Raw genomic sequence first — 56,396 nt, 5'->3', positions numbered from 1 at the left:
CGGCGGTTTTTCATCCAGAACCGAAACGTCCATGTCGCCATATTGCGCCAGCGCGAGGCTGCGCGGAATCGGCGTCGCCGTCATCACCAGGACATCGGCACCCACACCCTTTTCGGCCAGTTCCATCCGCTGGCGCACACCGAACCGGTGCTGTTCATCGATGATCGCCAGCCGCAGGTCGCGGAATTCCACATCCGGCTGGAACACCGCATGGGTACCGACGAGCATGTGGATCCCGCCGTCCTTCAGCGCCGCGAGCTTGGCCTTGCGTTCACCGCCCTTGTCGCGCCCGGTCAGGATTTCCAGCACCACGCCCGCCTGTTCGGCGAAGGGCCGCAGACCTTCCAGGTGCTGCCGGGCGAGGATTTCCGTCGGGGCCATCATCACCCCCTGGCCGCCCGCTTCGACCGCCACGAGCAGGGCCATGAAGGCCACCAGCGTCTTGCCGGAACCGACATCGCCCTGAAGCAGCCGGTTCATCCGCTGCGGCTGCGCCATGTCCGAGGCGATTTCCTCGATCGCGCGGGCCTGGGCGCCGGTCGGCGCATAGGGAAGGGTTTCCAGAACCTTGCCCTGCAGGATGCCGGTCGCGGCGCTGACGATCCCCCGCGCCTTGCGTTCACGCCGCCGCGCCAGCGCCAGCGTCAGTTGATGCGCCATGAGTTCGTCATAGGCCAGGCGCGCCCTCGGCGGCGCGGACGGGCTGAGATCGTCCAGCCGCGTCGGCGCATGGGCGGCGCGGATCGCGTCGGCCCAGTCGGGCCAGGATTCGCGGGTCTTGTGCGTGGGATCGATCCATTCGGCCAGAGCGGGCGCCCTGAGCAGCGCGCCCTGCACCGCCTTGAACAGGGTCTTCTGCGTCACACCCTGCGTCAGGTGGTAAACGGGTTCGAAATCCGGGATCTCGCCCGCCTCCGCTACCGGCAGCACGTGATCGGGGTGCACCATCTGGGCCATGCCGTCAAAGAATTCCAGCTTTCCCGACACGATCCGTTTCGCGCCGACCGGCAGGATGCGGTTCAGGTAGTCGGCCCGCGCGTGAAAGAACACCAGTTGGAAATCCGCCTGCGAATCCTCGACGGACATCCGGTAGGCGCCGCCACGGGTGCGCGGCGGCCTGTGGGCGCCGACGGTGACTTCGACCGTGAGCGTCACGGGCAGATCCGCCCCCCGGATCGTGGCGCGCCGCCGCCGGTCCACCACCGCATAGGGCAAGGAGAACAGAAGATCGCGCGGCGTGGTCACGCCCAGTTGGCCGAGCAGCTGCGCCGTTTTCGGCCCGATCCCGTCCAGCGTTTCGAGCCCGGCAAACAGCGGGAACAACTGTTCCGGCCGGCCCTTCATGCGGCCCCGATCAGGTCGAGCCATCCGTCTTCGTCAAGGGTTTCGATCCCCAGCTCGGCCGCCTTTTTTGCCTTGGAACCGGCCCCCGGACCGGCGACCAGCAGGTCGGTCTTGGCGCTGACAGAGCCTGCGACCTTGGCACCGAGGGCTTCGGCGCGCGCCTTGGCCTCTGCCCGCGTCATCTTTTCCAGGGTGCCGGTGAAGACCACGGTCTTTCCGGCCACGGGACTGCCGGCGGTGTCGGCCCGGCGCGCATCCTCGATGTCGAGCAGCGCGACCAGCCGGTCGATCGAGGCGCGTTCCCGGTCCTGGGCGAAGGCGGTGACCAGCGACGTGGCCAACACGGTTCCGACGCCATCGATGGACAGCAGTTCCTGCCAATCGGCGCCCTCCATGTCCGCGGCCTTTGTCATCGCCGTCTCGAAGGCCCGCCAGGACCCGTAGTGGCTGGCCAGCAGGCCGGAGGCCGCTTCGCCCACATGGCGCAGACCCAGCGCGAAGATAACCCGCCTCAGCGCAATGGTGCGTTTGCCGCGAATCGCCGCGAACAGGTTGGCCGCCGATTTCTCGCCCCAGCCCTCGCGGTTTCGCAGCTGCTGCAGCCCGGTTCCGTATCGGTCCGGCAGGGTAAAGATGTCGGCGGGTTCCTGGATCCAGCCGTCCTTGTAGAACTGTTCGACCTGTTTCGCCCCCAGCCCGTCGATGTCAAAGGCGGCGCGGGACACGAAATGTTTCAGCTTTTCCACGGCCTGCGCCGGGCAGATGAGCCCGCCGGTGCACCGCCGCACGGCGTCGCCCTCTTCGCGGATTGCGGCGCTGCCACATTCCGGGCATTCCGTCGGGAACCGGAAAACTTCGGCGCCATCCGGGCGTCTGGCCAGATCCACGTCGGCGATCTTGGGTATGACGTCCCCGGCGCGATAGACCTGCACCCAGTCGCCGACGCGGATGTCCTTGCCGTCGCGGATCTCGTCGCCCCGCGCGTCGCGCCCGGCGACATAGTCTTCGTTGTGCAGGGTGGCATTGGACACCACGACTCCGCCCACCGTCACCGGCGTGAGACGCGCCACCGGGCTGAGCGCGCCGGTGCGCCCGACCTGGATGTCGATCGCCTCGAGACGGGTCCAGGCCAGTTCGGCGGGAAACTTGTGCGCGATGGCCCAACGCGGCGTGGTGGAGCGGAACCCGAGCCGCGCCTGCAGGGCGAGGTCGTCGATCTTGTAGACGACGCCGTCGATATCGTAGCCGAGCGTCGCGCGCTGTTCTTCGATGCGCCGGTACTGGGCGATCATCTCCTCCGGTCCGGCGCAGCGGACCGTCAGGTCGTTGATCGCGAAGCCCAGCTTTGCGAGGCGGGACACCGCTCCCATCTGTGTCTCGGCGAGCGGTTCGGACAGATCGCCCCAGCCATAGGCGAAAAAGCGCAACGGACGGCGGCGGGTGATCGCCGGATCCAGTTGCCGCAGCGAACCGGCCGCCGCGTTGCGGGGGTTTGCGAATGTCTTGGCCCCGTCCGCCGCTTGTCTCTCGTTCAGAGCGGCGAAATCCGGATGCGACATGTAGACTTCGCCGCGCACTTCCAGAACCTCGGGCGCGCCGTTCAGACGTTCGGGAATGTCGTCGATCGTGCGGGCATTGGCGGTGACGTTTTCGCCGACCGCGCCATCGCCCCGTGTGGCCGCCTGCACGAGCCGGCCGTTTTCGTAGCGCAGCGACAGGGACAGGCCGTCGATCTTGGGTTCGGCCGTGTAGACGAGCTCGTCCGCGCCGGTCATGCCAAGGTATTTCCGTATGCCGGAGTCGAACGCCGCCACGTCCTCTTCGTCAAAGGCATTGCCGAGCGACAGCATGCGCTGGGCATGGCGGACCTTGGAAAACCCGTCCGCGGCGCGTGCGCCGATCTGTTCGGACGGGCTGTCGTCGCGTTTGAGATCCGGGAACCGGGTTTCGATTTCGCTGTTGCGGCGCTTCAGCGCGTCATAGTCGGCATCCGACAATTCCGGCGCGTCATTGACGTAATAGGCCGTGTCGGCGTCGCCCAGTAGCCGCGCCAGCCGGGCGAGTTCGGCCTCTGCCTGCGCCCGGTTCATCTCTGCAACCTTGATCTTCTCCGGCACGACCCTGCCCCTAACTGCCTTTCCGCCAGTGATAGGGCGCGGGCGGCGTCAGGTCCAGAACGCTGTCACGGCGGTCCGGCGGTCCGGTCGGGATTCGGGTATCGTCCGGTCTTCGGCGGCGTCCGCCTCAGGCCCCGACGGCAAGCCGCGGGCTGTCCATCTGTGCCCCTTGCGGATCGCGCAGGACATAGCCGCGGCCCCAGACCGTTTCGATGTAATTCTCGCCCCCGGTCGCGATGCTGAGTTTCTTGCGCAATTTGCAGATGAACACGTCGATGATCTTCAGTTCCGGTTCATCCATGCCGCCATAGAGGTGGTTCAGGAACATTTCCTTGGTCAGGGTGGTGCCTTTGCGCAGGCTCAGCAGTTCCAGCATCTGGTATTCCTTGCCCGTCAGATGCACGGGCTGGTCTTCGGCGCTGACGGTTTTCGCATCCAGGTTGACCGCGATCTTGCCGGTATGGATGACCGATTGCGAGTGGCCCTTGGACCGGCGGATGATCGCGTGAATGCGCGCCACCAGTTCCTCGCGGTGGAACGGCTTCGTCAGGTAATCGTCCGCCCCGAAGCCGAATCCCTTGATCTTGTTTTCCGTATCGTCCGCCCCGGACAGGATCAGGATCGGCGTTTCCACGCGGGACAGGCGCAACTGTCGCAGCACTTCGTGGCCATTCATGTCGGGCAGGTTGAGATCCAGAAGAATCAGGTCGTAGTCATACAGTTTCGCCAGATCGATGCCTTCCTCCCCCAGATCCGTTGCGTAAACATTCAGGTTTGCGTGCGTCAGCATCAGTTCGATGCTTTTTGAGGTGGTGGGGTCATCCTCGACCAGCAAAATGCGCATTCTACGTTCTCCGCCTTAATCATTGTCCCGTACGGCGTTAACCTTGGCCAATAAAAGTTAACTGCACGTTACCGTCGCAATATTTATGGCGACACAACTTATGGTTGTCGATACTTTTTCAGGGCCGTGGCTTTCAGCGCGTCTTCGCCATGGTCCGCGATCGCGGCCACCCAACTGGAGAATTCCTCGTCGCTGAGACCGTATTTCCGCAACGCTTCGGACTGCGTGATCAGCCCGAAAAGCACGCCGCGCACCACCGCCGCCTTGCGCGAGGCGACCCAGCGCCGGGTGCTGGCCGGCGGCAGGTCCGCCCGCGTCATCACAGTCCCGTCCGCAAGGGTCACAGCCCTTGGCCCATCCACCTTCTTGAGAAACATTCGTCTACCCTCTTCACTACCGGCCCACATTCGCCCTGACGGGCTTAACGGGGGGTGAAACCGCCTCTTGAGAGTCTCTACGATTTTCCTATATTCTGCGAGGCCTTCCCAACCGTGCAGGAGTCGCCGACATGGCGCTGGACACAGACCACCCGTTGAACTCGCTTGGCTTTGCCAAGCCGCCCGCAGAAACGCGGGTCGTCGTCGCCATGTCCGGAGGCGTCGACAGTTCGGTGGTGGCCGCGACCCTGGCCGATCAGGGCTATGACGTGATCGGCGTCACCCTGCAGCTTTACGACCATGGCGCGGCGCTGGCGAAGAAGGGCGCCTGTTGCGCGGGGATCGACATCCACGACGCCCGTCGTGTCGCGGAAGAACGGGGGTTTCCGCACTATGTCCTCGATTACGAGAACATCTTCAAGGATGCGGTGATCGACGAATTCGCCGACAGCTACCTGAACGGCGCGACCCCGGTGCCCTGCATCCGCTGCAACGAACGGGTGAAATTCAAGGATCTGCTGGAAACCGCCAGGGATCTCGACGCCGATTGCATGGCGACCGGCCACTATATCCAGCGCAAGATGGGCGCGCGCGGCCCGGAACTGCACAGCGCCGAGGACGCGAACCGCGACCAGTCCTATTTCCTGTTCTCGACCACCCCGGAACAGCTGGAATTCCTGCGCTTCCCGCTGGGTCATCTGCCGTCCAAGGACGCGACGCGGGCGCTGGCGGCGCAATACGGGCTTAGCGTCGCCGACAAGCCGGACAGCCAGGACATCTGTTTCGTGCCCAACGGCGACTATGCCGCGGTCATCGAGAAACTGCGCCCGGACGCCGCCGATCCGGGGCAGATCGTTCACGCGGACGGGCGGGTGCTGGGGGATCACCGGGGCATCATCCACTACACGATCGGGCAGCGCCGCGGTCTGGGAATCGGCGGGCTCAGCGATCCGCTCTACGTGGTGCGTCTGGACGTCGACAGGAAACAGGTCGTGGTCGGCCCCAAGGACATGCTGGCCACCCGGACGGTGCCGGTGCGCGAGATCAACTGGCTGGGGGACGCGCCGCTGACCAGCCGGCCGGAATGGCACCTGTCGGTCAAGGTCCGCTCCACCCGCCCGCCTCGCGAGGCGATCCTGCGCCCGCTGTCGGACACGACGGCCGAAGTCGAACTGCTGAACCCCGAGGAAGGCGTTTCACCGGGACAGGCCTGCGTGTTCTATGAAACCGGCGACAGCCGCATTTACGGCGGCGGCTGGATCTGGCGGGGCTATTAGGCGCGCCATCGCGTCAGCCAGGTTTCGACCGCAAAGCGCCCCGGACGCGCCGGGGTCTTGACCTACAGCCGGCCGAGGACCGCCCTCGCCGCGCGCAGCCCCGGCGCTTCGCCGCCCTGGCCGAGCCGCTCCATCGTGAGCGCCATGGCGTCGGCCTGCGCCGCCGGATCCTCCAGCACCCGGTTCAGCGCCCCGGCGATCAGGTCCGGCCGGCAATCCGGGCCAAGGCATTCCGGCACCACCCGCGTGTCGCTGACCAGGTTGACCAGCGTCACCGTGTCCACGAGCGCCATTCGGCTGATGATCTGCCAGCTGAGCCAGTTGAAGGTGTAGGCCACGACCATCGGCGTGCGTGCCGCCGCCAGTTCCAAAGAGACCGTTCCGGAGGCCGCCAGAGCGACGTCCGCCGCCCGAAAGGCCGCGCGTTTATGCGCCTGGGCGGTTCCGGCCTCAAAGGCCCTCGGGTCGATCACCGCGGTGCTGGCGGGCCAGTCGGCCAGCCGCATGCGCACCTGGTCGGCGACCGGAGCGGCGGCAGGCACGACGATCCGCAAATCGGGATGGGATTGGGCGAGCCGCGCCAGCGCCCGGCCGAACACCGGTGCCAGGCGCGCGACCTCGCCTGCCCGCGACCCCGGCAGGACCAGCGCGAAACGCGACTCCCCCAGCCCGAATTCGGCGCGGAACGCGGCGATCTCGGCCTCGGTCGCCTGCGGTTCCGCCACCACCGGGTGGCCGACAAAGTCGCAGTCCATGCCGGCGGCCTCCATCAAAGGCGGCTCGAAAGGAAACAGCGCCAGCACATGATCGATGACCCGCGCCATTTTCGCCGCGCGCCCGGGCCGCCAGGCCCAGACCGTCGGCGCCACGTAGTGCACCGTGCGCACAGTGCTGGCGGCCTTGACCAGCCCGGCCACGCGCAGGCAGAAATCCGGACTGTCGATGGTGATCAGAACGTCGGGCCCGGTGTCGATCACCGCCTGCGCCATTTCGGCGATGCGGCGCTTGAGTTGGGCGTATTTCGGCAGCACTTCGGCAATGCCCATGACGCTCAGCTCGCGCATGTCAAACCGGCTCGCGAGCCCCTGCGCCTGCATCTGGCTGCCGCCCACGCCGTCAAACGTCACGTCCGGCACGAGGCTGCGCAGCCCCTCCATCAAGGCGCCGCCGAGGCGATCTCCCGACGGTTCTCCGGCAATCAGGAAAACGCGCATCAGCCTGCGGGCTCCCGCACCCACAGGAACAGACCCGCCCGGTCGCAAGCCGCCACGACGCCGGGCTGGTCCAGAACGATCACGCCGCCGGCTTCGATCACGATACCGTCCAGTCCGGCGGCGGCGGCGGAGCGGACCGTGCCCGGTCCGATGGTCGGCAGATCGACGCGCCGGTCCTGATCCGGTTTCGGAGATTTGAACAACAGTCCGCCACGGGTCCCCGGCGGACGCTGCGCGAGGCTGGCCAGCATCCAGTCGGTGCCGAACACGCCTTCGATGGCCAGCGCCTGACCGGCCTGAACCACGCAGCATTGCCCGACATCCGCGGCGGACATGGCCGCCACGATCCCGACGGCGCGCCCGGCGTCGGCCGCGGCCATGGCATCGGGTTGCCGCAGGGTCGGGCAGCCGGGGGCCGGCAGCAGGTCCGGGGCGATCTCGTGGGCGGCCCGCATCCGGAACCCCGCCTGTTCGAAAATCGCGATGACCCCACGCAGGGCGCCGTCGTCACCGGCTTTCAGCGCCGCTTGCAGCAGCGGAATCAGCGGCATCGTCTCGGCATCGATGGCGGCGGGGTCAATGGCCGGCCGGGAGATCGCACCGGCCATGCAGATATCGGTAACGCCGCGCTGCCGGAGCATGGCCAGAAAGCTGCCCAGCTTTTCCAGACGGAAGCATTCGTCCACGTTCAGATGATCCGGCGCGAACCCGTCCAGCGCGCAGACAACAGGCGGTGCGGGCAGATGGCGCACCAGTTCCGCAGGCAGGGACCCGGCCCCGGCGATCACGGCGAGCATCCGTCAGCGCCCCGGCGTCAGAAAGGACCGGTCGGTATCGCCCATGACGAAATCGACCAGTTCGCGCACATGAAGGCTGTCGGTCTCTTCACCCAGCTTGCGCACCCGGTCGTGAAATGTGCCCTCGTCCCCGGCGAGGCTCCGGAACGCGGCGCGCAGGGCCGCGATTTCGGCACGGTCGACGCCGCGCCGTTTCAGTCCGACCAGGTTCAGCCCGTGCAGTTCCCCGCGCGGCGCCTGCACCAACCCGTAGGGTATCACGTCGTTGGTCACCATCGTCACCGCGCCGATGATGGCCCCGCGCCCGATGCGCACCCACTGGTGAATCCCGGACAGGCCGCCGACGATGACATCGTCCTCCAGAACGCAATGGCCGGCGACCGCCGCCGAGTTGACCACGATGACCCGGTCACCGATCCGGGCATCATGGGCGATATGGCAGCCGGCCATGAACAGCCCGTCGTCACCGACGCGGGTGACGCCGCCGCCGCCCTCGGTTCCGGCGTTCATGGTGACATGTTCGCGGATCCGGTTGCGCGCCCCGATCACCAGCCGGCTGTCCTCGCCGCGGAATTTCAGATCCTGGGGGATCTCGCCGATCACCGAGAACGGGAAGATCACCGTGTCCTCGCCGATCTCGGTGTTCCCGGAAATCACCACATGGCTTTTCAGTTCGACCCGGTCGCCCAGAACAACCTGTGATCCGACCACGCAAAAGGGGCCGACCCGGCACCCCGCGCCCAGGCGCGCGCCGTCTTCGATCACGGCCGAGGGGTGGATGTCGCTCATCCCGGTCACGCTTTCGACAGATCGATCATGGCCGAAAATTCCGCCTGGGCCGCCAGTTCGCCGTCCACCATCGCCTGGCCGCCGAACTTCCAGACCTTGCCGCCGGGCTTGCCGCGCAGGGTGGTCAGATGCATTTCCAGAACGTCCCCCGGAATGACCTTGCGGCGGAACTTGCAGGCGTCGATGGCCATGAAATAGATCAGGAGGTCGCGATCGGCCATGTCGGCCCCGACGCCGATCATCACCCCGGCGGTCTGCGCCATCGCCTCGACGATGGTCACGCCCGGCATGACCGGCGTTCCGGGGAAATGGCCCTGGAAATGCGGCTCGTTCATGGTCACGTTCTTGATGCCCCGCGCCGACCGGGTGCCGTCGATGTCCACCACCTTGTCCACCAGCAGGAACGGATAGCGATGCGGCAGGATGCGCTGGATCATGTGAATGTCCGCGCTCTTCAAGGGATCGGTCATGAGGCTGTATCCTGAATTTGGTCCGGTCGAACCTGACTAGCAACACGGGTCCGCTTGGGCAAGCTGCGCTAGTTGTCCCCGGTCGGCGGCGCTTCGCCCAGAACCTCGTCCAGCCGGGTGATGGCCAGTTCGGTGATGTCGATGGCGTTGGCGCTGAGAAACACGCTGGACCGTTCCAGAATGGCCCCTGCCCCGCTTTCGCGCATGAGTTCCACCAGAACCGGCCGCGCCGCCTGCAGGAACCGGACCTGTTCGTCTTCCTGGAACTGGACCAGCGCCCGCGCCTTGGCGTCCTGCCGGCGCCGGATGTCCTGCACCTTCGTGTCGAACGCGTCCGCGAGGGCGCGGAAGGCGTCCGGGGCCATGCCGGGGCGGCGGTCCGTCAGGTCCTTTTCCTCGGCGGTCAGTTCGACCTCGATGCGGCGGTTCTCGGCCGCCAGGACCGCGCTCTGCGAGTCGATCTCGCGCGCGACGCGCCGGCCGAAGGCCGACTCCGCGAACATCCGTTCCGAGGAAATCGTCAGGATGGCGCTCTGCGGCAGGCCCAGTTGCTGCGCCGCAGCCGGAACGAGCCAGGCGGTCCAGACCGCCAGCACGAGCAGCAGCCCGAAACGCGACCCGCCATGGCCAGGACACCGGCCGTCGCGCATGGATCAGAACCTGGCCTGGATGGTCAGATCGAAGGTCTGTTCCTTGTCGAAGGTTTCCTTTTTCAGCGCCTTGGTGAAATTGAAACGCAGTGGTCCGAAGCCGGTGGTCCAGAGCAGCGACAGACCGATCACGTGGCGCCAGGATCCGTCTTCGCCACAGGGGCCGGGAAGACCCTGGCAGGTGGCGCCGACCGTGTTCACATCCTGCAGGCCCCACAGGTTGCCGACATCGTAGAAGACGCCGCCCCGCAACCCGATTTCCTCGGGCAGGCCCAGCGGAAATTCAGCTTCCAGCCGCGCGACCGCGTAGTAGTTGCCGCCGATCGCGTCGTCAAGGCCGTTGGACTGATCGCGCGGGCCGACGCCGGCCGGCTCGAACCCCCTGAAGATTGCCGGAGTCAGGATGTAGCGGTCGATCGACCGGCTCGGCGTGTCGGACTGCCAGCTCAACGCGCCCGCCTCGAAGGACGCCCGAAGCACGACTTCCTCGTTCATCACGCGCTGCTGCGCGATCACCTTGGCATTCGTCTTGATATACTTGTTGTCGCCGCCGACGCCTGCGATATCGGCGCCGATCTGGAACAGGACGCCGGCATTGGGATTGAGCCCGGTCAGCCGGCTGTCGAAGCTGTAGCTCATGCCCAATGCGCTGCTGGTCCGCCGGCCCTGGTCGATCTCGCTGGTGATGACCGCGCCGCTTGTTGGAATCGGCGTGGGCGGGGTCGTGGAATTGTCGAATTCCTCACCGCGGGACAGCATCTCGCTGGCTTCATAGCCATAGCGCAACTGGACCGTTCCGTTTTCGCTGACCGGGAAGGTCAGCGCCGGGCGGAAGAACCGGCGGTCGAGATCGTAGGTCGCAAAGCTGGAAGACCGCGTCGCCACCCCCAGATCGATGTCGAACCGCAGGTTGCGTCCCAGCAGGTAGGGTTCCGAAAAACCGAGGATATATTCGTCCGATTCCTGCGCGGTCGAAATGCTGAACGACAGACGCTGCCCGCGCCCCAGGAAATTGTTTTCCGTCAACCCGATGGCGATCCCGAAGCCGTCGGTCACGGAATAGGCGCCGCCGAGAGAGAGAGACCCGGTCGGCTGTTCCTCGACGTTCACATCGACGATCATCTGGTCCGAGGAGCCGCCTTCGCGCGTGGCGACATCCGCCGTCGAGAAGAAGCCCAACGCGCGGATCCGTTCGGCGCTTTCCCGGATCTCGCGGGGATTGAACGGGTCGCCTTCGACGATGCGGAACTGCTGGCGCACGACCCGGTCCAGCGTCGTGGTGTTGCCTTCGATATCGATGCGTTCCACGAAGATGCGCGGACCCTTGGTCAACACGAATTCGACGTCCAGGGTCAGATCCCGGTCGTTGCGGGTCACGCGCGGTTCGACCCGCAGGAAATCGATCCCCTGCTGGATCCCGAGACGTTCCATCCGCGCGATCGAATTCTCCACCAGAGCCGGGGAATAGACCACGCCGGGCCGCACCTTCAGCACGTCCTGAAACACCGCCGGGTCGGCCTGGCTCATCTCGCTGCTGGTCGAAATCTCGCCGAACTTGAACTGCTGGCCTTCCTGCACGTTGAACACGAGGAAGAAGCCGTCGCGTTCCTCGGTCAGTTCGACATTGGTGCCCAGAATCCGGAAATCGACAAATCCGCGGGACAGGTAGAAATCTCTCAGCACCTGCTTGTCGAATTCGATCCGGTCCTCGATCAGGGTATCGGACCGGATGAAGGTGCGAAGCAATCCGGCCTGCTTGGTTTGCAGGACCCGGCGCAGGCGGCGGTCGGAAAAGACCTGGTTGCCGACGAAGCTGATGCGCTCGACCTCGATCGTGTCGCCTTCGGAGATTTCGAACACCAGATCGACCCGGTTGTCGCTGCGCCGGATGATCCGTGGCGTGACGGTGGCCGCGATCCGGCCCTGTTGCGAATAGGCTTCGGCGATGACCGCGGCGTCGGCCTCGGCCTGCGCCGGGTTGAACACCTGGCGCGACTTGGAGGTGATGAACCCGGCCAGGTCCTCGTCCTTGATCCTGCGGTTGCCCTCGATGCTGACCACGTTGATGGTGGGCCGTTCCTTGACCGAGATCAGCAGCGTGCCGCCGCGCGGTTCCAGTTCCACCGTTTCGAACACGCCGCTGTCCAGAATGCGCTGATAGGCGGCGTTCAGTTCCCCGGCGCTGATCGACTGTCCGGGTTTGATTCCCGTGTAGGAAACGATCGTTTCGGTCTGGATGCGCTGGTTGCCTTCGACCCGCACGGAGTTGAACGTGTAGGACTGCGCCGCGGCGCCGGTCGCGAAAACCGTCGAAACCGTTGCAACGAAAAGGAAAACGACGGCAAGCGCCCTATACAACATGTTGATGTGTCGAGATTGATGATCGCGAGATATTCCCGCCGAAGTGCCCAAAATCATAAGTCCAACCCATCCAGCGCTGCGTTGGGATTTTGATTATCGGGTCTGGCACACGATGTCAAAAGCGCAAACCGCCTTCTTTGCATCATGCGCCGCGCGGATCAGCGGCGCGCGCCGGAACGGAAGATCACAGGCCGCCCAGATAGGCACCGGCCAGAAGGGCGAGGACAAGGGTCACGAAATGCAGAAACCGATCCGAATTGAGATCGATCATGAGACCGAGACCGCGGCAAGATCTTTGCAAGACGTGCATGTTCCTGTTCCCCTGGATATCGTCCGGATCCGATCCTGCGGGCGAATTGCGGCCATAATTGGGCGGCCGCGCGGCGCTGCGCGGACAATCGGCCCGGCAGCGGGTCGATCGGCCTAGCAGAAGATGTCGTTGAACAGCGCGAACATCATCAGGGACAGGATGACGCTGATTCCGACCGCCATCAGGACCCGCAGCGCCATGTCGCTCGGCGGTTTGCCCGCCACCGCTTCGTAGGCGTAGAACAGCAGGTGCCCGCCGTCCAGCGCCGGGATCGGGAACAGGTTCAGCAGCCCGACCGCCGTGGACAGCACCGCGATGAACCAGATGAAGCTCTGCGCGCCCTGGGACGCCATCGCACCGGAGGTTTCGGCGATCCCGATCGGACCGGACATGTTGCAGGTGCTGATCGCCCCCGTCACCATGTGCCACACGCCAGACAGGGAACTGGTTACGATGCGGAATGTCTGCTCCACCCCGCCGCCGAAGGCGGCCCCGATTCCGGCCGGCTCGGTCGCCGGCACAAAGGCCATGCCGCCCGCCACCCCGATGCGCCAATGGGTCACGAAACCGCCGTCCGGCTGCGGTTCGTCCGTGCGGCGCGGCGCGAGCGCGAATTCCAGCGTCTCGCCGTCGCGCCAGACGTCCAGCAGCAACGCCCGCCCGCCGGAGCTTTCGACAGCCTCCTTCAGCTGGTCGAAAGCGAAGATCGGCGCGCCGTCGATGGCGGTGATGACATCGCCCGGTTTCAGTTCGATATCCATCGCGGCGCTGCGCGGAGCCACCTGCGACACATGGGGCGGAAAGAGAAACGGCCCCTGCACCACCATGTCGCGCCCGTCGCGGCGCACCGCGTAGTCGAGGACCGGCGCCATCGGAACGCCGTCGGCAAACGCCGCCCAGGCGGTCTCGTCATCGAATCCGGGGGTGGGCATCCCCGCGATCCCGACCACCTCGTCGCCCGCCTGAAGCTGATGGAAGCCTCCGGGCAGGACCAGGGTTTCCCCGACCGTCAGCGGGTCCGTCGCCACGCCGCGCGACATGAAGATCGCCGCGAACACCAGGATGGACATGACGAAATTGAACGCCGGACCGGCGGCGACCGTGGCCGCGCGCGCCCAGAGAGGCGCGCCGTGCATGGTGCGCCGCAGTTCCGCCGGATCGTCCTGCACCCGCGCGATCGCCTCCGTGTCCTTGCCCGACGCGGCGTCGGAATCGCCCAGGAACTTGACATAGCCGCCGAACGGCAGCATCGCCACCTGCCAGCGCGTGCCGCGCTTGTCGATGCGGCTGAACAGGACCGGACCGAATCCCAGCGAAAAAACCTCGGCATGGATGCCGGACCAGCGCCCGACGATGTAATGCCCGTATTCATGCACCGCGACGATCACCGACAGGGCGACGACGAACGCGGCAAGAGTGTAGATGACCCCTCCGAACTGGGGAATCAGGGAAAAAATGTCCAAACGTCTATCCTGCTCGTTCTGCCATGGCCGCATCTGCCCATGTTCTGGCCAGATGGTCCGTTTGCGTGACGGTTTCAAGGGTCATCGCCGCATCCATATACCCTGCATTTGCTTCGAATCGGGTTAACACCTCTTCGACGACGACCGCCATTTCGGTAAAACCGATCCGTCCGGCGATGAAGGCGTCCAGCGCGCGTTCCTTGGCGCCGTTGAACACGGCGCCGGACAGCCCGCCCCGCGCCATCACCGCCCGCGCCAGACGCAGGGCCGGGTAGCGCGCATCGTCCGGCGCCGAGAAATTCAGCTGGCTGATCTGCGCCAGGTCCAGCCGGGCGACCGGCAGGTGCCGGCGTTCGGGCCAGTTCAGCGCGAAGCCGATGGCATGGCGCATGTCCGGCGGGCCGACATGCGCCATCAGAGCGCCGTCGCGGAACCCGACCAGCGCGTGGATCAGCGATTCCGGATGCACGATGACTTCGATCTGTTCGGCCGAAACCCCGAAGTATTCCTTGGTTTCAATAAGTTCCAGCGCCTTGTTGAACATGGACGCGCTGTCGATCGTGATCCGCTGCCCCATGTCCCAGTTCGGGTGGCTGGAGGCTTCGGCCAGGGTCGCCGAGGCCAGGGCGGACAGCGGCCAGTCGCGGAAGGCGCCGCCGCTTGCGGTGATGATGATGCGTTCGACGGCGTCGATGTCCTCTCCGATCAATCCCTGAAACACCGCGGAATGTTCGCTGTCCACCGGCAGCAGGCGCGCACCATGCGCACGGGCGGTTTCCAGCACCAGCGCCCCGGCGCAGACGAGCGATTCCTTGTTGGCCAGCGCCAGCGTCGCGCCCTGTTCCAGCGCCGCCAGGCCCGGAGCGAGGCCCGCCGCGCCGACAATCGCGGACATGACCCAGTCCGCCGGGCGCGCCGCGGCTTCGACCAGCGCCTCCGGCCCGGCGGCGGCCGCCACGCCGCTGCCCGCAAGCGCCGCGCGCAGATCGTCGAGCCGCTCCGGATAAGCCGTCACCGCGACATCGGCCCGCAACCGCCGCGCGTCCCGTGCCAATTGCGCGATATTGCCGCCGCCGGTCAGGGCCACCACGTCGAATTCGCCGGGGTCGCGCGCAATCAGGTCGATCGTGTTCTGTCCGATCGAACCGGTCGCGCCCAGTATCGACACCCGCCGCATCAGACGGCTCCGGGCGGCAGACCGATGAGCACGCTTGTCAGCAGAACGAAGAACGACGCGCCCAGCATCCCGTCGAACCGGTCCAGCAGCCCGCCGTGACCGGGAATGAGCGCGCTGGAATCCTTGACGCCGACCATCCGCTTGACCGCGCTTTCCGCGATATCGCCCATCTGGGCGGCAAAGGCCACGAGGACCGAATAGGGGATCAGTGACAGACCGGTGTCGAAGGCCAACGCGAAGACCAGCCCGATCAGCGCCGCCCCGATCCAGCCGGCGACGGTGCCGGACCAGGTCTTCTTGGGGCTGACGCGCGGCCAGAATTTCGGTCCGCCCAGCATCCGGCCCGCGAAATATCCGGCCACGTCGGACATGATGACGATCAGGATCAGCCAGAAGATCCAGACCAGCCCGAAACTGTCGCGCAGGGTCATCATCTCGAACCCGGCCAGCCCGACCAGCGCCATGAAAAGCCCCAGAACCAACCGGTGGCGCCGCACCAGCACCGCGCCGATCAGCGGCGGAACGGCCAGAATCGGCAGGGCATAGCCCCCGGGCAGGTAGATCGCCGCCATCACGGCGAGACCCGAAAGCGCGCCCAGCGCGACGGCCAGACGCCCGCCCTGCCCCGACAGCATGCGCGCCAGTTCCCAGACCATCGCGCCGCAGAGAATGGCGATGAAGGCATGAAACACGCCCCCGCCCGCGATCACGGCCCCCAGTCCGACCGCCGCCATGACGACTGCCGACCCGACCCGCGCGGTCAGATCGGACCAGCGATCCGGCGCGCTCATGCCGGGACGGCCCCGAACCGGCGGTCCCGCGCGCCATAGCTTGCACAGAGGCGTTCCAGCTCGGCGGCGGTGAAGTCCGGCCAGAGCGTGTCGATGAATTCATACTCGGCATAGGCCGACTGCCACAGCAGGAAATTCGAGATCCGCGCCTCGCCGCTGGTGCGGATCACCAGGTCCGGGTCGGGAAGCACATGAGTGTCCAGATACCGGGGCAGCGTTTCCTCGTCGACGTCGGCGGGATCGAGCCGACCGGCGGCGACGTCTTCGGCCAGCCGCTTGGTGGCGCGGGCCACCTCGTCGCGCGATCCGTAGTTCAGCGCGATCGTCAGGTGCACCCCGTCGTTATGTGCGGTCTGCTGCTCGAGCTGATCCATGAGCGCGACCAGCTTGGTGTCCAGCCGCACCCGGTCGCCGATGAACCGCACCCGCACACCACGCGCATCCAAGGCGCGGGTTTCCTTGGCGATGTAGCGGCGGAACAGGCTCATGAGCCCCGCGACCTCGACCTGGGTGCGCTTCCAGTTCTCGGTCGAAAAAGCGAATATCGTCAGATACTTGATTCCGAGATCCGGACAGGCTTCGACGACTTCGCGCACCCGGCGCGCGCCCGCATGATGCCCGAACAGGCGCGGACGCCCCCGCGCCTGCGCCCAGCGGCCGTTGCCATCCATGATGATGGCGACGTGGCGCGGACCGCCCGCGGACGCTGTATCGGGGTCTTTTGGCATGAAGGGGCGTTATACCTGCATGATTTCAGCTTGCTTCGTTTCAAGTTGCGCATCGACCGCCGCAATCAGCTTGTCGGTCAGTTCCTGCACCTCGGTTTCCCAGAATTTCTGGTCGTCTTCGGACAGTCCGTCCGCCTTGGCCTTCTTGACCTGGTCCATGCCGTCGCGGCGCACGTTCCGGATCGCGACGCGGGCATGTTCGGCATATTGACCGGCCACCTTCGTCAGATCGCGGCGGCGTTCCTCGTTGAGTTCCGGGATCGGCAGCATGATGATCGTCCCGTTGAGCTGCGGATTGATCCCGAGACCGCTTTCGCGGATCGCCTTTTCGACCTTGCCGACCAGCCCCTTGTCCCAGACGTTGATCGTCACCATGCGCGGTTCCGGCACGTTCACGGTGCCCACCTGGTTGATCGGGGTCTTCTGCCCGTAGGCATCGACCATCACCGGTTCCAGCATCGACGCGCTGGCGCGGCCGGTCCGCAACGAGGCGAATTCCGTCCGCAGCGCCTGGATCGCGCCTTCCATCCGGCGTTTCAGGTCATCCGTATCCAGCATGAAATCGTCAGACATTCCGCTCTTTCCCGTCCTTGATGCGTGTTGGGCCGATCTATAGACCTAGCCGTGGACCTTTGTATAGGTGCCGCGTCCGGCCAGGATGCCCCGGAAGCCGCCCGGTTCGTCCAGCGAAAAGACGATGATCGGTAGGTTGTTGTCCCGCGCCAGGGCGATCGCGCTCGCGTCCATCACGCCCAGGCGCTTGGCCAGAACGTCGTCGTAGCTCACGTTGTCGTAGCGTTTCGCATCCGCGTGCCTGGCCGGATCCTTGTCATAGACGCCATCGACCTTGGTGCCCTTGAAGATCGCCTCGCATTTCATCTCGTTGGCCCGCAGCGTCGCCGCGGTGTCGGTGGTGAAATAGGGGTTCCCGGTTCCGGCGGCAAAGATGCAGACCCGTTTCTTTTCCAGGTGGCGCACCGCGCGGCGGCGGATATAGGGCTCGGCCACCTCGTTCATGGTGATCGCGCTGATCACGCGGGTATGGATGTCCAGCGCCTCCAGCGCCGATTGCATCGCCAGCGCATTCATCACCGTCGCCAGCATGCCCATGTAATCGGCGGTGGTGCGCTCCATCCCCTGGGCCGACCCCTGCAAGCCGCGGAAGATGTTGCCGCCGCCGATCACCATGCAGATCTCGACCCCGAGATCGTGCACCGACTTCACCTCTTCCGCGATCCGTTGCACGGTAGGCGGGTGCAGGCCGAAGCCCTGGTCGCCCATCAGCGCCTCGCCCGAGATCTTGAGCATTACGCGCTTGTAGGCCGTGTCGGTCAGTGCCGCATCCGCGGGCTGTGTATCGGGCTGAATGGAAGAGGTCATGTTGCGCTCCGCTGCGGCACGGGGTTAATTTCGCGCAAAATGGAGGAAATCGCCCGCAGGTTCAATGCGCCGATCTCCGCTTTGTCGCAAAGGAACGGAACAATTCCCGTCTTGCCCCGCACGAACGCACGACCCGACCCGCGCAAAGCCCCGGCGCGGCGATGACGGACCTGCCCGAAATCGCGCCGGACCGCCCGGTCCTGATCGCCGGTCCGACCGCGTCCGGGAAATCGGCGCTGGCGCTGGACATCGCCCGGCGCGGCGGCGGTGTCATCGTCAATGCCGACGCAAGCCAGGTCTATGACTGCTGGCGCGTCATCACCGCGCGGCCCTCGGAAGCCGAGGAGGCGGAAGTCCCCCACGCGCTCTACGGCCATGTGGCCTGTTCGGCATCCTATTCCGCCGGGCACTGGCTGCGCGACGTGACGCCGCTGCTGCGCGGTCCGGCCCGCCCGATCATCGTCGGCGGCACCGGGCTCTACTTTTCGGCCCTGACACAGGGCATGGCCGACATACCGGAAACGCCGCCCGCCATCCGCGCCGAGGCGAATACCCTGCCGCTGGCGACACTGCTGGCGGGCATCGACGCCGGAACGCGGTCCGGGATCGACATCCGGAACCGCGCCCGTGTGCAACGGGCCTTCGAAGTGCAGGCCGCGACAGGACGTTCGCTGGCCGACTGGCAGGCCGACACCCCGGCGCCGGCCCTGGCGCTGCGGGACGTCTGCGCCCTGATGGTGGATGCGCCGCGCGACTGGCTGCTCGATCGCATCAACCGGCGTTTCGACAAGATGCTGGCGATGGGCGCACTGGACGAGGTGCGCGCCATGCTGGACCGGTATGACCCCTCGCTGCCGGCCTTCCGGGCCATCGGCGTGCCGGAACTGGCGGCGCATCTGCGCGGCGAAATGACGCTCGATGCGGCGCGCGAGGCGGCCACCGTGTCGACCCGGCAGTTCGCCAAGCGCCAGCGCACCTGGTTCCGCGCCCGGATGGGCGGCTGGACGCGGATCGACGCTGCCCGCTGACCCGCGCGGGCGCGGCTGCGCCGCATCGCAGAGAGAGACGCCGCGGCCCGGTCCGGCCCCGGCCCGGATCGGGAAATGTCGTTTTCGCGCTGCCGAAATGTCGCTTTCTTGCAACTTCCAGCCAAACCATTCATTGACGGACGGTCGAAACTCCTGCCCAATGAGACGATGGAAAAGTCGCCGAACCCTGCCCGCGACAGGGGCGCAGGGCGTGGCAGACCACTAGAACACGCACGGAACATACCGTTCGAGTCAGGGAGAAAGATCAGAATGAAAGACACGATAGAGACACGCCCGATCCACTGGGCCGCGAAGATGCATGCCCAGGAATACCGGCAAGGCAATCTCAGCCGCCGGGAATTCCTGGCCCGCGCCACGTCGCTGGGGGTCGCCTCCGCGGCGGCCTACGGGATGATCGGTCTGGCGCTGCCCGGCAAGGCGGCGGCGCAGGAAATCCAGCAGGGCGGCACGCTGCGCATCGAGCATTACGTCAAGGCCCTGAAAGACCCGCGGACATACGACTGGAGCGAACTGGGCAACCAGACGCGCGGCATGCTGGAATATCTGGTGTCCTACAACAGGGACGGAACCTTCTCGGGCATGCTGCTGGAAAGCTGGGAGGTCAACGTCGATGCGACGCAATACACCCTGAACGTCCGCAAGGGGGTGAAATGGCAGAACGGCGACGATTTCACCGCCGCGGATGTGGCGCGCAACATCGAACGGTGGACGGATTCGACGGTCGAAGACAGTTCGATGGCGACCCGCATGACGGGCCTGGCGGACCCTGAAACCGGCAAGCTGCGCGACGGCGCCGTCGTGATCGTGGACGACCATACCGTGCAGTTGAACCTGTCCAACCCGGATATTGCCGTGATCGCCAATTTCTCGGACTATCCGGCGGCTCTGGTGCATTCCAGCTACAACGGCGGCGATCCCTTCACCGCGATCGGCACCGGCCCCTATCGCGGCGTGTCGATGGAAGTCGGCGTGAAATGCGTGATCGAACGCCATCCGGATCACACCTGGTGGGGAACGGAAGTCCTCGGCGGACCCTATCTCGACCGGGTGGAATATATCGACTATGGCACCGACCCGGCGGCCTGGGTCGCGGCGGCGGAAGCCGACGAGGTCGACCTTTTCTACGAAACCATCGGCGATTTCATAGACATCATGGATTCGATCGGCTGGCAGCGCAGCGAGGCGGTTACCGCGTCGACGGTCGTCTTCAGACCCAACCAGCAGACCGAAGTCGACGGCATGGTGCCCTATGCCGACGCGCGCACCCGGCGGGCCCTGGCCATGGCCGTCGACAACGCGGTCTGTCTCGAACTCGGCTATGTCGGGCGAGGCACCGTCGCCGCAAACCACCACGTCTGCCCGATTCATCCGGCCTATGCGGACATCGGCGCCCCCGTCCATGATCCGGCGGCGGCCAAGGCGCTGATGGACGAAGCCGGCATGGGCGACTTCGAACACGAACTGATCACCATCGACGACGACTGGATTCGCAACACCGGCGACGCCATCGCCGCACAACTGCGCGATGCCGGCATCAGCGTGAAGCGCACCATCCTGCCGGGCGCGACCTTCTGGAACGACTGGACGAAATACCCGTTCAGCGCCACGTCCTGGAACCACCGCCCCCTTGAAGTGCAGGTCTTGTCGCTGGCCTATCGCTCGGGCGAAGCCTGGAACGAATCCGGCTATGCCAATCCCGCGTTCGACGCGCTGATCAACCAGGCCCTGGCGATTGCCGATGTCGACAAGCGGCGCGAGATCATGGCGCAGATCGAAACGATGATGTGGGAGGACGGGGTCATCATCCAGCCCTATTGGCGCTCGCTCTACAATCACAACAACGGCCGCGTGGTCGGCGCCGAAAAGCATCCGTCTCACGAAATCAAGGTTCACGAAATCGGGTTCTCGGCCTGATCGTGACATCCCGCGGGGCCGGTTCAACCGGCCCCGCCATCCATACCGCGCCCGCGAAATCCACGGGCCTGACGCCATGACAGCCAGCCGCCGCGCGACGCAGGTCATCCGCCGCGCCAGGAGCAGGCCAAGCAACAGGGAATGGGATGGGACTATTTATCTTGCGCCGCGCCGGGATCATGCTGATCACGGCACTCTGCCTGACTTTCGTCGTGTTCTTCCTCACCAATCTTTATCCGAACCTCGAAAAACTCGGCAAGACCCAGGGCAATATCCGGATGACGGACGCCCAGGTGGAAACCTGGCTGGACCGGCGCGGCTATCTGCGGCCGACCGTGGTGAAATACGGCGAATGGCTCGGCGTCCTGCCCGGTTTCACCTATACCGATTCCGACGGAAACCTGACCGGACGCTGCTTTCGGGACAGCCAGCCCGGCGAAACCGCGCCGCGGTTCTGCGGCATCCTTCAGGGAAACTGGGGATATTCCATCGTGTTCAAGCAGCCCGCGGGCGAGATCATCGCGACGCGTCTGACCCTGACCGGCAAGCTGATGTTCTGGGTGATGGTCCTGATGGTGCCGACGGCCCTGATCGTCGGGGTGCTGGCCGGGATGAAGGAAGGCTCCAGGACGGACCGCACGCTGACCACTTTCTCCATCGTCAGCACGGCGACCCCGGAATATGTGTCCGGGGTGATCCTGATCGCGGTCTTCGCTTCCTCCGCCGTCGGTCTGAAATGGTTCAAGGGCACCGCGACCTCGGCCATGGACGACGCCAATTTCTCCAATTTCTTCCTGCCGGTCCTGACGATCTCGCTTTACGGCATGGGCTATATCGCGCGCATGACCCGCGCCTCGATGACCGAGGTGATGACGGCGCAATACATCCGCACCGCCCGGCTGAAGGGGGTCAGGTTCTCCAGCATCGTGCTGAAACATGCGCTCCGCAACGCGCTGATCGCGCCCTTCACCGTGATCATGCTGCAGTTCCCGTGGCTTCTGAACGGGGTGGTGATCGTCGAGACCCTGTTCAACTACAAGGGCTTCGGCTGGACGCTGGTGCAGGCCGCCGGCAACAACGACATCGAACTGCTGCTGGCGGTTTCGGTGGTTTCGGTGATCGTGGTTCTCGTGACCCAGCTGATTTCGGACATCGGCTATGTCTACCTCAACCCGCGCATCCGCGTTTCGTAAGGGAGGCTGCGCATGGAACCGCTTACGATAATGGAGATCGCCGTCCGGGTGTTCTACCAGTTCACCCCGGTCTGGATTTCGCTGGTCATCCTGTTCGCCGTCTCCGTCGCCTTCAAACGGCGGCTCGGGCTCTATGGCAAGCTCTTTGACAGCCCGATCGGCATGATCGGCTTCGGGCTGGTGATGTTCTGGGTCTTCACCGGCATCTTCGGCGCGCTCGACCTGATCGTCACCCATGACCCGCTGGCGCAGATTTCCGGCATGAAGAACAAGGGGCCGGGCACACCGCTGCCCAGCGTCGAAGACGGCGGCTACGGCTGGTATCTGCTGGGCGGCGACAACCTGGCGCGCGACGTGTTCAGCCGGATGATCAGGGGCGCCTGGGTGGTGGTGCAGATCGCGCCGCTGGCGACGCTCTTCGCCTTCATGGTCGGGATCACCCTCGGCCTGCCGGCCGGCTATTACGGCGGACGGCTGGACACTTTGCTGTCCTTCCTCGCCAACCTGATCCTGGCCTTCCCGGTGATCCTGCTCTTCTACCTGCTGGTGACGCCGGAAATCGTCGCAACCGGCGTGCCGAACTACATGGCGACGCTGCTCTTCGTTTTCCCGATCATCTTCGTCGGGGTGCTGCTGAATTCCCGCTACCACACGCAGCCGAGATTCCGGACGCCGCTGCTGGCCGGAGTGCTGGGGGTGATGGTCTGGCTCTACCTGTCGCTGATCTCCGAAGCCGGATCGGCGGTGTCGATCCTGCCCGGCGCGCTCGACATCTTCGACATTCCCGGCGGGATTCTCGTGGTCTTCGTGTCGGTGGTCTTCGTCAATTCGCCCACCGTGTTCCGGATCGTGCGCGGGCTGGCGATGGACATCAAGACGCGGGACTACGTCGCCGCCGCCCAGACCCGCGGCGAAGGCCCCTGGTACATCATGCTGTGGGAAATCCTGCCCAACGCCCGCGGGCCGCTGATCGTCGATTTCTGCCTGCGGATCGGCTATACCACGATCCTTTTGGGCACGCTCGGCTTCTTCGGCCTCGGCCTGCCGCCGGAAAGCCCCGACTGGGGCAGCACGATCAACGAGGGGCGCAAGCTGCTGTCGATCTATTTGCACCCGGCCCTGCCCCCGGCCTTCGCGCTTCTGTCGCTTGTGCTGGGGCTGAACCTGCTGGCGGACGGGCTGCGCGAGGAATCGTTGAAGGACTGACGGGCCGGGCGGGACCGGGGGCCAGCCCCCGGACCCCCGAAGTATTTCGGCAAAGATGAAGCAGCCCGGACTGCCCGAAACCGGACCAGGGAGACAAGACATGGCGAAATGGGACCACGACGGACCGATCCTGGAAATCGACAAGCTGTCGATCTCGTTCTTCACGCGGTTGCGCGAGATCCCGGCGGTCATGGATTTTTCGGTCGCGGTGCAGCCCGGCGAGGCGGTCGGACTGGTCGGGGAATCCGGTTGCGGCAAGTCGACCGTGGCGCTGGGGGTGATGCAGGATCTCGGCAAGAACGGGCGCATCGTCGGCGGGTCGATCAAGTTCAGGGGGCGCGACCTGAGCGCGATGAGCGACGAGGCGTTGCGCGGCATCCGGGGCAACGAGATCGCGATGATCTACCAGGAGCCGATGGCCAGCCTGAACCCGGCGATGAAGATCGGCAAGCAGCTGATGGAAGTGCCGATGATCCACCAGGGCATGAAGGAGAAGGCGGCCTACGCGCGGGCGTTGCAGGTCGTGACCGATGTGAAACTGCCCGATCCCAGGCGCATCCTGAACAGTTATCCGCACCAGTTGTCGGGCGGACAGCAGCAGCGCATCGTCATCGCCATGGCGCTGATGTCGGAACCGTCGCTGCTGATCCTGGACGAGCCGACGACGGCGCTGGACGTGACGGTCGAAGCGGCGGTGGTCGAACTAGTCAGGGATCTGGGCAAGAAATACGGCACCTCGATGCTGTTCATTTCCCACAACCTGGGGCTGGTGCTGGAAACCTGCGACCGGATCTGCGTGATGTATTCCGGCGAGGCGGTGGAACGGGGCAGCATCGGGGATGTGTTCGACGAGATGCAGCACCCCTACACGCAGGCGCTGTTCCGGTCGATCCCGCTGCCGGGCGCGGACAAGAACAGCCGCCCGCTGGTCGCGATTCCCGGCAACTTCCCGCTGCCGCACGAACGCCCGCCGGGCTGCAATTTCGGACCGCGCTGCGATTATTTCGAGGCCGGGCGTTGCGATCAGGGCGACATCGCGATGGAGCCGGTGCCGGGAAACGACCGTCACCACACGCGTTGCCTGAAGTTCCGCGAGATCGACTGGAACGCGCCCATGCAACTGGCCGAGATGAGGCAGAAGGGCGAGATCGGCCAGGTGGTCCTGAAGATCGACAATCTGAAGAAATATTACGAGGTCGCGGCCAACGCGATCTTCGGCAGCGGCAACAGGAAAGTCGTGAAGGCCAATGAAACCCTGAGCTTCGAAGCCCGCGAATCCGAGACCCTGGCCATCGTGGGCGAATCCGGCTGCGGGAAATCCACCTTCGCCAAGGTGCTGATGGGGCTGGAAACCGCCACCGCCGGACAGATCCTGCTGGACAACAAAAACATCGAGCAGACGCCTATCGAGTCGCGCGACACCAGGACCGTCTCCGACATCCAGATGGTGTTCCAGAACCCGTTCGACACGCTGAACCCGTCGATGACGGTCGGACGGCAGATCATCCGGGCGCTGGAGATCTTTGGCGTTGGCGACAGCGAATCGGACCGCCGGGCGCGGATGCTGGACCTGCTCGACCTGGTGAAGCTGCCCCGCGCCTTCGCCGACCGGATGCCGCGGCAACTGTCCGGCGGGCAGAAACAGCGGGTCGGGATCGCGCGGGCCTTCGCCGGCGGCGCCCGGATCGTGGTGGCGGACGAGCCGGTCTCGGCGCTCGACGTGTCGGTGCAGGCCGCCGTCACCGACCTGCTGATGGAAATCCAGCGCGAGGAGAAGACCACCCTCCTGTTCATCAGCCACGACCTGTCGATCGTGCGCTATCTCAGCGACCGGGTGATGGTGATGTATCTGGGCCATGTGGTCGAACTGGGCACCACGGATCAGGTGTTCAGCCCGCCGTTCCATCCCTATACCGAGGCGCTTCTGTCCGCCGTGCCCATCGCCGACACGAAGGTGCAGAAGAAGCATATCGTGCTGGAAGGCGATATTCCCTCGGCGATGAACCCGCCGCCGGGATGTCCGTTCCAGACCCGCTGCCGCTGGAAATCGCAGGTGCCGGGCGGACTCTGCGAAACCGAGGTGCCGCCGGTGCGGATGCTGGAGGGCAGCCACCAGATCAAGTGCCACCTGAGCGACGAAAAGCTGGCTGAGATGGAGCCGGTGATCACCCTTGCGGCGGAATAGCGACAGGCGCCGCCGCCAGCAAGTGGTCACACCAGAACGGCCCCGATCACGGCCACGGCATAGGCCACGGAAAAGAAGAAGAAGGCCGGTTTCGCGACACGCATATAGACCGACAGGAGCACCGTCGGAAGCGCCGCCAACACGCCGCCCAGGCCGACCAGACCGACGATCTCGTCGTGGCCGCTGCCCGGCCCCCAGGGCGATCCGGGCAGCGTCGCGCCATGCAGCAGAACCGCCATCAGGAGTCCGGCAACCGCTCCGACGCCCATCCAAGCCAGGTTCCGCCCGGTACGGCGGCGGCCCCGCAAGCCGCGCCCAAGCGCCGCCCGCCGGGACCCGGCAAAACGGACCGGAGTGAATTCCGGTATCGGTGGCCGCCGGCTTTCGATGCGCGCCAGGCGTTCCTGAAATGTCGTCGCGGTCAAATCCTGATCTCCGGCTGGTTGGACCCGAAGAGATGCTGACCGGCAAAAACGTCGCAAATGCGGCCGGTTCTTGAAAAGAATGGCGCCCGAAGCGCCAGCGGCGTCAACTGCCCCAGATCACCCGGACGTAGTTGCGGGTTTCCTTGTAGGGCGGCACGCCGCCGTGTTTCTTGACCGCTTCGGGGCCGGCGTTATAGGCCGCCAGCGCCAGCCGCCACGACCCGAACTCCCTGAACTGGCGGGCGAGGTAACGCGCCCCGCCTTCGAGATTCTCATAGGGATCGGCCGGATTGACGCCCAGCGCGCGCGCGGTGTCCGGCATCAGCTGCGCCAGACCGATCGCGCCCTTGTGCGACCGGGCATGCGGGTTCCAGCCGCTCTCCTGCTGCACCAGGCGCGCAAAGAGTTCTTCGGGCACGTTGTGCTTGCGGGCGGCTTCGCGGGCCATGCTCAGGAACTGGCCCTTGTATTTGCCGGAATAGGCGGGGCTGCCGAATTTCGACGGGGTGTGGATGGTCGGCGGCTTCAGGCGCGCGGAATTGGAATACTGGGTCGCGGCGCGCCCGTCCAGGACGCGGGTCTGGGACAGGAAGAGATTGCGCTGGCTCTTGGTGGAGAACATGTCCGCCGCCGCGGCGGTCCCAAGACACAGTCCCGCCATGATCGCTCCCAACGCCATCCTGCGCATAAGATCCCAGCCTTCTTTCCATTGCCTCGGGCGGCAATATACCCGGAATCGCCCCTTTGACCAGAGTTTGCATTGCGGGAAAGTTTTAACCGTGTTTCAACCGTGACGGCGGACGTATAGTCTTGCCCGAACCGGATCGTTCGGATTCGGACAAGGACCAGAACATACAGGAACGGAAATCGTCATGGCCGGCTCAGTCAACAAAGTCATTCTCATCGGAAACCTGGGGCGCGACCCGGAAGTGCGCACCTTCCAGAACGGCGGCAAGGTGTGCAACCTGCGCATCGCCACCAGCGAGACCTGGAAGGACCGCAACACCGGCGAGCGCCGCGAGAAGACCGAGTGGCACTCGGTGGCGATCTTCAACGAGGGTCTGGTGCGCGTGGCGGAACAGTATCTGAAGAAAGGCTCCAAGGTCTATCTCGAAGGGCAGCTTCAGACCCGCAAATGGCAAGACCAGAGCGGGCAGGACCGTTATTCGACGGAAGTCGTGCTGCAGGGATTTGGCAGCACACTGACGATGCTGGACGGGCGCGGCGAAGGCGGCGGTGGCGGTGGCTACGGCGGCGATCAGGGCGGCGGATACGGCGGTTACGACAGCGGCCCGCAGGACGACCGCTATGGCGGCGGCGGTGGGAAAAGCGCGCAGTCGTCGCGCGACATGGACGACGAGATCCCGTTCTAGGGACATGAAACGCTGTCCGCGCCCGGCTCGATCCTGCGGCGCGGACCCCGCCCCGGCCCGAGCCGCGCGGGACAGGTCGCTCCCGCCGTCGTCAGGAGGTCAGGGCGTCCCGCAACACATCCCGCACCACGTTCAGCGGCACATCCTCCGCCACGAAGGCATCGCCGATATCCCGCGCCAGGATGAACCGCAGCTGTCCGTCGACGACTTTCTTGTCCTGTCCCATCAGCGCCAGCAGCCCGTCCGCATCGGGCAGGTCCCCGTCGATGTCGGACAGGTCGGTCTTCATGCCCATCGCCCGCAGATGCGCCCGGACGCGGCTCGGGCTTTCCTGGCTGCACAGGCCCAAGCGGGCCGAGGTTTCAAAAGCCAGCGCGCAGCCGATGGCGACGCCCTCGCCATGCAGAAGCCGGTCGCCATAACCGGTCGCCGTCTCCAGCGCATGACAGAAGGTATGGCCCAGGTTCAGGAGCGCCCTATCGCCCAGTTCGGTTTCGTCCCGCGCCACGATATCGGCCTTCATCTGCACCGACCGCGTGACCGCCGCCACCCGCGCCGCCATATCGCCCGCCGCCAGGGCCGGGCCCTGCGCCTCCAGCCATTCGAAGAACGCCGCGTCCCCGAGCAGGCCGTATTTGACCACCTCGCCGTAGCCGGCCAGGAAATCCCGCGCGCTCAGCGTGCCCAGAATCGCCGTGTCCGCCAGCACATGCACCGGCTGGTGAAACGCCCCGATCAGGTTCTTGCCCTGCGGCGCGTTGATCCCGGTCTTGCCGCCCACCGAACTGTCCACCTGCGCCAGCAGCGAGGTCGGAATCTGCACGAAGCCCACGCCCCGGCGCAGAACGGCGGCGGCAAAGCCGACCAAGTCGCCGATCACCCCGCCGCCAAAGGCGATGACGATGTCGCCGCGTTCGACCTTCTGATCCAGCAGCCATTCCACCGTGCGGGCGAACTGCGGCCAGCCCTTGGTCGCCTCGCCCGGCGGCAGCGCAAGCGCGGTCATCTCGACCCCGGCCGCCGACAGCCCGGCCCGCAACCTGTCCAGATGCAGCCCGGCCACGGTTTCGTCCGTCACGACGGCAACGCGCTTGCGGCGCAGAAACGGTGCGATCCGCGCCCCCGCTTCGGGCAGCAGATCCGGGCCGATCACCACGTCGTAGGACCGCGCCCCCAGCGCCACACGAACGGTTTCCTGCATCGTCATTCCGGCTCCAGAACATCCGGGCGGGTCGCCAGCGCGCTGACGACCCGATCCACCATGTCTTCGATCGACACCCGGCCCTCGGACAGGACCGACAGGTCCGCCTGGGCATAGACCGGAACGCGGGCCTCGTAGATTTCCCCCAGCGTCGCGCGCGGATCGGCGGTGCGCAGCAAGGGCCGCGTATCCTTGTGCTTGACCCGGCTCCAGAGCACACCGAGATCCGCGTTCAGCCAGACCGACACCCCGCGTTCGGAAATCATCCGGCGATTCGCCTCGGCGAGGAACGCGCCGCCCCCGGTGGACAGGATCCCGCATTTTTCCCGCAGCAGCCGGCCGATGACCTGCGATTCCTTCTGGCGGAAGAACGGTTCGCCGTCGCGGGCGAAGATCTCCTGCACGGTCATGTTCGCGGCGGCTTCGATCTCGGCGTCGCTGTCCAGGAACGGCACGCCAAGCCGCTGCGCGAGGGCGCGGCCCACGGCGGTCTTGCCGGCCCCCATCATCCCGACCATCACGACGGTCTTTTTCAGCCTGCCGGACGGGCGTCGATGCCGCGTTTTCGTGATGCTGTGCTCAATTTCGCTCATTCTTCCCTGAATGACGTGATCTTGGACAAAAGGCCATATATAACTTACGCAAAACGACCGTCAGGCAGCGAGGGCAAAATGGGCAGACTGATCAAATTCGTCATCTATCTGGTATGTTTGGCAGGCATCGCGGTGATCGGCTATGCGTATCTCGGACCGTGGTTCGGGATCGATTTCTCGGCGCCGCAAAGCGAAATCCGGCTGCCGGTCACGCTTGATGCGAAATAGCGCGGCCCCTTTCGTGCTGACGGCGGCGCTGCTGGCGGCGCCGTCGGTGTCCGGCGCGGAACCGGCCGGCGCGCGGGAACCCCTGTCGGTCATCGAATGGCTGGGCAAACACCCCCCCGCCGTGGACGGCGGCATCCTTCTGGAACCGCCGGTCAGCCGGACCGCCCTGCAACCCGAGGTCGACGTGATCCCCCTGCCGTCGGCGCGGCAGGCGATCGGGCTCGTGCCCGCGGATGTCACCGGCTTGCCGACGAACCTCTGGGAAGGCAGCGACACGGACACGCTGACGCGGCTGATCCGGGACGCGCCGGTGCAGGACAGCCCGGCGATGCAGAAACTTCTCTATACGCTGCTTCTGACCGAAGCGTCGCCTCCCGGCGCCGATGGCGGCAAATCCCGCTTCCTGCTGGCCCGGATCGACCGCCTCATGGATCTGGGCGCCACCGATCCGGCCCAGGCGCTTGCCGAAACCGCGTCGCCCGCCGCATCCGCGGATCTGTTCCGCCGCTGGTTCGACGCCACGCTGCTGACCGGGTCCGAAGACACCGCCTGCGCGCTGCTCGACGGCATGGCGCATCTGGCGCCGGATTATCGCGCGCGCATCTTCTGCAGCGCCCGGCGGGGCGACTGGCAAACGGCGGCGCTGACGCTGGAAGCCGCCCATGCGCTGGACCTGCTGCCCGCCGACCAGCTCGACCTGCTGGACCGGTTTCTCAGCCCGGACGTGTTCGAGGGCGCGCCTCCCCTGCCGGCCCCCGCCGATCCCGACCCGCTGACCTTCCGCCTGCACGAAACCATCGGGGAAAGCCTGCCCACCGCGTCCCTGCCCCGCGCCTTCGCCACCGCCGACCTGCGCGACCTGGCGGGCTGGAAGGCCCAGCTCGAAGCCGCCGAACGCCTGACCCGCATCGGGGCGCTGGCCCCCAACCGGCTGCTCGGGCTCTACACCGACCGGACCCCCTCCGCCTCGGGCGGAATCTGGGACCGGGTCGCCGCGGTCCAGCGGTTCGACACGGCGCTGGATTCCGGCAGCGCCGATGCCGTCGCCAAGACCCTGCCGGCGGTCTGGGCCGCGATGCGCGAAACGCATCTGGAGGTGCCCTTCGCCGGCCTCTTCGCGGAGCGCCTGCGCGCGGTGCCGCTGACCGATCCGGCGGCACGCCTGCTGGCCTGGCGCATCCAGCTCCTGTCGCCGGATTACGCGACCGTCGCCCTTCCCCCGGCCACGGGCGATGAAATGCAGGCGTTCCTGAACGCGCTCGCGCAGGGAGACCCGGCCGCGGCACCCGCCCCCAACGCCACCGCAGAGGCGATCGCCGACGGGTTCGCGGCGGAAACCGCGCCCTCCGTGCCAACGCAGCGGATGGGCGAAACGCTGTTGCGGGCCATCGGTGATTTCGGGAATGGCGCAAAGGGCAACCCCTCCGATCTCGGCCGGGCGCTCGCGACCCTGCGCGCCGCCGGGCTCGAGGACACGGCGCGGCGGGCGGCGCTGCAACTGATGCTGCTGGGCGAACGCCGCGCATGAGCGCACCGGCGACACAGGCCCAGTGGATCGCCACCTTCCTCGAAGCGCAGGCCGCCGAACTGGGGGCCGCGACCAACACGCTCCTGGCCTATGGGCGCGACCTGAAGGACGTGGCCGCCTGGCTGGAACGCAAGCGGACCGGCTTTGCCGGGGCCACCCGCGATCACATCGAATCCTACCTGATCTACTGCGATGGCCAGGGCCTGTCCCGCGCCACCCGCGCGCGCCGCCTGTCGGCGATCAGGCAGCTTTACCGCTTCGCCTTCGAGGAAGACTGGCGGGCGGACAACCCGGCGATCCAGATCCGCGGGCCGGGACGCGACAAGCGCCTGCCCAGGACGCTGGACGTGCCCGAGGTGGACCGGCTGCTGGCGGCTGCGCGCACGGCGGGGCGCAGCCCCGCCGACAAACTGCGCAACACCTGCCTGATGGAACTGCTCTACGCCACCGGCATGCGGGTCAGCGAACTGGTGTCGCTTCCGGTCGCGGCCGCGCGTGGCGACCCGCGGATGCTGCTGATCCTGGGCAAGGGCGGCAAGGAACGCATGGTGCCCCTGTCGCCCCCCGCGCGGGCGGCGCTGGCGGACTGGCTGGCGGCGCGCGACGCGGCAGAAACCGAAACCCTGGCTCGGGGCGGGCGCGCCTCGCGTTTCCTGTTCCCGTCCCGCGGCAAGTCCGGACACCTGACCCGGCATCGCTTCTACCTGCTCATCAAGGAACTGGCCGCGAGCGGCGGCGTCTCCCCCGCCAAGGTCACGCCCCATACGCTGCGGCACGCCTTCGCCACGCATCTGCTGGCCAACGGCGCCGACCTGCGCTCGATCCAGACGCTGCTGGGCCACGCGGATGTCGCCACCACCGAGATCTACACCCATGTGCTGGACGAACGGCTGAGCGACCTGGTTCTGGAACACCACCCGCTGGCGCGGGCGGCGAAACCCGGACAGGACGGCGGCGGCTGACGCGACGCCCCCTTGATTGCGCGTCCACGGATGCCCATAACCGGGGCGATCACAAGGGACATTCGAATTTCCGATGGACACGAGTTCGACCGCGCTGGACGCGGCATTCTGGATCACCGGCGGCGCCATCCTGCTGCTCCTGGTCTTGTCGGCGTTTTTTTCCGGCTCCGAAACCGCTCTGACCGCGGCCTCCCGCGGCAAGCTGCGCACGCAGGCGGACCGCGGCTCCCGCGGCGCGGCCAGGGCGCTGGAAATCACCGAAGACAACGAACGCCTGATCGGCTCGGTGCTGCTTGGCAACAACATGGTGAACATCCTCGCCACCTCGCTGGCGACGGCGCTCTTCACCCGCGCCTTCGGCGAAACCGGGGTGGCGGTCGCGACGCTGGTGATGACCGTCCTGGTCCTGGTCTTCGCCGAGGTGCTGCCCAAGACCTATGCCATCATCAATTCGGAAAAGGCCGCCGCCGCCGTGGCCCCCGTCATCGGCGTCGTGGTGGCCATCTTCGCGCCGGTCGTGACCGCCGTGCGGTTCCTGGTGCGCGGCGTTCTGCGGGTGTTCGGCGTCAAGGTCGACCCGGACAGCCACATCCTCGCCGTGCGCGAGGAAATCGTCGGCGCCCTGCAACTGGGCCATTCCGAAGGCGTGGTCCAGAAGGAGGACCGCGACCGCATCCTGGGCGCGCTGGATCTGGGCGACCGGACAGTCGAGGAAATCATGCTGCACAGGTCCGGCATCGAAATGGTCGACGCCGGCAATGCCCCCGAAAACATTCTGCAACAGTGCCTGAACAGCCCGCACACGCGCCTGCCGGTGTTTCGCGATGAACCCGAGAACATCATCGGCGTCGTCCATGCCAAGGATCTGCTGCGGGCCATGTACAAGCAGATCTCGGGCGGCGACGGCGGCGCCCGGTCGCTGAAACGGTTCAACATCGCGGATGTGGCCATGCCGCCCTATTTCGTGCCGGAAACCACCACTCTGGACGACCAGATGCGCCAGTTCCTGCGCATGCGCACCCATTTCGCGCTGGTGGTGGACGAATACGGCAGCCTTCAGGGGCTGATCACGCTCGAAGACATCCTCGAAGAGATCGTCGGCGAGATCACCGACGAATTCGACCCGGACGCCGAACACCCGATCAAACGCGGCGAGGACGGCCAGTATTTCGTCGACGGGGCGATCACGATCCGCGACCTGAACCGGGCCACCGACTGGAACCTGCCCGACGACGAGGCCAACACCATCGCCGGGCTGGTCATTCACGAAGCCCAGATGATTCCGGTGATCGGACAGGTGTTTTCCTTCCACGGTTTCCGGTTCGAAGTCATCGCGCGCGACGGCAACCGGATCACCGGGCTGAAGATCAGACCCCTGTGAAAACGGGCCTTTCGTGCCCGAAAATGCCGCGCCGCCGCCGCAAAACGCACCACGGTTAACAATATTTTAACATTGCAGTTGACCCGGAGCGCAAATCCATGGATTCTCGGACCAGTAGGCGACCCATTGGAGTCGTCTGTAATCCTATGGAGAGTGACAATGTTTAAATCTGGAATACTCGCGGGTCTCTTCGCGCTTGGCGCAACGGGCGCGATGGCCGCAGTGGTCGATTTCGAAAATGAACACCCCCTCAATCCTGATCCGACCCTGATCGCGGTGGGCAATTCCTATGTGAACGGCGGGGTCACGTTCACGTCCACCGAGACCATGCAGCTGGTCGGCACCGGTGGACCGACAAGTGCATTCGTTCCCAATGACACCCCCGGATCCTCCGCATCCGGACCGGCAAGTTTCGGAAACGTCTTCCTGACCGGCGATTTCCTCGGCAACACCGACATGAACATGAAGTTCGCGGTCGGCCTGGACAATATCGCATTCGACATCGTCGATATCGACGGCGGCAACGACAGCATCGTCGGCGACGCTCAGGAAGAGCAGTTCACCTTCGATTTCCGCTTTCTCGGCAGTTCGCAGTTCACCCAGACGATCACCTCGCGCGATCTGACCGGTGCGCTGCAAGACGCCGGCGTCATCCGGGTGTCGTTCTTCGGCTCGGTCGACGAAGTGCAGATCACCGGGATCACACCCGGCGGCAACCGCAACATCGGCTGGGGCATCGACAACCTCGAAACCGTCGGGCGCACCACATTCAGCAGCCCGGCCCCGGTGCCGCTGCCGGCCGGCGCGGTCCTGATGCTGACGGCTCTGGGCGGTCTCGGCGCATTGCGGGCCCGCAAGCGCCGCGGCTGATACGGTCCGGCAGCAATCACATGGAACGGCCGCTTCGAAAGAAGCGGCCGTTTCGTTTTCGGCCGCACCGCAACGGGATGCGGCGAACCGCACAGGTCAGGCGCGCAGGCGCTCCCCTGCCGCATCGAACAGCGGCTGCGCCAGGATCACCGCCCCATGCGGCCGGCCCAGCACCATCACCTCCACCCGGTCGCCCGGAACCGCCTCCCGGACGAACCCCAGCGCCAGGCTCTGACCGACGCTGTAGCCATAGGCGCCCGAGGTCACGCGCCCGATCCCCCGCCCGTTCCGGAAGATCGGTTCGCCTCCGGTCGCGTCGGCGTTGGACGAATCGGTGTCGGCCTTGTCCAGCGCCAGCACCACAAGGGTCTCGCGGGCCGGCTTGGCCAGCGTTTCCGCGGCGGCGGAGCTGTTCAGGAAATCCTTGTCCATCCTGCAGAGCCGGTCCAGACCGACCTCTTGCGGGTAGTATTCCGGCGAATATTCCCGCGACCAGGACCCATAGCCCTTTTCGATCCGCAGGCTCATCAGCGCGCGGCTGCCGACGGGACCCGCGCCAAGGGCCTTGCCGGCCTCGATCAGCGCCTTGTAAAGCGTCAACTGGTCGGCGGCGGCGCAGTGCAGCTCCCATCCCAGGTCGCCGGTGAAGGACACCCGCAGCGCAAGGCAATCCACCCCCGCGATCTCGATCCGCCGGCTGCGCATGAAGGGAAAGTCTTCGGTCGCCAGCGACGCGTTGGTGAGCCGCACCAGCAACGCGCGGCTCTCCGGTCCGGCGACGTTGAAGCCGCAGACCGCCTCGGTCCGGCTCTGGAACGTCGTGCCATCCGGCAGCGGCACCTGCCTGAAAAACCGCTTGTGATAGCGTTCCGCCATCCCCGACCCGATGATCCAGAATTCGTCCTCCGCCAGCCGCGTCACGGTGAAATCCCCGGCGATGCCGCCACGCTTGCCGATCAGCGGCGTCAGGCACGACCGGCCCGCCCGCGTCGGCATCCGGTTGGCGAAGACCGCGTTCAGCCAGTCCTCCGCCCCCGGCCCCCTGCATTCGTACTTGGCGAAGTTGCTGATGTCGATGATGCCCGCGCGCGCGCGCAGCATCCGGCATTCATCGCCCACCGGCCCCCACCAGTTCTGCCGGGTGAACCCGTTGCTGTCCCGCGCACCGGGCGCACCAGCGAACCACAGCGGGTGCTCCCAGCCGAAATTCAGCCCCATGACCGCGCCTATCTCCTTCTGCATGTCATAAACGGGCCGGGTGCGCACCGGGCGCCCCGCGGCGCGCTCCTCGTTCGGGAAATGGATGGCGAAACGGTGCGCATACTGATCGCCGACACGGGCCTTCGTGAACGCCTTGTCCGCCCAGTCGCCGAACCGCGCCATGTCCCAGGCGAACATGTCGTAACGGGTTTCCCCGGTGACGATCCAGTCCGCCGCCAGCAGGCCCATGCCGCCGGATTGCGAGAAGCCGGGAATGATGCCGTTGCAGCAGAAATAATTGTCGAGCTCCGGCGCCGGGCCGAACAGGACGTTGGAATCCGGCGACCAGATCATCGGCCCGTTGATCACCCGCTTGATCCCCGCCTCGCCGACCACCGGCACCCGCGCGATGGCGCGCATCATGTTGGCCTCGATCCGTTCCAGATCGTCGGCGAAAAGCTCATGCCCGAACCCCGGCGGCGTGCCGTCCTCGGCCCAGAACCGCATGTCGCGCTCGTAAGCGCCGACCAGCAGGCCCTTGCCTTCCTGGCGCAGGTAATATTCCCCGTCCCGGTCCGCCACGGACGGCAGGCGGCGGTCGAGCGCGGCGATCCCGGCGATGGTCTCGGTGACGAAATACTGGTGCTCGGTCGGCTGCAAAGGCAGGGTCAGCCCCGCCTTCGCCGCCACCTCGCGCCCCCAGAGCCCGGCGGCGTTGACCACCCATTCCGTCGCGATGTCACCCTTGGGCGTCTTCACGATCCAGCTGCCGTCGGGCTGCGGCGCGGTCGCCGTGACCGGGCAGAACCGGTGGATCTCGGCCCCGTTCTGCCGCGCCCCCGCCGCATAGGCATTGGTCACGCCGCTCGGGTCGACATTGCCGCCATCGGGCTCCCACATGATGCAGCGGATGCCGTCGAAATCGACCAGCGGATGCAGGCGCTCGGCCTCGTCGCGGGTGATCTCGTGAAAATTCATGCCGTAGAGCTTCGCCTTGGCCGCCTGAAGACGCAGCTGGTGTTCCCGCGCCTCGGTCTGGGCGAGGTAGAGGCTTCCGGGCTGGAACACGCCGCAGCTTTGCCCGGTTTCGGCCTCGAGACTCTTGTAAAGGCTCATCGTGTAATGCTGGATGCGGCTGATGTTGGTGCTGTCGTGCAGCCCGTGAATATTGGCCGCCGCATGCCAGGTGCTGCCGCTGGTCAGCTCGTCGCGTTCCAGCAGCACCACGTCGGACCAGCCGAGCTTGGTCAGGTGGTAAAGGATCGAGCATCCGATGACACCGCCGCCGATCACGACGGCCTGGGCATGGGTCCGCATGGATATGGTCCTCAATCTGTCTTGCGCTGGACAGCAGCTTGCCGCGCCCGGCCAGGCGGGGATTGCCCTTTCCCGACATAACCCGTCGCGGGAATGCAAATGCGCCGGGTTTCCGCCGGGCTGGCCCGCGCGCCCGTTGACGGGCCGATACGCGCGGCACGCCGGTTTCGCGCGTTTCGGCCCCGGCGGACCGTCCGGTCAGACGGACGCGGCCGCGTTCAGCCGCGGCAGGTCCGGGTCATCCTTCATCGCCGCGCGGGCGCGCGCCAGCGTGCGCGCGCCGCATGCGCGCGCGGCCTCGGCCAGTTCCGGCCCCGACTCCCGGATCACGCTGGCCAGCCCCAGCTGCACCGCGATCTGCACCTCGGCATTGGCTCCGGCATCCCGCGCGATGCGATCGTAACTGTCCAGGAACAGCCCGTCATAGCGGAACCGCGGCATCCACACCCGGTCCAGATCCGGTTTCCCGTCTTCCGTCTCCCGGCCGGGGTCGGCCAGCATCAGGACCGTTGCCAGCCGGTTGGCGATATCGACCGCCGTGACCGGGTCGTTGATGCCCGGCGAAAGCGCCCGGCTCGCGATCTCGGCCATCACCGAGACGCCGAACCGCGGATCCTGCACGAAGGAACGCGCGTTCGCGATCGCGAACGCGTCCCGAAGCTTCGTGACGATGTCCTTTCCGCCCCCCGCGACATGGGCGAGCGGTGCGCCCTCCGCCACGTATTGCCCGGTGGAAACCGTGACATAGACCCTGGCGTCCGCCGCCTCGGCGGTGCTTTGCAGCATGTCCGCGAAGATCTGCTGCACATAGCCGGCGCAGGGCGCGCCGATCACCCGCGCAGAGCCATCGGTCACCCGCGCAGGATCGTCCTCCAGCGCCCGCGCACCATAACAGGGATGACGCCCGACCGAGGCGACGGCGGTTTCCGCGCGGCTCTGCACCGCGTCCGCCGTATGGGAGAGGCTGCCCAGGTCTTCGAGATGCGCGATCCAGCGGATGATCGCCACGACGATCATCGCCACCACCAGGATGGTCATCAGGAACAGCGCCACGCTTTCGCGTTCGCCGAAGAAATCCGTCCGGCGCAGGATCAGCGCGCAGAGCGAAAAGAGATAGGCGCCGACGAAGGTCGCCAGCACCGACTGGGTGGTCATGTCGTCGGTCAGGATCACATGGGTGCGCGGGCTCCACTGGCTGGCGGCGGCCTGATGGGCGGACACCATCATCGTCAGGGAAAAGATCGTCACCGCCAGCATCGAATTCGCCAGCGTCGTGAGAATCGGATCGACCGCATCCGCGCCGATCGCCTGGGCCAGGCCCGGCGGGATCACCGGGGCCAGCAACTTGGCCAGCGCCACCGACACCAAGCTGAGCGCGGCAATCAGCAGCACCCGCACGTAAAGCTGCCGCAGGAACAGGATCGCCCGGTGAAAGATCGTCGTCAGCATCCGCCTGCCCCTTTGCTGTTTGCGACTCATCCTGTCGCCAACCGACTAGCGAGCCAGGTTCCGACTCCCGAAGAACTAAGGAGGATCATATCGGAGGCTTCCATGAAAACCACCACCCGTGTCGCGGTGATCGGCGGCGGCGTTGTCGGCTGTTCCGTCCTGTATCACCTGACGAAGCTCGGCTGGTCCGACGTGATGCTGATCGAACGCTCCGAACTGACCTCCGGATCGACCTGGCACGCGGCGGGCGGGTTTCACACGCTCAATGGCGACACCAACATGGCCGCGCTTCAGGGCTACACGATAAGGCTCTACAAGGAACTGGAGGACATCACCGGCATGTCCTGCGGGCTGCACCACGTGGGCGGCATCACGCTGGCGGACAACCGCGACCGGTTCGACATGCTGCTGGCCGAACGCGCCAAGCACCGCTTCATGGGGCTGGAAACCGAGATTGTCGGGCCGGAGGAGATCGCCAGGATCGCGCCGATCACCAATCTGGACGGCATCATCGGCGCGCTTTACGACCCGCTCGACGGACATCTGGACCCCTCGGGCACCACCCATGCCTACGCCAAGGCGGCCCGCATGGGCGGGGCGACGATCGAAACCCACTGCATGGTGCGCGAAACCAACCCGCGCCCCGACGGCACCTGGGATGTGGTGACAGACAAGGGCACGGTGCATACCGAACACGTGGTCAACGCGGGAGGTCTCTGGGCGCGCGAGGTGGGGGCGATGGCGGGCGTCTATTTTCCGCTGCACCCGATGGAGCATCAGTATATCGTCACCGACGACATTGCGGAAATCTACGAACGCGACGCGGAACACCCGCATGTGATGGACCCGGCGGGCGAAAGCTACCTGCGGCAGGAAGGCCGCGGCCTCTGCATCGGGTTCTACGAACAGACCTGCCGCCCCTGGGCGGTCGATGGCACACCCTGGAGCTTCGGCCATGAACTGCTGCCGGATGACTTTGACAAAATCGGCGAAAGCATTGATTTCGCGTATAAACGCTTTCCGGTTCTGGAACGCGCCGGGGTCAAGTCGGTGATCCACGGCCCCTTCACCTTCGCGCCCGACGGCAACCCGCTGGTCGGCCCGGTGCCGGGGCTGCGGGGCTACTGGTCGGCCTGCGGCGTGATGGCCGGGTTCAGCCAGGGCGGCGGCGTCGGGCTGACCCTTGCGCAATGGATGATCGAGGGCGAACCGGAACGCGACGTGATGGCGATGGACGTGGCCCGGTTCGGCAACTGGATCAGCCCCGGCTACACCCTGCCCAAGGTGATCGAGAACTACCAGAAACGGTTTTCGGTCTCCTACCCGAACGAGGAACTGCCTGCCGCGCGGCCCAACCGAACCACGCCGATGTATGACATCTTCACGCGTCTCGGCGCGGTCTGGGGGCAGCAATACGGGCTGGAAGTGGTGAACTACTTCGCGCAAGAAGGCGAACCCGCCTGCGAAACCCCCTCCTTCCGGCGCTCCGACGCCTTTGCCGCAACGGGCCGCGAGGTGCGCGCGGTGCGGAACGGTGTGGGCATCAACGAATTGCAGAATTTCGGCAAGTATCGCGTCGCCGGACCGGGCGCGCGCGGCTGGCTCGACCGGATCATGGCGGGCCGCGTGCCCGTGCCGGGACGGGTCAGCCTGACCCCGATGCTGTCAGCCAGCGGGCGGCTGATCGGGGATTTCACCATCTCCTGTCTCGCCGAAACCGAATTCCAGCTCACCGCCTCCTACGGCGCGCAGGCGTTTCACATGCGCTGGTTCCTGCAACATGAAAAAGACGACGTAACCATCGAGAATATCAGCGATACCCGCACAGGCTTTCAGATCGCCGGCCCAAAGGCGCGCGAGGTTCTGGCGGCCTCCACCCGCAGCGATGTCTCGGACATGTGCTTCATGGACGTGCGGCGCATGACCGTGGGCATGAGCGACTGCATCGTGCAGCGGCTCAGCTATACCGGCGATCTCGGCTATGAAATCTACTGCGATCCCACCGCCCAGCGGCAGCTCTGGTCCACGCTCTGGGCCGCCGGGCAGGATCACGGCATGCAGCCCTTCGGGATGCGCGCGATGATGTCGCTGAGGCTCGACCGGTTCTTCGGCTCATGGATGTCCGAATTCTCCCCCGACTACACGGCGGCCGAAACCGGGCTCGACCGGTTCATCGCCTTCGGCAAATCCACGCCCTTCATCGGCCGCGAAACCGCAGAGGCGGAGCGCGCCACGCCCCCCGCCCGCCGGCTCGCGGCCTTCGAGGTTCAGGCCGGAGACGCGGATGTGCACGGCTATGAACCGATCTGGCTCGACGGAAACGTGGCCGGGTTCTGCACCTCGGGCGGCTATTCCCACCATGCGGGCAAATCCATCGCCTTCGGTTTTCTGCCCACCGAACGCATCGCGGACGGGCTGGAGGTGAAGATCGAGATCCTCGGCCAGATGCGCCCGGCGAAGCTGATCACAGCCCCCCTGTTCGATGCCGACGGCAGGCGGATGCGCGGATGACCGGACCCGTCACCGACATGCCGATCATCATCCTGGCGGCGGGCCAGTCCACGCGCATGCGCGGCCTAGACAAGCTGATACAGATGGTCGAGGGCAAGCCGCTGATCCGGCGTCAGGCCGATCTCGCCCGCGCCGTCACCACCGGCCCGGTGATCGTGGCCCTGCCCGACGGTCCCCATCCCCGCCGCGACGCCCTGCGGGGCGCCGGGGTCACGCCGCTGCCGGTGCCGGATGCCGCCGAGGGCATGAACGCCTCCCTGCGCCGGGCCTTCACCGCGCTGCCCGACGGCGCCGCCGCCGCGATGCTGCTGCTGGCGGACCTGCCGGACCTGACGGAAAACGACCTGAAGACCGTCCTGCAAGCCCATGACAGGAAACCGGAATACCCGGTCATCCGCGGCGCGACCGAAGACGGGAAACCCGGCCATCCGGTGATCTTTTCCGCCGCCCTGTTCGACCGGTTCGCGCAACTGACCGGGGACAGCGGCGGCGGCGAGGTCATGGCCGCGGCGCGCGGACGGATCAGGCTGGTGCCGCTGCCCGGCACCCGCGCCCGCCGGGATCTCGACACGCCCGAGGACTGGGCGCAATGGCGGGCCGACCGCGCCAATAAACCCGGCGGCGCCTGATCCCTACCGGACCGCGTGTCCCGTCTAGGGCTTGCCGCGCAGGGCCGCGAGTTCGGCCGCCGCGCGTTCGACACCGACCTCCCCGGCGGCGGCGATCGCCTTTGCCACCCGGTCGATCTCGTCCCCCTCGGCCCCCGCGAGGATGGCGATGTTGCGGGCGTGCAGGGTCATGTGCCCCTTCTGGATGCCCTCGGTCGCCAGCGCCCGCAGCGCCGCCATGTTCTGCGCCAGCCCGACCGCCGCCGTCACCTCGGCCAGTTCCCGCGCCGATCCGACCCTCAGCAGCCGGATCGCGGCCTGCGCCGCCGGGTGGGTCTTCGTCGCCCCGCCCACGAGACCCAGCGCCATCGGCATTTCCAGCGTGCCGACCAGCGCCCCCGCCGCCGATTGCTCCCAGCGCGTCAGGCTGGTGTATCGCCCGTTCCGCGCCGCATAGGCATGCGCCCCCGCCTCGATCGCGCGCCAGTCGTTGCCGGTCGCCACCACCACCGGGTCGATTCCGTTCATGATGCCCTTGTTGTGGGTCGCCGCGCGGTAGGGATCGACGATCGCCAGCGCGCAGGCCTCCACCATGCCCTGCACCACGTCCTCACCGCGCAGGCTGCCGGTGGCCAGCGCCTCGGGCGGGATCTCCACCCGCGCCCGCACCAGCCGCAGGTCCGCGAGGTTGGACAGGATGCGCAGGCGCACCTCGCCGCGCGCGATCTCCGCCACCCGCGGCGCCAGCGTTTCGGCCATGGTGTTGACCGTGTTCGCCCCCATCGCGTCGCGCACGTCCACCAGCAGATGCAGCACCACCATCGCCCCCGCCGGCGTGTCCTCGAACAGATGCACCTCGATGTCCCGGCAGCCGCCGCCGAGGCCGATGAGAACCGTGTCGCGCGCATTGGCCCGTTCGATCAGTTCGTCGCGCGCCGCCAGCAGCCGGTGTTTCGCGCCATGCGGGTCACGCGGGCGCAACACCTGGATCTGGGCGCGCATCACCGGATCGTCCGAGGAGGTCAGGAACCCGCCGCAGCCGCGCGCGATCCGCGCCATGTAGGAGGCGGCGGCCACGACGGAAGGTTCCTCCACCGCCATCGGAATCAGGTAGTCCTTGCCGTTCACGGTGAAATTCGTCGCGATTCCCAGCGGCAGCTCGAATTTTCCGACGACGTTCTCGATCATGCCGTCGGCCCGCGCGACAGGCAGCGTATCCACGCCGCCCAGCGTATGCGCCTCCGCGTCGCTCAGCCCCGCGGCGCGGACGACCGCCGCCAGCCGCTCCGCCGGCGCCATGTCGCGCATGTTCTCGATGCGGGAATTCGGATCGGCCATCTTGCGCCCTCTCAACTGCGGTTGTCGCGCCGCCCGCTGCGGGCGGCAGACAAAGTGATGCCCGTCAGCGCACTGACATGCAAAGGAAAAAAGCGACCGGATCTTTTCGGGATGAGGCTGGTACCCAAGGCCGGACTCGAACCGGCACGCCCGCAAAGGCGGGGGATTTTGAATCCCCTGCGTCTACCATTCCGCCACTTGGGCCTCGGGGAAGGATGTAACGCCGCCATGCGCCGAGGTCCAGAGCCAAAAATCACGCCGGTTTCGGTTGACGCTGGCCCCGGCGCATGGTTTTGGCAGGCAAACGCTTCGCCAGAGACCTCCCGGCCATGCTCAGAAAAACCTACGATCGGACGATGCGGCTCGCCGAACACCCGCATGCCCTCGGGTGGCTGGCGGTGGTGGCCTTCGTCGAAAGCTCGGTCTTCCCGATACCGCCCGATGTGATGATGATCCCGATGATCATCGCGCGGCCCTCCCGCGCCTGGCAGATCGCCGGAGTCGCGCTCGCCGCCTCGGTCGCGGGCGGCCTGCTCGGCTACGCCATCGGCGCCTTCGCCTACGAAGGCATCGGCCAGCCGATCCTCGCCGCCATGGGCAAGGGCGACGCGATGGCGGAATTCAACACCCGGTTCAACGACTTCGGGTTCTGGGCGGTCCTCGCCGCCGGGGTCACGCCGTTTCCCTACAAGGTCATCACCATCATGTCCGGATGGACCGGCATGCCGCTGGGCACCTTCATCGCCACCTCGATCCTCGCCCGGTCGATCCGGTTCTTCGCCGTGGCCGGGCTGCTCAGGGCCTTCGGCGCCCCCGCGCGCAGCTTCATCGAACAGCGGCTCGGGCTGGTGTTCACGGTCTTCGTGCTGCTGCTGATCGGCGGCTTCGCCGCGGTGAACTACCTGTGAGCCGGACCCTGCTCATCGCCATCGCCGCCGGCGGCTCGCTCGCGCTGCTGCTGGGCGCCTTCGGGTTCCAGCACCTGGGCGGGCTGGCGCCCTGCAAGCTCTGTCTCTGGCAGCGCTGGCCCCATGCCGCAGCAATCGCCATCGGCGCCGTGGCGCTGGTCCTGCCGGGCCGCGCCCTGCCCCTGCTCGGCGCGCTGGCGGCGCTGACCACGGCGGGCATCGGGGTCTATCACACCGGCGTCGAACGCGGCTGGTGGCAAGGGCCCACCACCTGCACCTCCGGCCCCATCGGCAACCTGACGCCGCAGGAACTGATGGACCAGATCATGGCCGCGCCGCTGGTGCGCTGCGACGATGTCCCCTGGGAAATGCTGAGCCTGTCGATGGCAAGCTGGAACGCGCTGATCTCCCTCGGCCTCGCCCTGATCTGGCTCGCCGCCGCCCGCGCGCCCCGCTGAACTCACGTCGCCTTGCGCGTCGCCAGCAGCAGGCTGGTCTCGCTGGTCTGCACCCCGTCGAAGCGGCGGATCCTGCTCAGGGCGGCATCCAGCCCTTCCAGCGTCTCGGTGCCGATCTCCACGATCACGTCCCAGCGCCCGTTGGTGGAATGCACCGCGCGCACTTCCGGCAGGCCCTGAAGCTGGCGGATCACCCGGTCGGTGCCACGCCCCTCGATGCCGATCATCATCAGCCCGCGCACCGGGTCGCGCAGCGTGTCCTGCTTCAGCACCACGGTGAATCCCAGGATCTCGCCCCGCTGCTGCAACCGCTCGATCCGCGCCCGCACCGTGGTGCGCGACAGGTTCAGCCCCAGGGCCAGGTCGGACAGGGACGCCCGCGCGTCATGGCGCAGGGCGGCGATCAGCCGTTCATCCGTTTTGTCCATGAGATTCCTCCGTTTCGCCGGGTTTTTAGTCATTCTGCGCAAAATACCGCCTTCACTCTACCCCAAATCGAACAGTATGTGACGGCCATTCACAGACAGAGGCTGACATGACCCGCAAGACCTGCATCCTGATCGGGGCTCCGGTGGACAGCGGCAAGGACCGCCGCGGCTGCCTGATGGGGCCCGACGCCTACCGCACCGCCGGGCTGACCGAGGCGCTGACCGACCTTGGCCACAGGGTGCGCGACAGCGGCAACCTGACCCCGGCGTCCCACGCGCCCGACAGCGCCGGCGGGCCGCTGTTCCGCCCCAACGAAACCATCGGCTGGACCTTCCGCCTGATCCGCGCCGCCGAAGAGGCGATGACCCAGGGCCTGCCGATCTTCCTCGGCGGCGATCACGCCCTGTCGCTGGGCAGCGTCGCCGGCGTCGCCAACCACGCCGCCCGGCAGGGCCGGCCGCAATTCGTGCTCTGGCTCGATGCGCACAGCGACTACCACACGCCCGAAACCACCACATCCGGCAACCTGCACGGCACCCCGCTCGGCTACGTGACCGGGCGCGGCGGCTTCGGCGGCTTTCCGGTGATCGCCAACCCGATCCCGCAGGAAAACATCTGCATTCTCGGGCTGCGCTCGGTCGATGCCGCCGAAAAGCTGGCCCTTCAGGCCACCGCCATCCACCGCCACGACATGCGCGAGATCGACGAAACCGGCATCGCCCGTCCGCTCGCGGGTTTCCTCGACCGGGTCGACGCCGCCAACGGCATGCTGCACGTCAGCCTCGACGTGGATTTCCTCGACCCGATGATCGCACCCGCCGTCGGCACCACCGTTCCCGGCGGCGCCACCATCCGCGAGGCGCATCTGGTGATGGAAATGATCTGCGACAGCGGGCTGATGACCTCGCTGGACCTCGTCGAACTCAACCCCTTCCTCGACGACCGCGGCCGCACCGCGCAGGTGATGGTGGACCTCGCCGCCTCCGCCCTCGGCCGCCGCGTCTTCGACCGACCGACGCCGGGGCAGCAATGAACATCGAGACCAGGATCGCGACCATGACCCAACCTTCCGACAAGGCCCTCGTGCCCTTCGTCTCCGTCGATCACATGATGCAGCTGATCCACCGGATCGGCATGGACGACATGCTGCGCGGGCTGGCCGACTATATCGAGGCCGATTTCCGCCGCTGGGAGCTGTTCGACAAGACCCCGCGCGTGGCCAGCCATTCCGATGTCGGCGTGATCGAACTGATGCCCACCTCGGATGGCGAGGCCTATGGCTTCAAATACGTCAACGGCCACCCCAAGAACACCGCCGAGGGGCTGCAGACCGTCACCGCCTTCGGCCTCTTGGCCGATGTCGCCTCGGGCTACCCGGTGCTGCTCACCGAAATGACCATCCTGACCGCGATGCGCACCGCCGCGACCAGCGCCATGGTCGCCAGACACCTCGCCCCGAAAGGGGCCGACACCATGGCGATGATCGGCAACGGCGCGCAGTCGGAATTCCAGACCCTGGCGATGAAGGCGATCTGCGGGCTGAAATCCGTGCGCCTCTACGATACCGACCCCGCCGCCACCGCCAAATGCGCCGCCAACCTCGCCGGGCACGGGCTGACCGTGGTTCCCTGCGCCACGCCCGAAGAGGCCATCGAGGGCGCGCAGATCCTCACCACCTGCACGGCGGACAAGCAATACGCCACCATCCTGACCGACAACATGGTCGGCGCGGGCGTGCATATCAACGCCATCGGCGGCGACTGCCCCGGCAAGACCGAACTGGCCCCGGCGATCCTGCACCGGTCGGACATCTTCGTCGAATTCCCGCCCCAGACCCGCATCGAAGGCGAAATCCAGCAACTGGCCCCGGATCACCCGGTCACGGAACTCTGGCAGGTCATCAGCGGCACCGCGCCGGGCCGCACGTCGGACCGCCAGATCACCCTGTTCGACAGCGTCGGCTTCGCGATCGAGGATTTCTCCGCCCTGCGCTACGTGCGCGATGCGCTGAAAACCCACCCGCTCTACCACCCGCTCGACCTGCTGGCCGACCCGGACGACCCGCGCGATCTCTTCGGCATGGTCCAGCGCGCCGCGCCCTGACGGCGCGCAAGCGATGTGCAGCGGTCATATCGTCTTTTCCCGAGCGAAAAAATCGGACATATCTCCGGGCATCCCGCAACCCGGAGAACGAGATGAAACAGAAACTCAACGCGCTTGCCCCCCTCATGCTCAGCCTGACCCGCATCATGGCGGGTCTGATCTTCATGGCCCACGGCACCCAGAAACTGCTGAACTTCCCGGCGGCCGAATCCGCGCCGGCGATGTTTTCCCTGTCCTGGATCGCCGGGCTGATCGAACTCGTCTGCGGCGCCCTGATCGCCGTCGGCTTCCTGACCCGCGCGGCGGCCTTCCTGTCCTCCGGGCTGATGGCCTTCGCCTATTTCCTTGCCCATGCGCCGCGCGATTTCTTCCCGGTCAACAACGGCGGCGACGCGGCGATCCTCTACTGTTTCTTCTTCCTGTTCCTGGTCTGCTACGGCCCCGGCCCTCTGAGCCTCGACAGGATCCTGGGCCGCGACCGCTGACCCGAACCCGCGACCGGAGCGGCGGCTTTCGCCCCGCTCCGCGACGCCCTTGAACTGCCCGCCCGGCGATGTCATATCACGCGGAGTGAGGACGACCTCCCCAGATGGACAAACAGCCGGGACGGCCCGGCACCCTGTCATGAGGTTGCCATGCGCTCCCCCCTCGACCGTCTCCGCCACGCGCTCGCTTTCGAAATCGTCGCCCTGATCCTGATCACCCCGCTCGGCGCGATGGCGTTTCACCTGCCCATGCATGAAATCGGCCTCGTCGGCCTTGTCAGCGCCACGCTCGCGACGCTGTGGAACCTTCTCTACAACTTCCTTTTCGACCTCGTTCTGAAACGCCGGACCGGCACCACCCTGAAAACCGGCGGCATGCGGGTGATCCATGCCGTCCTGTTCGAAACCGGCCTGCTCATCGTCCTGATGCCGTTCATCGCCTGGTATCTGGGCGTATCGCTCTGGCAGGCCTTCGTGATGGACGTGTCCTTCGCGCTGTTCTACGTGGTCTACGCGTTCGGTTTCAACTGGGCCTACGACCGGCTGTTTCCGCTGCCGGAATGGCAGAAGGCCCGGACCGCGACCTGACCGCGCGAAGGACCGCGCGCCCGGTTAACCCGCCCGCCGGCGCATCCGCGTATGCACGGCGTATGCACGCGGTCTGCACGCCCGGCACAGGCCGGATTCGGCCCGAACGGCCTTGTTAACCTGGCCCTTCGGCGCGATTCGCCCCGAACCGCGCGTCCGCGCGTTAACGTTCGCTTCAGACCTGGACCGACCGCGCCTCAGGCTTCCAGTTCCGCATCCCAGTAGAGGAAATCCATCCAGCTTTCATGCAGGTGGTTGGGCGGGAACTTGCGGCCCATGTTGCGCAACTCCTCGGCGCCGGGCTGGCGCGGCGGACGGCGCAGGGACATGCCCGTGCGGTGCAGCGCCTTGGACCCTTTCTTCAGGTTGCAGGGCGAACAGGCCGCCACCACGTTCTGCCAGCTCGTCACCCCGCCACTGGCGCGCGGCACCACATGGTCAAAGGTCAGATCGCCCTTGCCGCCGCAATACTGGCAGCGGAATTCGTCCCGCAGGAATAAATTAAAGCGCGTGAAGGCCACGCGCTTTTGAGGTTTCACATAGTCCTTCAGCACCACCACCGAAGGTATTCGGATCACCGTGCTGGGACTGCGCACCACGTCCTCGTATTCGGCGACAATGTCCACCCGGTCGAGCCATTTCGCCTTGATCGCCTCCTGCCAGCTCCAGAGACTCAGCGGATAGTAGGACAAGGGGCGGTAATCGGCATTCAGGACCAGCGCCGGGTTCTGGCGCAAGGCCCCGGGTTCTCTGACAAATTCCGTCCTGAACTCTGCATTCATGGGTGACTCCGATCGCGCCCTGCCTGCTTGATTCCGGCACCGGAACGGGGAACCCGCCCCAGTATGTCGATGACTATATATCGTGGCTTCATGCTGGCAAGCCCTGTTTTATCACTAGATATCGGTCGCTTTCCGCCCGCATGCTGCATCCGCACGGTAACGGGGGCATGACAGGTTTCGCGGCCTGCGCTATGGCTGGCGGATGACCCGGCTGATCCGCTTCAACAAACCCTTCGACGTGCTGCCCCAGTTCACCGATCGCGGCATCGCGGGTTCGCCGCGCCGCACCCTGTCGGATTTCATCGACCTGCCCGGCGTCTACCCGGCCGGACGGCTGGACCGGGACAGCGAGGGGCTGATGCTGCTGACCGACGACGGCAGGCTTCAGGCCCGGATTTCCGACCCCCGCCACAAGATGGAAAAGACCTATTGGGTGCAGGTCGAAGGCCTGCCGGACGATGCCACCCTCGACCGGCTGCGCAGCGGCGTGACCCTGAAGGACGGCCCCACCCGGCCCGCCGGCGTCCGCCGCATCGACCCGCCCGCCGGCCTCTGGCCGCGGGTTCCGCCGATCCGGCTGCGCAAGTCGGTGCCCGATTGCTGGATCGAACTGACGATCTCCGAAGGGCGCAACCGCCAGATCCGGCGGATGACCGCCGCCGTCGGCCACCCGACCCTGCGCCTGATCCGCCACCGGATCGGCCGCTGGAGCCTCGCCGGCCTGCCGCCCGGCGCCTGGGACGACCTGCCGCCCCCTGACAGGGGCGCGCGGCCCTGATAGACTGCCGTCATGGACAAGGACAGGCCCCACCCCGTTCCGCACGCGATCCTCGAAACCGCGCTCTATGTCGACGATCTCGATGCCGCGACCGGATTCTACCAGGGATTACTGGGGCTTGAGGCGTTTCAGACGGTCGCCGGCCGGCATGTGTTCTTCCGCGTCGGCCCTGCCGTGCTGCTGGTGTTCAACCCGGACCAGACCGAAATCCCGACCCGCAACCCGCGCCTGCCGGTGCCGCCGCACGGGGCGCGCGGACCGGGGCATGTGTGCTTCGCGATGCCGCGCGAAGAGATCGCCGCGATGCGGGCGCGGCTGCTGGCCGCAGGTGTCGCGGTGGACGCGGAATTCGACTGGCCCAACAGCGCCCATTCGCTTTACGTGCGCGACCCGGCGGGCAATTCGGTCGAATTCGCCGAACCCCGGCTCTGGGACTGATCCCGGCTCAGATCCTGGCCCGCGCCCCCGCCTCGATGGTCTCGATCTCGCGGGAAATGACCCCGATCTCGCCCAAAGCCTCGCGGAAGGCGGCCATGTGGGCGGATTCGCCATGCGCCTTCAGCGCCGCCGCATCCTGCCATTCCTCGTAGACGCGGAACCGGTGCGGGGCCTCGATGAGCTGCGAAAACTCGTAGATGTGGCACCCCGCCTCCTTGCGGGTTTCCTCCATCATCCTGATCGCCGCGGCCTGCGCCGGGCCGATATTTTCCGGGTTGATCTCGATGATGCCGGTCACGATCAGCATGGGTGGTTCCCCTCTCTCAGAGACTGAGCTTGTCGCGCATGAAGGCGAGCGCCACGCTCAGCCCGTCCGGCGCGATGCCATGCCCGGTGCCCTTCATCACATGCGCGTAGACATCCACGAACCCGGCGTCCTGCAACGCCTGCGCCGCCTGCGGCAGCGATTGCGGCGGCACCACGTCGTCGGCGTCGCCATGCACCAGCAAGACCGGCGGGCGCACCACCACCTCTTCGGCGAGCGTTTCCGGCGACAGGAGCCGCCCGGAAAACGCCACCACCCCGGCCACGGCATCTTCGCGGCGGGGCGCGACATGCAGCGCCATCATCGTGCCCTGCGAAAATCCGAACAGCACGACCTGTTCCGGCAGAACGTCCTCGTCCACCATGAGCGCATCCAGGAATGCGTTCAGGTCCTGCACCGCCGCCGCCATGCCGCGTTCCGCCTCTTCCTCGCTCGATCCGTCGATCCAGGGGATCGGGAACCACTGGAACCCCATCGGCATTCCGGGAATGGTTTCCGGCGCGTCCGGCGCCACGAACAGCGTATCCCGCAGGTGTTCGCCCAGCGGATCCGCAAGCCCCAGCAGATCCGCGCCATTGGCCCCGTAGCCATGCAGGAAAACCACGACGGACCGGGTCGTTCCGGACTGCGGTTCCCTGCGGTCCGCATTCAATACGCGCGTCATGTCGGTCCTCGCCCTGTTTTGCGGCTGTCCGGCGAGTCCGCGCGGACCCGGCAAGCCTGCCCTGTCCGGACCGGTTCTGGCACGCCCGCGCAGGACAGGCAAGACATAAGCCCCGCGCCCCCCTGCCGGCCGGTTCGCCCGGACATCCTCCGGCGAGAAAACCGTTGCATTGTCGCCCGCAGACCCTAGCGTTGACTCAACCGGAAAATGGGAGGACGCCCGTGACCAGAAACCTGACCGCCCTGTGTCTTTCGCTGAGCGTGCTTGCCGCCCCGGTGGCGCAGGCCCAGACCCAGGAGACAGATGCCGAAGATGCCGTCGCGCCGGAGGAACTTCTGACCCAGGCGGAAATCGAAACCCTGGTGGCGCCGGTCGCGCTCTACCCGGACACACTCCTCGTGCAGATCCTCGTGGCCTCCACCTATCCGCTGGACGTGATGAAGGCCGACCGCCTGCTGGCGATGAACCAGGACACCGGCCAGGATGCGCTTCAGGCCGAAATCGAATCCCAGGGATACGATTCCAGCGTCGAGGTGCTGGCCACCGCCTTTCCCAGCGTCGTGACCGACATGGCCACCCATGTGGAATGGACAGAGGCGATGGGCAACGCGATGCTCGCGCAGAGCGACGACGTGATGCAGGGCGTGCAGACCATGCGCAAGCAGGCCATCGACAACGGCGCCCTGATCAGCGGCGACGCCCAGACCGTCGAAGTCAGCAGCGATGACGACGTCATCATCCAGCCGACCGATCCGGAAGTGGTCTATGTCCCGCAATACGATCCGCAGGTGGTCTATGCGGACAACGGCAGCGATGTCGGGGACGCCCTGATGGCCGGGGCGGTGGCCTTCGGCACCTTTGCGGTGATGGATGCGATCTTTGACAATGACGACCCCTGGAACGACTACTGGGGCTGCCGGAACTGCGGCGGCTGGGGGGGCGGCAGCGGCGGCATCATCCGGAACCCGAACATCGACCTGGACGTGGACGGCAACGTCAACATCGGCAACTCGATCGATCTTGGCGACAGGGAATGGCGCCCGGACGACAAGCGCAAGCGCGACGCGCAACACAAGATCGCGGACAGGCGCGGACCGGAGGGCAAGACGAAGCTGCCGATCGACAAGGGCGACAGCCGCGGCGACGCGCTGCGGGCCAACCTGTCGGACCGGGCCGGCGTCGCCGACATCAGCCGTCCCGGTAACCGCGACCAGATCGCCAATGTCCAGCGCCCGTCCAAACGTCCGGAGGGGGTGAAGCAGGGCGCGATCGACAGGACCAAGCCGGCGCGCAACGGACCCGCGGCCTCCAAGGCCGTCGCCCACAAACCCGCCGTCAAGAAACCGGCCGTCAAGAAGCCCGCGGCCAACAAGCAGGCCATCCGGAAAGCCGCGCCGGCGCGCAAACCGACGGCCATGGCGAAACGCGCGCCGTCCCACAAGGCGCGGGCGGCATCACATCGGGGCGGCGGCGCGCACAAAGCCGGCAGCAGGCGGAGATAGGACCATGAAGCGCATTTTTGTCAGCGGGCTGACCATCGCCAGCCTTTCCGCAACCGCCCTTGTCGCAGAGCCCGCCATCTACGGCTCGCCCACCGATACCGTCATGGCCTTCATGGACGCGCTGAACGCCTCGGATCAGGAAGCGCTCCTGACCGTGTTCGGCCCGGAGAACAGGGATCTCCTGCTCAGCGGCGATTCCGTCGAGGACCGGATCAACCGGATCGCCATTCTGACCATGTATCGCGAAGGCTATCGCCTCGAACCGCAAGACGATGGATCCGTGGTTCTCGCCCTCGGAGAAGACGGCTGGCCCTTCCCCGTCCCGATCGCCCGGACCGGCGACGGCTGGGGCTTTGACGCCGATGCCGGATATGCCGAGGTGACGGCGCGGGAGATCGGCGGCAACGAACTGGACGTCATTGACCTGCTGGACGCCTACGGGGACGTACAAATGGCCTTCCGGCTGGTCGATCAGGATGGCGACGGCGTGATGGAATTCGCGCGCCGGATCATCTCTTCCGCCGAGGATCGCGACGGCCTGTTCTGGCCCGGACAGAACAGCCCGATGGGTGCGAATCTCGCGCGGGCGTCGGTTTTCGGCTATAATGACGGTGTCGAGGACCGGTCTCCGGAACCGTTCGGCGGCTATTACTTCCGTATCCTCGAAGGCCAGACCGACGCCGCCCCCGGCGGCGCGATGAGCTATCTGGTCAACGACCAGATGGTCGGCGGTCACGCCTTGCTGGCGGTTCCCGCAAACTACGGCGAATCCGGCGTGCACAGCTTCATGGTGTCCGAAAACGGCGTGATCCTTCAGGCGGATCTCGGGGAAAACACCCTGGAACTGGCGGCGGACATGACGCTTTACGATCCGACCGGAGACTGGAGCCCGGTGGAGGACTGACCGCGACCTAATCCGAAATTCCCCGCTGGGTCGTGGTGACGCGATAGTAGGACCACAAGAGCCGCGCCGCCACCGACCGCCAGGGCGACCAGTCTTCGGCCAGGGCGCGCAGGGCGCGTTCCTTCGGCCGTTCCGGCAGGTCGAACAGGACGCGCGCGGCTTCCTGCAACGCCAGGTCGCCGGGCGCGAAGACGTCGGCGCGCCCCAGGCTGAACATGGCGTAGATCTCGGCGGTCCAGACGCCGATCCCCGGCACCTCTGTCAGCGTGGCGATCACCTGCTCCGTCGGCGTGACGCGCAGCATGTCGAAGTCGATCCCGACATCGGCCAGGGCACGGGAATAGCGCATCTTCTGGCGGCTCAGCCCGACGGCGCGCAGGTCATCGTCCGAACTGGCCGCGATCCGGTCCGCACCGGTCAGCCCCGCCTCCCGCATCCGGTTCCAGATCGCATCTGCCGAGGCGACGCTGACCTGCTGGCTCACGATGGCGTTGAGCAGGGCGTCAAACCCGTCGGGCTTGCGGCGCAACGGCAGCGGACCGGTCTCGCGCAGCGCCGCGGCAAACCGCGGGTCGCGTTCCGCCAGCCAGGCCGCGCCTTCGGACACGCAGGCATCGCTGCGAATGATCCGACCGACGCTCACAGCCCTTCCACCCAGTCGAGCGCGGCGGAAACGGTTTCCAGCCGCAGCACATCGGGCTGCGGCGGACGGGCGACCAGAATCACCGGCAGTCCCAGTTTCCGCGCCGCATCGAGCTTCGTGTGGCTCGGCGCGCCGCCGCTGTTCTTGCACACCAGGACATCGATCTTCAGGTCGCGCAGCGTGTCCAGTTCCTCTTCCACCGAAAACGGCCCCTGCCCGGTGACATAGCGCACGTTCCGATAACCGTCCGTCGCGTCCCGCGGTTCAAGCTGGCGCACGAAGAACCGCGCCGGACTGCGGGATACCAGCTGGTCGAGCGTGGCGCGCCCCGTGGTCGTGAAAACCCGCTGTCCGGGGCGCAGGAAGGCGGCGACCGCGGCCTCGTTGGCGACCTCGGTCCATCTGTCGCCCGTCCCCGGCGTCCAGGCGGGCCGCAAGACCTGGGCGAAGGGAAGCGCCAGCCGGGCGCAGACCCGCGCCGACTGGGCGGTGATCTGACTGGCGAAAGGGTGCGTCGCATCCAGCACCGCATCCACCCGCTCGGAGGTCAGGAACCGCGCCATTCCGTCTTCGCCGCCAAACCGGCCCAGCCGGGTCGGCACCGGCAACGGCCCGGTGCTGCGTTCCGGAAAGAGCAGCGAGGCCGTCACCGACCAGTCCCGCACCCCGGACAGGGCGGCGGCGATCTCGCGCGCCTCTCCGGATCCGGCCAGCAGCAGAAGATGTCGTCTTGTGGACCCGATCAGCGTCATGCCCGCAGACTACGCCCGCAGCAGTCCGCTGCAAGACGCTTGTATATCGCGCGCCCCGAATATAACCAACCGGAATGACCGATCAGATCGACGACAGACGCGCCAGACGGAATGTCTGGATACTGGTGGCGGCCCAGGCCTTTCTGGGCGCCCAGATGCCGATGATCTTTACCATCGGCGGATTGGCCGGTCAGTCTCTGGCCAGCAACGTCTGCCTTGCGACCTTGCCGATTTCGCTGATCGTGCTCGGGTCCATGCTGTCGGCGACGCCGATTTCCGCCATCATGCAGAAGTTCGGCCGCCGCACCGGTTTCTTCATCGGCGCGCTCGGCGGGGCCGCCGGGGGCACGGTCGGCGCCTACGGTCTCTATCTCGGGTCGTTCCCGGTCTTCCTGGCAGGCAGTTTCCTGACCGGCATCTACATGAGCGCGCAGGGATTCTACCGCTTCGCCGCCGCAGATACGGCGTCCGACGCCTTCCGCCCCAAGGCGATTTCCTACGTGATGGCGGGCGGGCTGGTCTCCGCCGTCATCGGGCCGCAACTGGTCAAGGCGACCAGCGATGCCTTTGTCATTCCCTTCGTCGGCACCTATCTGGCGGTGATCGCGGTGAATGTCCTCGGATCGCTGCTGTTCTTCTTCATCGACATCCCGAAACCCCCTGCTCCCTCGGCGGACAGCCCGCGCGGCCGCACCCGGTGGGAACTGATCACCACCCCGCGTATCGCCGTGGCGGTGATCTGCGGGATGGTGTCCTATGCGCTGATGAACCTCGTCATGACTTCGACGCCGCTGGCCGTCGTCGGCTGCGGATATACCAAGGGCAATGCTGCGGACATCGTATCGGCGCATGTGCTGGCCATGTTCGCGCCGTCGTTCTTCACCGGCCACCTGATCGCGCGGTTCGGGGTCGAACGGATCGTGGCGCTGGGACTGGTCATTCTCGCCGGAGCCGGCGCGGTGGCGCTGCATGGCGTCGAACTGGAAAATTTCTTCGTCGCGCTGATCCTCCTGGGACTCGGCTGGAATTTCGGCTTCATCGGCGCGACCTCCATGCTGGCGGGCGCACATGCGCCGGAAGAGCGCGGCCGCATGCAGGGCCTGAACGATCTCCTGGTGTTCGGCGGCGTGACCGTCGCGTCGCTGGCCTCCGGCGGGTTGATGAACTGTTCCGGCGGCTCCGCTGTCGAAGGCTGGACCGCGGTCAACATGGCGATGGCCCCGCTTCTGGCCCTCGCCGGGGCAGCGCTGATCTGGCTGATGCTGCAACCGGAAACCCGCCGCCGCTGACGTTCAGATCCGCCCCAGGGCGGCCCTTGTGATCAGGCCGATCCGCTTGCGGGCCTCGCTCGTGCCCAGCGTTCCCTCCGCCACGCGCAGCGGGTTCGCGGCCGCCTGCGTCAGGATGGTTTCGGCCTGCCAACCGGCCAGCACCGCCGGAAGCGCCGCCCGGTCGATCCGCGTTCTGCGCGCCCGCGCCAGCCGGTCCAGACCGCGCCGCGCCAGCGACCGTATCCCGTCGGGCGTGCCATCCAGCAGCGGGATGCGTTTGCGCGCCTCAAGTCCGGGAATGGCGCGGAACCAGTTCGCCAGCCCCAGCGCAAAGCCGATGTCGCGGACGGCGGCTTCGTCCGCCGGTCCCAGCGACCGCGCCGCGAGCCACATCAGCGTGCCCGAGGTCTGGTCGATGTAACGGTCGAAATGCGCCGCGTCCTCGAACGGGTCGCGGTAGATGTCCCAGCGCCGCACGGCGACCATCCCGTCGGCCTGCGCCGCCAGGTCGGCGCTCAGCACCCCGGCCAGCGGCGTCACCACCTCGTGCCGGCGCACCGGCCCGCCTGCGGCGATTTCCGCAAGCGCATCGCGCCACCATTGCAGCCGCATCTCGGCGATCATGGTTTCCTGCGTCACCCAGGGCGCGCGCGCCACCTCGGCATTCAGCGCGTAGATCGGGAACAACACCCGCCGCGCCGCCACCGGGGCCGCCATCGCGGACAGGAACCGGTCCGGATCGGCCT

General features: G+C 66.5%; 55 protein-coding genes and 1 tRNA gene (2 of these 56 running past the window's edge). 25 read left to right on the top strand and 31 right to left on the bottom strand.

Annotated elements, in window-relative coordinates; all coding sequences use genetic code 11:
* From recG to sciP, 4 genes are all read right to left on the bottom strand, one after another.
* Window positions 1-1,344, bottom strand: partial view of an ATP-dependent DNA helicase RecG gene (gene recG / locus QO034_RS05430; protein ID WP_284484498.1) — the 5' portion only. Its footprint begins 747 nt before the window's first position; the window shows 1,344 of its 2,091 coding nt (coding positions 1-1,344); the start codon lies at window positions 1,342-1,344; its stop codon lies off the left edge, out of view.
* Entirely contained in the window at window positions 1,341-3,434 is a 2,094-nt protein-coding gene (gene ligA, locus QO034_RS05425; protein ID WP_284484497.1) for an NAD-dependent DNA ligase LigA, read from the bottom strand. Before ligA ends, recG begins: the two co-directional genes overlap by 4 nt.
* Before the next feature lie 154 nt (window positions 3,435-3,588).
* A complete protein-coding gene (gene ctrA / locus QO034_RS05420) occupies window positions 3,589-4,305 on the bottom strand; it encodes a response regulator transcription factor CtrA (protein WP_284484486.1) in 717 nt (238 codons plus the stop codon).
* Between the two features lie 98 nt (window positions 4,306-4,403).
* Window positions 4,404-4,682, bottom strand: a complete 279-nt coding sequence (gene sciP / locus QO034_RS05415; protein WP_284484485.1) for a CtrA inhibitor SciP — start codon at window positions 4,680-4,682, stop codon at window positions 4,404-4,406.
* Window positions 4,683-4,813: 131 nt separating this feature from the next.
* On the opposite strand from sciP, the gene mnmA reads away from it, so the two are divergent.
* The gene (gene mnmA / locus QO034_RS05410) at window positions 4,814-5,959 is read left to right on the top strand and encodes a tRNA 2-thiouridine(34) synthase MnmA (RefSeq protein ID WP_284484484.1); all 1,146 of its coding nucleotides are present in this window, start codon (window positions 4,814-4,816) and stop codon (window positions 5,957-5,959) included.
* 62 nt (window positions 5,960-6,021) lie between these two features.
* Here mnmA and lpxB read toward each other — a convergent pair whose 3' ends face one another.
* The 12 genes from lpxB to pyrH all read right to left on the bottom strand — a co-directional run bounded on the left by lpxB (window position 6,022) and on the right by pyrH (window position 18,089).
* Entirely contained in the window at window positions 6,022-7,173 is a 1,152-nt protein-coding gene (gene lpxB, locus QO034_RS05405; protein WP_284484483.1) for a lipid-A-disaccharide synthase, read from the bottom strand.
* Window positions 7,173-7,970 carry an LpxI family protein gene (locus QO034_RS05400; protein WP_284484482.1) on the bottom strand — a complete coding sequence of 266 codons (798 nt, stop codon included), beginning with the start codon at window positions 7,968-7,970 and terminating at the stop codon, window positions 7,173-7,175. Before QO034_RS05400 ends, lpxB begins: the two co-directional genes overlap by 1 nt.
* 3 nt (window positions 7,971-7,973) lie before the next feature.
* A complete protein-coding gene (lpxA, locus tag QO034_RS05395) occupies window positions 7,974-8,759 on the bottom strand; it encodes an acyl-ACP--UDP-N-acetylglucosamine O-acyltransferase (protein ID WP_284484481.1) in 786 nt (261 codons plus the stop codon).
* A gap of 5 nt (window positions 8,760-8,764) precedes the next feature.
* Entirely contained in the window at window positions 8,765-9,229 is a 465-nt protein-coding gene (gene fabZ, locus QO034_RS05390; RefSeq protein ID WP_284484480.1) for a 3-hydroxyacyl-ACP dehydratase FabZ, read from the bottom strand.
* Window positions 9,230-9,297: 68 nt separating this feature from the next.
* Window positions 9,298-9,879, bottom strand: a complete 582-nt coding sequence (locus QO034_RS05385) for an OmpH family outer membrane protein (protein WP_284484479.1) — start codon at window positions 9,877-9,879, stop codon at window positions 9,298-9,300.
* 3 nt (window positions 9,880-9,882) lie between these two features.
* Window positions 9,883-12,297 (bottom strand): outer membrane protein assembly factor BamA, encoded by a 2,415-nt coding sequence (bamA, locus tag QO034_RS05380; protein WP_407696725.1) that lies wholly within the window; start codon window positions 12,295-12,297, stop codon window positions 9,883-9,885.
* A gap of 366 nt (window positions 12,298-12,663) precedes the next feature.
* On the bottom strand, window positions 12,664-14,013 hold the full coding sequence (gene rseP, locus QO034_RS05375) for an RIP metalloprotease RseP (protein WP_284484477.1): 1,350 nt from the start codon (window positions 14,011-14,013) through the stop codon (window positions 12,664-12,666).
* A gap of 4 nt (window positions 14,014-14,017) precedes the next feature.
* Entirely contained in the window at window positions 14,018-15,190 is a 1,173-nt protein-coding gene (dxr, locus tag QO034_RS05370; protein WP_284484476.1) for a 1-deoxy-D-xylulose-5-phosphate reductoisomerase, read from the bottom strand.
* On the bottom strand, window positions 15,190-15,981 hold the full coding sequence (locus tag QO034_RS05365) for a phosphatidate cytidylyltransferase (protein WP_284484475.1): 792 nt from the start codon (window positions 15,979-15,981) through the stop codon (window positions 15,190-15,192). The genes dxr and QO034_RS05365 overlap by 1 nt, the downstream gene beginning before the upstream one ends.
* Window positions 15,978-16,709, bottom strand: coding sequence for an isoprenyl transferase (locus QO034_RS05360; protein WP_284484474.1), 732 nt, complete (start codon window positions 16,707-16,709; stop codon window positions 15,978-15,980). Before QO034_RS05360 ends, QO034_RS05365 begins: the two co-directional genes overlap by 4 nt.
* A gap of 9 nt (window positions 16,710-16,718) precedes the next feature.
* A complete protein-coding gene (gene frr / locus QO034_RS05355; RefSeq protein WP_284484473.1) occupies window positions 16,719-17,282 on the bottom strand; it encodes a ribosome recycling factor in 564 nt (187 codons plus the stop codon).
* Window positions 17,283-17,327: 45 nt separating this feature from the next.
* Window positions 17,328-18,089 (bottom strand): UMP kinase, encoded by a 762-nt coding sequence (gene pyrH / locus QO034_RS05350; RefSeq protein WP_284484472.1) that lies wholly within the window; start codon window positions 18,087-18,089, stop codon window positions 17,328-17,330.
* Between the two features lie 161 nt (window positions 18,090-18,250).
* Here pyrH and miaA point away from each other — a divergent pair, with 161 nt between their 5' ends.
* The 5 genes from miaA (at window position 18,251) to QO034_RS05325 (ending at window position 25,636) form a co-directional block, all read left to right on the top strand.
* Window positions 18,251-19,117, top strand: coding sequence for a tRNA (adenosine(37)-N6)-dimethylallyltransferase MiaA (miaA, locus tag QO034_RS05345; RefSeq protein WP_284484471.1), 867 nt, complete (start codon window positions 18,251-18,253; stop codon window positions 19,115-19,117).
* 270 nt (window positions 19,118-19,387) lie between these two features.
* A complete protein-coding gene (locus QO034_RS05340) occupies window positions 19,388-21,052 on the top strand; it encodes an ABC transporter substrate-binding protein (protein ID WP_284484470.1) in 1,665 nt (554 codons plus the stop codon).
* A 146-nt stretch (window positions 21,053-21,198) separates the two neighbouring features.
* The gene (locus QO034_RS05335) at window positions 21,199-22,245 is read left to right on the top strand and encodes an ABC transporter permease (protein ID WP_284484469.1); all 1,047 of its coding nucleotides are present in this window, start codon (window positions 21,199-21,201) and stop codon (window positions 22,243-22,245) included.
* A gap of 12 nt (window positions 22,246-22,257) precedes the next feature.
* On the top strand, window positions 22,258-23,451 hold the full coding sequence (locus QO034_RS05330) for an ABC transporter permease (RefSeq protein ID WP_284484468.1): 1,194 nt from the start codon (window positions 22,258-22,260) through the stop codon (window positions 23,449-23,451).
* 100 nt (window positions 23,452-23,551) lie between these two features.
* Window positions 23,552-25,636, top strand: coding sequence for a dipeptide ABC transporter ATP-binding protein (locus QO034_RS05325; RefSeq protein WP_284484467.1), 2,085 nt, complete (start codon window positions 23,552-23,554; stop codon window positions 25,634-25,636).
* A 26-nt stretch (window positions 25,637-25,662) separates the two neighbouring features.
* On the opposite strand, the gene QO034_RS05320 is transcribed toward QO034_RS05325, so the two are convergent.
* The gene (locus QO034_RS05320) at window positions 25,663-26,061 is read right to left on the bottom strand and encodes a hypothetical protein (RefSeq protein WP_284484466.1); all 399 of its coding nucleotides are present in this window, start codon (window positions 26,059-26,061) and stop codon (window positions 25,663-25,665) included.
* A gap of 103 nt (window positions 26,062-26,164) precedes the next feature.
* Complete coding sequence (locus QO034_RS05315) at window positions 26,165-26,749, bottom strand: lytic transglycosylase domain-containing protein (protein ID WP_284484465.1); 585 nt, start codon at window positions 26,747-26,749, stop codon at window positions 26,165-26,167.
* Window positions 26,750-26,933: 184 nt separating this feature from the next.
* On the opposite strand from QO034_RS05315, the gene QO034_RS05310 reads away from it, so the two are divergent.
* Window positions 26,934-27,434, top strand: coding sequence for a single-stranded DNA-binding protein (locus QO034_RS05310; RefSeq protein ID WP_284484464.1), 501 nt, complete (start codon window positions 26,934-26,936; stop codon window positions 27,432-27,434).
* Between the two features lie 91 nt (window positions 27,435-27,525).
* Here the strand turns inward: QO034_RS05310 and aroB are convergent, their stop codons facing one another.
* Both aroB and QO034_RS05300 read right to left on the bottom strand, forming a co-directional pair.
* Window positions 27,526-28,635 carry a 3-dehydroquinate synthase gene (gene aroB / locus QO034_RS05305; RefSeq protein WP_284484496.1) on the bottom strand — a complete coding sequence of 370 codons (1,110 nt, stop codon included), beginning with the start codon at window positions 28,633-28,635 and terminating at the stop codon, window positions 27,526-27,528.
* Between the two features lie 2 nt (window positions 28,636-28,637).
* Window positions 28,638-29,228 carry a shikimate kinase gene (locus QO034_RS05300; RefSeq protein ID WP_284484463.1) on the bottom strand — a complete coding sequence of 197 codons (591 nt, stop codon included), beginning with the start codon at window positions 29,226-29,228 and terminating at the stop codon, window positions 28,638-28,640.
* Window positions 29,229-29,306: 78 nt separating this feature from the next.
* Here QO034_RS05300 and QO034_RS05295 point away from each other — a divergent pair, with 78 nt between their 5' ends.
* The 5 genes from QO034_RS05295 to QO034_RS05275 all read left to right on the top strand — a co-directional run bounded on the left by QO034_RS05295 (window position 29,307) and on the right by QO034_RS05275 (window position 34,197).
* The gene (locus QO034_RS05295; protein ID WP_284484462.1) at window positions 29,307-29,456 is read left to right on the top strand and encodes a hypothetical protein; all 150 of its coding nucleotides are present in this window, start codon (window positions 29,307-29,309) and stop codon (window positions 29,454-29,456) included.
* The gene (locus tag QO034_RS05290; protein ID WP_284484461.1) at window positions 29,446-30,984 is read left to right on the top strand and encodes a hypothetical protein; all 1,539 of its coding nucleotides are present in this window, start codon (window positions 29,446-29,448) and stop codon (window positions 30,982-30,984) included. Before QO034_RS05295 ends, QO034_RS05290 begins: the two co-directional genes overlap by 11 nt.
* Window positions 30,981-31,946, top strand: coding sequence for a tyrosine recombinase (locus tag QO034_RS05285; RefSeq protein WP_284484460.1), 966 nt, complete (start codon window positions 30,981-30,983; stop codon window positions 31,944-31,946). The genes QO034_RS05290 and QO034_RS05285 overlap by 4 nt, the downstream gene beginning before the upstream one ends.
* Before the next feature lie 73 nt (window positions 31,947-32,019).
* Window positions 32,020-33,327, top strand: coding sequence for an HlyC/CorC family transporter (locus QO034_RS05280; RefSeq protein WP_284484459.1), 1,308 nt, complete (start codon window positions 32,020-32,022; stop codon window positions 33,325-33,327).
* A 159-nt stretch (window positions 33,328-33,486) separates the two neighbouring features.
* The gene (locus tag QO034_RS05275) at window positions 33,487-34,197 is read left to right on the top strand and encodes a VPLPA-CTERM sorting domain-containing protein (protein ID WP_284484458.1); all 711 of its coding nucleotides are present in this window, start codon (window positions 33,487-33,489) and stop codon (window positions 34,195-34,197) included.
* Window positions 34,198-34,293: 96 nt separating this feature from the next.
* Here the strand turns inward: QO034_RS05275 and QO034_RS05270 are convergent, their stop codons facing one another.
* Together QO034_RS05270 and QO034_RS05265 are read right to left on the bottom strand one after the other, a co-directional pair.
* Complete coding sequence (locus QO034_RS05270; protein ID WP_284484457.1) at window positions 34,294-36,714, bottom strand: GcvT family protein; 2,421 nt, start codon at window positions 36,712-36,714, stop codon at window positions 34,294-34,296.
* 198 nt (window positions 36,715-36,912) lie between these two features.
* Window positions 36,913-38,163: a DUF2254 domain-containing protein gene (locus tag QO034_RS05265; protein ID WP_284484456.1), complete on the bottom strand. Its 1,251-nt coding sequence runs from the start codon at window positions 38,161-38,163 to the stop codon at window positions 36,913-36,915.
* A gap of 102 nt (window positions 38,164-38,265) precedes the next feature.
* Between QO034_RS05265 and QO034_RS05260 the strand changes: the two genes are divergently transcribed.
* Together QO034_RS05260 and QO034_RS05255 are read left to right on the top strand one after the other, a co-directional pair.
* Window positions 38,266-40,674 carry a GcvT family protein gene (locus QO034_RS05260; protein WP_284484455.1) on the top strand — a complete coding sequence of 803 codons (2,409 nt, stop codon included), beginning with the start codon at window positions 38,266-38,268 and terminating at the stop codon, window positions 40,672-40,674.
* Window positions 40,671-41,303 (top strand): nucleotidyltransferase family protein, encoded by a 633-nt coding sequence (locus QO034_RS05255; RefSeq protein WP_284484454.1) that lies wholly within the window; start codon window positions 40,671-40,673, stop codon window positions 41,301-41,303. The genes QO034_RS05260 and QO034_RS05255 overlap by 4 nt, the downstream gene beginning before the upstream one ends.
* Before the next feature lie 24 nt (window positions 41,304-41,327).
* Here the strand turns inward: QO034_RS05255 and QO034_RS05250 are convergent, their stop codons facing one another.
* Both QO034_RS05250 and QO034_RS05245 read right to left on the bottom strand, forming a co-directional pair.
* The gene (locus tag QO034_RS05250) at window positions 41,328-42,635 is read right to left on the bottom strand and encodes a hydroxymethylglutaryl-CoA reductase, degradative (protein ID WP_284484453.1); all 1,308 of its coding nucleotides are present in this window, start codon (window positions 42,633-42,635) and stop codon (window positions 41,328-41,330) included.
* A 103-nt stretch (window positions 42,636-42,738) separates the two neighbouring features.
* Window positions 42,739-42,824, bottom strand: a tRNA-Leu gene (locus tag QO034_RS05245).
* 125 nt (window positions 42,825-42,949) lie between these two features.
* On the opposite strand from QO034_RS05245, the gene QO034_RS05240 reads away from it, so the two are divergent.
* Both QO034_RS05240 and QO034_RS05235 read left to right on the top strand, forming a co-directional pair.
* Window positions 42,950-43,528 carry a YqaA family protein gene (locus QO034_RS05240; protein WP_284484452.1) on the top strand — a complete coding sequence of 193 codons (579 nt, stop codon included), beginning with the start codon at window positions 42,950-42,952 and terminating at the stop codon, window positions 43,526-43,528.
* Entirely contained in the window at window positions 43,525-43,986 is a 462-nt protein-coding gene (locus QO034_RS05235; protein ID WP_284484451.1) for a disulfide bond formation protein B, read from the top strand. Before QO034_RS05240 ends, QO034_RS05235 begins: the two co-directional genes overlap by 4 nt.
* A 2-nt stretch (window positions 43,987-43,988) precedes the next feature.
* Here QO034_RS05235 and QO034_RS05230 read toward each other — a convergent pair whose 3' ends face one another.
* Window positions 43,989-44,414, bottom strand: a complete 426-nt coding sequence (locus tag QO034_RS05230) for an Lrp/AsnC family transcriptional regulator (RefSeq protein WP_284484450.1) — start codon at window positions 44,412-44,414, stop codon at window positions 43,989-43,991.
* 107 nt (window positions 44,415-44,521) lie between these two features.
* Between QO034_RS05230 and rocF the strand changes: the two genes are divergently transcribed.
* The 4 genes from rocF (at window position 44,522) to QO034_RS05210 (ending at window position 47,591) form a co-directional block, all read left to right on the top strand.
* A complete protein-coding gene (gene rocF / locus QO034_RS05225; RefSeq protein ID WP_284484449.1) occupies window positions 44,522-45,448 on the top strand; it encodes an arginase in 927 nt (308 codons plus the stop codon).
* A 23-nt stretch (window positions 45,449-45,471) separates the two neighbouring features.
* Window positions 45,472-46,518, top strand: a complete 1,047-nt coding sequence (locus tag QO034_RS05220) for an ornithine cyclodeaminase (RefSeq protein ID WP_284484448.1) — start codon at window positions 45,472-45,474, stop codon at window positions 46,516-46,518.
* A 92-nt stretch (window positions 46,519-46,610) separates the two neighbouring features.
* Window positions 46,611-47,003, top strand: a complete 393-nt coding sequence (locus tag QO034_RS05215) for a DoxX family protein (protein ID WP_284484447.1) — start codon at window positions 46,611-46,613, stop codon at window positions 47,001-47,003.
* A gap of 150 nt (window positions 47,004-47,153) precedes the next feature.
* Complete coding sequence (locus tag QO034_RS05210) at window positions 47,154-47,591, top strand: PACE efflux transporter (RefSeq protein WP_284484446.1); 438 nt, start codon at window positions 47,154-47,156, stop codon at window positions 47,589-47,591.
* Between the two features lie 197 nt (window positions 47,592-47,788).
* Here the strand turns inward: QO034_RS05210 and QO034_RS05205 are convergent, their stop codons facing one another.
* The gene (locus QO034_RS05205) at window positions 47,789-48,373 is read right to left on the bottom strand and encodes an HNH endonuclease (RefSeq protein WP_284484445.1); all 585 of its coding nucleotides are present in this window, start codon (window positions 48,371-48,373) and stop codon (window positions 47,789-47,791) included.
* 202 nt (window positions 48,374-48,575) lie between these two features.
* On the opposite strand from QO034_RS05205, the gene QO034_RS05200 reads away from it, so the two are divergent.
* Entirely contained in the window at window positions 48,576-49,151 is a 576-nt protein-coding gene (locus QO034_RS05200) for a pseudouridine synthase (protein WP_284484444.1), read from the top strand.
* A 12-nt stretch (window positions 49,152-49,163) separates the two neighbouring features.
* Complete coding sequence (locus QO034_RS05195; RefSeq protein ID WP_284484443.1) at window positions 49,164-49,589, top strand: VOC family protein; 426 nt, start codon at window positions 49,164-49,166, stop codon at window positions 49,587-49,589.
* Window positions 49,590-49,596: 7 nt separating this feature from the next.
* On the opposite strand, the gene QO034_RS05190 is transcribed toward QO034_RS05195, so the two are convergent.
* Entirely contained in the window at window positions 49,597-49,896 is a 300-nt protein-coding gene (locus QO034_RS05190) for a putative quinol monooxygenase (RefSeq protein WP_284484442.1), read from the bottom strand.
* Window positions 49,897-49,912: 16 nt separating this feature from the next.
* Window positions 49,913-50,578 carry an alpha/beta hydrolase gene (locus tag QO034_RS05185; protein ID WP_284484441.1) on the bottom strand — a complete coding sequence of 222 codons (666 nt, stop codon included), beginning with the start codon at window positions 50,576-50,578 and terminating at the stop codon, window positions 49,913-49,915.
* A 221-nt stretch (window positions 50,579-50,799) separates the two neighbouring features.
* Between QO034_RS05185 and QO034_RS05180 the strand changes: the two genes are divergently transcribed.
* Complete coding sequence (locus QO034_RS05180; protein WP_284484440.1) at window positions 50,800-52,080, top strand: DUF3300 domain-containing protein; 1,281 nt, start codon at window positions 50,800-50,802, stop codon at window positions 52,078-52,080.
* A 4-nt stretch (window positions 52,081-52,084) separates the two neighbouring features.
* Window positions 52,085-52,984: a DUF2950 family protein gene (locus QO034_RS05175; protein WP_284484439.1), complete on the top strand. Its 900-nt coding sequence runs from the start codon at window positions 52,085-52,087 to the stop codon at window positions 52,982-52,984.
* 7 nt (window positions 52,985-52,991) lie between these two features.
* Here the strand turns inward: QO034_RS05175 and QO034_RS05170 are convergent, their stop codons facing one another.
* Together QO034_RS05170 and QO034_RS05165 are read right to left on the bottom strand one after the other, a co-directional pair.
* Window positions 52,992-53,627, bottom strand: coding sequence for a DNA-3-methyladenine glycosylase family protein (locus QO034_RS05170; RefSeq protein WP_284484438.1), 636 nt, complete (start codon window positions 53,625-53,627; stop codon window positions 52,992-52,994).
* Entirely contained in the window at window positions 53,624-54,379 is a 756-nt protein-coding gene (locus QO034_RS05165) for a cobalt-precorrin-6A reductase (RefSeq protein ID WP_284484437.1), read from the bottom strand. The genes QO034_RS05170 and QO034_RS05165 overlap by 4 nt, the downstream gene beginning before the upstream one ends.
* A 74-nt stretch (window positions 54,380-54,453) precedes the next feature.
* Here QO034_RS05165 and QO034_RS05160 point away from each other — a divergent pair, with 74 nt between their 5' ends.
* Window positions 54,454-55,668 carry an MFS transporter gene (locus tag QO034_RS05160; protein WP_284484436.1) on the top strand — a complete coding sequence of 405 codons (1,215 nt, stop codon included), beginning with the start codon at window positions 54,454-54,456 and terminating at the stop codon, window positions 55,666-55,668.
* A 3-nt stretch (window positions 55,669-55,671) separates the two neighbouring features.
* Here the strand turns inward: QO034_RS05160 and QO034_RS05155 are convergent, their stop codons facing one another.
* On the bottom strand, window positions 55,672-56,396 hold the 3' portion of the coding sequence (locus tag QO034_RS05155) for a squalene/phytoene synthase family protein (protein ID WP_284484435.1). It continues 46 nt past the right edge of the window; the window shows 725 of its 771 coding nt (coding positions 47-771); its start codon lies off the right edge, out of view — the gene reads right to left on this strand; it ends in the stop codon at window positions 55,672-55,674.

The organism is Sedimentitalea xiamensis (assembly GCF_030164465.1).
GTDB classification, from domain to species: Bacteria; Pseudomonadota; Alphaproteobacteria; order Rhodobacterales; family Rhodobacteraceae; genus Sedimentitalea; species Sedimentitalea xiamensis.
This window is presented reverse-complemented; position numbering and strand designations above follow the sequence as displayed.

Bases quoted from the DNA above. Each gene is read 5' to 3' on its own strand.
- dxr (WP_284484476.1), bottom strand. From the start codon at position 15,190: ATGCGGCGGGTGTCGATACTGGGCGCGACCGGTTCGATCGGACAGAAC.
- QO034_RS05340 (WP_284484470.1), top strand. From the start codon at position 19,388: ATGAAAGACACGATAGAGACACGCCCGATCCACTGGGCCGCGAAGATG.
- pyrH (WP_284484472.1), bottom strand. From the start codon at position 18,089: ATGACCTCTTCCATTCAGCCCGATACACAGCCCGCGGATGCGGCACTG.
- QO034_RS05325 (WP_284484467.1), top strand. From the start codon at position 23,552: ATGGCGAAATGGGACCACGACGGACCGATCCTGGAAATCGACAAGCTG.
- QO034_RS05265 (WP_284484456.1), bottom strand. From the start codon at position 38,163: ATGCTGACGACGATCTTTCACCGGGCGATCCTGTTCCTGCGGCAGCTT.
- QO034_RS05200 (WP_284484444.1), top strand. From the start codon at position 48,576: ATGACCCGGCTGATCCGCTTCAACAAACCCTTCGACGTGCTGCCCCAG.
- QO034_RS05270 (WP_284484457.1), bottom strand. From the start codon at position 36,714: ATGCGGACCCATGCCCAGGCCGTCGTGATCGGCGGCGGTGTCATCGGA.
- QO034_RS05285 (WP_284484460.1), top strand. From the start codon at position 30,981: ATGAGCGCACCGGCGACACAGGCCCAGTGGATCGCCACCTTCCTCGAA.
- aroB (WP_284484496.1), bottom strand. From the start codon at position 28,635: ATGCAGGAAACCGTTCGTGTGGCGCTGGGGGCGCGGTCCTACGACGTG.
- lpxB (WP_284484483.1), bottom strand. From the start codon at position 7,173: ATGCGCGTTTTCCTGATTGCCGGAGAACCGTCGGGAGATCGCCTCGGC.
- QO034_RS05210 (WP_284484446.1), top strand. From the start codon at position 47,154: ATGCGCTCCCCCCTCGACCGTCTCCGCCACGCGCTCGCTTTCGAAATC.
- QO034_RS05400 (WP_284484482.1), bottom strand. From the start codon at position 7,970: ATGCTCGCCGTGATCGCCGGGGCCGGGTCCCTGCCTGCGGAACTGGTG.
- frr (WP_284484473.1), bottom strand. From the start codon at position 17,282: ATGTCTGACGATTTCATGCTGGATACGGATGACCTGAAACGCCGGATG.
- sciP (WP_284484485.1), bottom strand. From the start codon at position 4,682: ATGTTTCTCAAGAAGGTGGATGGGCCAAGGGCTGTGACCCTTGCGGAC.
- QO034_RS05360 (WP_284484474.1), bottom strand. From the start codon at position 16,709: ATGCCAAAAGACCCCGATACAGCGTCCGCGGGCGGTCCGCGCCACGTC.
- QO034_RS05365 (WP_284484475.1), bottom strand. From the start codon at position 15,981: ATGAGCGCGCCGGATCGCTGGTCCGATCTGACCGCGCGGGTCGGGTCG.
- QO034_RS05275 (WP_284484458.1), top strand. From the start codon at position 33,487: ATGTTTAAATCTGGAATACTCGCGGGTCTCTTCGCGCTTGGCGCAACG.
- QO034_RS05385 (WP_284484479.1), bottom strand. From the start codon at position 9,879: ATGCGCGACGGCCGGTGTCCTGGCCATGGCGGGTCGCGTTTCGGGCTG.
- bamA (WP_407696725.1), bottom strand. From the start codon at position 12,297: ATGATTTTGGGCACTTCGGCGGGAATATCTCGCGATCATCAATCTCGA.
- QO034_RS05240 (WP_284484452.1), top strand. From the start codon at position 42,950: ATGCTCAGAAAAACCTACGATCGGACGATGCGGCTCGCCGAACACCCG.
- QO034_RS05165 (WP_284484437.1), bottom strand. From the start codon at position 54,379: ATGACGCTGATCGGGTCCACAAGACGACATCTTCTGCTGCTGGCCGGA.
- ctrA (WP_284484486.1), bottom strand. From the start codon at position 4,305: ATGCGCATTTTGCTGGTCGAGGATGACCCCACCACCTCAAAAAGCATC.
- QO034_RS05280 (WP_284484459.1), top strand. From the start codon at position 32,020: ATGGACACGAGTTCGACCGCGCTGGACGCGGCATTCTGGATCACCGGC.
- QO034_RS05175 (WP_284484439.1), top strand. From the start codon at position 52,085: ATGAAGCGCATTTTTGTCAGCGGGCTGACCATCGCCAGCCTTTCCGCA.
- QO034_RS05335 (WP_284484469.1), top strand. From the start codon at position 21,199: ATGGGACTATTTATCTTGCGCCGCGCCGGGATCATGCTGATCACGGCA.
- QO034_RS05310 (WP_284484464.1), top strand. From the start codon at position 26,934: ATGGCCGGCTCAGTCAACAAAGTCATTCTCATCGGAAACCTGGGGCGC.
- ligA (WP_284484497.1), bottom strand. From the start codon at position 3,434: ATGAACCGGGCGCAGGCAGAGGCCGAACTCGCCCGGCTGGCGCGGCTA.
- QO034_RS05185 (WP_284484441.1), bottom strand. From the start codon at position 50,578: ATGACGCGCGTATTGAATGCGGACCGCAGGGAACCGCAGTCCGGAACG.
- QO034_RS05195 (WP_284484443.1), top strand. From the start codon at position 49,164: ATGGACAAGGACAGGCCCCACCCCGTTCCGCACGCGATCCTCGAAACC.
- lpxA (WP_284484481.1), bottom strand. From the start codon at position 8,759: ATGAGCGACATCCACCCCTCGGCCGTGATCGAAGACGGCGCGCGCCTG.
- fabZ (WP_284484480.1), bottom strand. From the start codon at position 9,229: ATGACCGATCCCTTGAAGAGCGCGGACATTCACATGATCCAGCGCATC.
- QO034_RS05230 (WP_284484450.1), bottom strand. From the start codon at position 44,414: ATGGACAAAACGGATGAACGGCTGATCGCCGCCCTGCGCCATGACGCG.
- rocF (WP_284484449.1), top strand. From the start codon at position 44,522: ATGACCCGCAAGACCTGCATCCTGATCGGGGCTCCGGTGGACAGCGGC.
- QO034_RS05205 (WP_284484445.1), bottom strand. From the start codon at position 48,373: ATGAATGCAGAGTTCAGGACGGAATTTGTCAGAGAACCCGGGGCCTTG.
- QO034_RS05190 (WP_284484442.1), bottom strand. From the start codon at position 49,896: ATGCTGATCGTGACCGGCATCATCGAGATCAACCCGGAAAATATCGGC.
- QO034_RS05260 (WP_284484455.1), top strand. From the start codon at position 38,266: ATGAAAACCACCACCCGTGTCGCGGTGATCGGCGGCGGCGTTGTCGGC.
- QO034_RS05215 (WP_284484447.1), top strand. From the start codon at position 46,611: ATGAAACAGAAACTCAACGCGCTTGCCCCCCTCATGCTCAGCCTGACC.
- QO034_RS05300 (WP_284484463.1), bottom strand. From the start codon at position 29,228: ATGAGCGAAATTGAGCACAGCATCACGAAAACGCGGCATCGACGCCCG.
- miaA (WP_284484471.1), top strand. From the start codon at position 18,251: ATGACGGACCTGCCCGAAATCGCGCCGGACCGCCCGGTCCTGATCGCC.
- QO034_RS05255 (WP_284484454.1), top strand. From the start codon at position 40,671: ATGACCGGACCCGTCACCGACATGCCGATCATCATCCTGGCGGCGGGC.
- QO034_RS05330 (WP_284484468.1), top strand. From the start codon at position 22,258: ATGGAACCGCTTACGATAATGGAGATCGCCGTCCGGGTGTTCTACCAG.
- mnmA (WP_284484484.1), top strand. From the start codon at position 4,814: ATGGCGCTGGACACAGACCACCCGTTGAACTCGCTTGGCTTTGCCAAG.
- QO034_RS05315 (WP_284484465.1), bottom strand. From the start codon at position 26,749: ATGCGCAGGATGGCGTTGGGAGCGATCATGGCGGGACTGTGTCTTGGG.
- QO034_RS05220 (WP_284484448.1), top strand. From the start codon at position 45,472: ATGACCCAACCTTCCGACAAGGCCCTCGTGCCCTTCGTCTCCGTCGAT.
- QO034_RS05160 (WP_284484436.1), top strand. From the start codon at position 54,454: ATGACCGATCAGATCGACGACAGACGCGCCAGACGGAATGTCTGGATA.
- QO034_RS05290 (WP_284484461.1), top strand. From the start codon at position 29,446: ATGCGAAATAGCGCGGCCCCTTTCGTGCTGACGGCGGCGCTGCTGGCG.
- QO034_RS05295 (WP_284484462.1), top strand. From the start codon at position 29,307: ATGGGCAGACTGATCAAATTCGTCATCTATCTGGTATGTTTGGCAGGC.